Origin of the sequence: Sphingobacterium sp. UT-1RO-CII-1 (genome assembly GCF_026711005.1) — a bacterium.
In the GTDB taxonomy this organism is placed as follows: domain Bacteria; phylum Bacteroidota; class Bacteroidia; order Sphingobacteriales; family Sphingobacteriaceae; genus Sphingobacterium.
Genome location: NZ_JAPPVJ010000008.1, coordinates 115,343 through 163,801, shown reverse-complemented (window position 1 = coordinate 163,801; position 48,459 = coordinate 115,343). Strand labels below are relative to the sequence as shown.

Annotated in this window: 42 protein-coding genes and 2 tRNA genes (1 of these 44 running past the window's edge); 22 read left to right on the top strand and 22 right to left on the bottom strand. The window is 36.2% G+C overall.

Features of this window, described 5'->3' with window-relative positions; translation table 11 throughout:
- Positions 1-123: 123 nt before the first annotated feature.
- The 3 genes from ORI89_RS16770 to ORI89_RS16760 form a co-directional block, all read right to left on the bottom strand.
- Positions 124-381: a hypothetical protein gene (locus ORI89_RS16770; RefSeq protein WP_268231664.1), complete on the bottom strand. Its 258-nt coding sequence runs from the start codon at positions 379-381 to the stop codon at positions 124-126.
- Between the two features lies 1 nt (position 382).
- Positions 383-553, bottom strand: coding sequence for a hypothetical protein (locus ORI89_RS16765; RefSeq protein WP_268231663.1), 171 nt, complete (start codon positions 551-553; stop codon positions 383-385).
- Positions 554-1,733: 1,180 nt separating this feature from the next.
- Complete coding sequence (locus ORI89_RS16760) at positions 1,734-2,516, bottom strand: class I SAM-dependent methyltransferase (protein WP_268231662.1); 783 nt, start codon at positions 2,514-2,516, stop codon at positions 1,734-1,736.
- A gap of 119 nt (positions 2,517-2,635) precedes the next feature.
- Between ORI89_RS16760 and ORI89_RS16755 the strand changes: the two genes are divergently transcribed.
- Positions 2,636-3,559, top strand: a complete 924-nt coding sequence (locus tag ORI89_RS16755) for a mechanosensitive ion channel family protein (protein WP_268231661.1) — start codon at positions 2,636-2,638, stop codon at positions 3,557-3,559.
- A gap of 118 nt (positions 3,560-3,677) precedes the next feature.
- Here the strand turns inward: ORI89_RS16755 and ORI89_RS16750 are convergent, their stop codons facing one another.
- Together ORI89_RS16750 and ORI89_RS16745 are read right to left on the bottom strand one after the other, a co-directional pair.
- A complete protein-coding gene (locus tag ORI89_RS16750) occupies positions 3,678-4,193 on the bottom strand; it encodes an OmpA family protein (protein WP_268231660.1) in 516 nt (171 codons plus the stop codon).
- Positions 4,194-4,230: 37 nt separating this feature from the next.
- Complete coding sequence (locus ORI89_RS16745) at positions 4,231-6,459, bottom strand: glucoamylase family protein (RefSeq protein ID WP_268231659.1); 2,229 nt, start codon at positions 6,457-6,459, stop codon at positions 4,231-4,233.
- A 170-nt stretch (positions 6,460-6,629) separates the two neighbouring features.
- Between ORI89_RS16745 and ORI89_RS16740 the strand changes: the two genes are divergently transcribed.
- From ORI89_RS16740 to ORI89_RS16730, 3 genes are all read left to right on the top strand, one after another.
- A tRNA-Gly gene (locus tag ORI89_RS16740) sits at positions 6,630-6,702 on the top strand.
- 5 nt (positions 6,703-6,707) lie between these two features.
- Positions 6,708-6,792 (top strand) — tRNA-Leu (locus ORI89_RS16735).
- A gap of 153 nt (positions 6,793-6,945) precedes the next feature.
- Positions 6,946-7,344: a carboxymuconolactone decarboxylase family protein gene (locus ORI89_RS16730; protein WP_268231658.1), complete on the top strand. Its 399-nt coding sequence runs from the start codon at positions 6,946-6,948 to the stop codon at positions 7,342-7,344.
- A gap of 93 nt (positions 7,345-7,437) precedes the next feature.
- Here the strand turns inward: ORI89_RS16730 and ORI89_RS16725 are convergent, their stop codons facing one another.
- Positions 7,438-8,271: an aldo/keto reductase gene (locus tag ORI89_RS16725; protein ID WP_268231657.1), complete on the bottom strand. Its 834-nt coding sequence runs from the start codon at positions 8,269-8,271 to the stop codon at positions 7,438-7,440.
- Between the two features lie 133 nt (positions 8,272-8,404).
- Here ORI89_RS16725 and ORI89_RS16720 point away from each other — a divergent pair, with 133 nt between their 5' ends.
- Entirely contained in the window at positions 8,405-11,101 is a 2,697-nt protein-coding gene (locus ORI89_RS16720; RefSeq protein WP_268231656.1) for a DNA gyrase/topoisomerase IV subunit A, read from the top strand.
- A gap of 121 nt (positions 11,102-11,222) precedes the next feature.
- Here ORI89_RS16720 and msrA read toward each other — a convergent pair whose 3' ends face one another.
- Positions 11,223-11,735, bottom strand: coding sequence for a peptide-methionine (S)-S-oxide reductase MsrA (msrA, locus tag ORI89_RS16715; protein WP_268231655.1), 513 nt, complete (start codon positions 11,733-11,735; stop codon positions 11,223-11,225).
- A 61-nt stretch (positions 11,736-11,796) separates the two neighbouring features.
- Positions 11,797-12,810 carry a N(4)-(beta-N-acetylglucosaminyl)-L-asparaginase gene (locus tag ORI89_RS16710; protein ID WP_268231654.1) on the bottom strand — a complete coding sequence of 338 codons (1,014 nt, stop codon included), beginning with the start codon at positions 12,808-12,810 and terminating at the stop codon, positions 11,797-11,799.
- A 290-nt stretch (positions 12,811-13,100) separates the two neighbouring features.
- On the opposite strand from ORI89_RS16710, the gene ORI89_RS16705 reads away from it, so the two are divergent.
- Positions 13,101-13,631: a YceI family protein gene (locus ORI89_RS16705; RefSeq protein WP_326494321.1), complete on the top strand. Its 531-nt coding sequence runs from the start codon at positions 13,101-13,103 to the stop codon at positions 13,629-13,631.
- A 79-nt stretch (positions 13,632-13,710) separates the two neighbouring features.
- Here the strand turns inward: ORI89_RS16705 and ORI89_RS16700 are convergent, their stop codons facing one another.
- From ORI89_RS16700 to ORI89_RS16690, 3 genes are read right to left on the bottom strand one after another with little or no spacing between them, the layout of a single operon-like run.
- On the bottom strand, positions 13,711-14,619 hold the full coding sequence (locus tag ORI89_RS16700; RefSeq protein WP_268231653.1) for an aldo/keto reductase: 909 nt from the start codon (positions 14,617-14,619) through the stop codon (positions 13,711-13,713).
- A complete protein-coding gene (locus tag ORI89_RS16695) occupies positions 14,606-15,292 on the bottom strand; it encodes an FKBP-type peptidyl-prolyl cis-trans isomerase (RefSeq protein WP_268231652.1) in 687 nt (228 codons plus the stop codon). Before ORI89_RS16695 ends, ORI89_RS16700 begins: the two co-directional genes overlap by 14 nt.
- Positions 15,289-16,278, bottom strand: coding sequence for a glycosyltransferase family protein (locus ORI89_RS16690; protein WP_268231651.1), 990 nt, complete (start codon positions 16,276-16,278; stop codon positions 15,289-15,291). Before ORI89_RS16690 ends, ORI89_RS16695 begins: the two co-directional genes overlap by 4 nt.
- A 114-nt stretch (positions 16,279-16,392) precedes the next feature.
- Between ORI89_RS16690 and ORI89_RS16685 the strand changes: the two genes are divergently transcribed.
- From ORI89_RS16685 to ORI89_RS16655, 7 genes are all read left to right on the top strand, one after another.
- The gene (locus ORI89_RS16685) at positions 16,393-17,331 is read left to right on the top strand and encodes a zinc dependent phospholipase C family protein (RefSeq protein WP_268231650.1); all 939 of its coding nucleotides are present in this window, start codon (positions 16,393-16,395) and stop codon (positions 17,329-17,331) included.
- Positions 17,332-17,455: 124 nt separating this feature from the next.
- The gene (locus ORI89_RS16680; protein WP_268231649.1) at positions 17,456-17,995 is read left to right on the top strand and encodes a hypothetical protein; all 540 of its coding nucleotides are present in this window, start codon (positions 17,456-17,458) and stop codon (positions 17,993-17,995) included.
- Between the two features lie 4 nt (positions 17,996-17,999).
- Positions 18,000-18,959, top strand: coding sequence for a DUF4407 domain-containing protein (locus ORI89_RS16675; protein ID WP_268231648.1), 960 nt, complete (start codon positions 18,000-18,002; stop codon positions 18,957-18,959).
- Positions 18,960-19,009: 50 nt separating this feature from the next.
- On the top strand, positions 19,010-19,327 hold the full coding sequence (locus ORI89_RS16670) for a DUF4342 domain-containing protein (RefSeq protein ID WP_268231647.1): 318 nt from the start codon (positions 19,010-19,012) through the stop codon (positions 19,325-19,327).
- A gap of 190 nt (positions 19,328-19,517) precedes the next feature.
- The gene (locus ORI89_RS16665; protein ID WP_268231646.1) at positions 19,518-20,465 is read left to right on the top strand and encodes a DUF2157 domain-containing protein; all 948 of its coding nucleotides are present in this window, start codon (positions 19,518-19,520) and stop codon (positions 20,463-20,465) included.
- Positions 20,455-21,528, top strand: coding sequence for a DUF4401 domain-containing protein (locus ORI89_RS16660; protein WP_268231645.1), 1,074 nt, complete (start codon positions 20,455-20,457; stop codon positions 21,526-21,528). The genes ORI89_RS16665 and ORI89_RS16660 overlap by 11 nt, the downstream gene beginning before the upstream one ends.
- Positions 21,515-22,003, top strand: a complete 489-nt coding sequence (locus ORI89_RS16655; protein WP_268231644.1) for a GDYXXLXY domain-containing protein — start codon at positions 21,515-21,517, stop codon at positions 22,001-22,003. The genes ORI89_RS16660 and ORI89_RS16655 overlap by 14 nt, the downstream gene beginning before the upstream one ends.
- 1 nt (position 22,004) lies before the next feature.
- Here ORI89_RS16655 and ORI89_RS16650 read toward each other — a convergent pair whose 3' ends face one another.
- The 4 genes from ORI89_RS16650 to ORI89_RS16635 form a co-directional block, all read right to left on the bottom strand.
- Positions 22,005-22,721, bottom strand: coding sequence for an SDR family oxidoreductase (locus ORI89_RS16650; protein WP_268231643.1), 717 nt, complete (start codon positions 22,719-22,721; stop codon positions 22,005-22,007).
- Between the two features lie 72 nt (positions 22,722-22,793).
- Positions 22,794-26,189: a DUF1080 domain-containing protein gene (locus tag ORI89_RS16645; protein WP_268231642.1), complete on the bottom strand. Its 3,396-nt coding sequence runs from the start codon at positions 26,187-26,189 to the stop codon at positions 22,794-22,796.
- An 18-nt stretch (positions 26,190-26,207) separates the two neighbouring features.
- Positions 26,208-27,476, bottom strand: coding sequence for a Gfo/Idh/MocA family oxidoreductase (locus tag ORI89_RS16640; protein ID WP_268231641.1), 1,269 nt, complete (start codon positions 27,474-27,476; stop codon positions 26,208-26,210).
- A 33-nt stretch (positions 27,477-27,509) separates the two neighbouring features.
- Positions 27,510-28,268 carry a DeoR/GlpR family DNA-binding transcription regulator gene (locus ORI89_RS16635; RefSeq protein WP_268231640.1) on the bottom strand — a complete coding sequence of 253 codons (759 nt, stop codon included), beginning with the start codon at positions 28,266-28,268 and terminating at the stop codon, positions 27,510-27,512.
- Positions 28,269-28,402: 134 nt separating this feature from the next.
- Between ORI89_RS16635 and ORI89_RS16630 the strand changes: the two genes are divergently transcribed.
- The 4 genes from ORI89_RS16630 to ORI89_RS16615 are packed head-to-tail and all read left to right on the top strand — an operon-like array spanning position 28,403 to position 33,232.
- Entirely contained in the window at positions 28,403-29,959 is a 1,557-nt protein-coding gene (locus ORI89_RS16630; protein WP_268231639.1) for a glycerol-3-phosphate dehydrogenase/oxidase, read from the top strand.
- A 35-nt stretch (positions 29,960-29,994) separates the two neighbouring features.
- Positions 29,995-31,491 carry a glycerol kinase GlpK gene (gene glpK / locus ORI89_RS16625; RefSeq protein ID WP_268231638.1) on the top strand — a complete coding sequence of 499 codons (1,497 nt, stop codon included), beginning with the start codon at positions 29,995-29,997 and terminating at the stop codon, positions 31,489-31,491.
- 34 nt (positions 31,492-31,525) lie between these two features.
- Positions 31,526-32,257, top strand: a complete 732-nt coding sequence (locus ORI89_RS16620) for an MIP/aquaporin family protein (protein ID WP_268231637.1) — start codon at positions 31,526-31,528, stop codon at positions 32,255-32,257.
- Positions 32,258-32,317: 60 nt separating this feature from the next.
- Positions 32,318-33,232, top strand: coding sequence for a glycerophosphodiester phosphodiesterase family protein (locus ORI89_RS16615; protein ID WP_268231636.1), 915 nt, complete (start codon positions 32,318-32,320; stop codon positions 33,230-33,232).
- Between the two features lie 89 nt (positions 33,233-33,321).
- On the opposite strand, the gene ORI89_RS16610 is transcribed toward ORI89_RS16615, so the two are convergent.
- Positions 33,322-34,173, bottom strand: coding sequence for a mechanosensitive ion channel family protein (locus tag ORI89_RS16610; protein ID WP_268231635.1), 852 nt, complete (start codon positions 34,171-34,173; stop codon positions 33,322-33,324).
- Between the two features lie 71 nt (positions 34,174-34,244).
- On the opposite strand from ORI89_RS16610, the gene ORI89_RS16605 reads away from it, so the two are divergent.
- The 4 genes from ORI89_RS16605 to fabV all read left to right on the top strand — a co-directional run bounded on the left by ORI89_RS16605 (position 34,245) and on the right by fabV (position 38,504).
- Positions 34,245-35,417, top strand: a complete 1,173-nt coding sequence (locus ORI89_RS16605) for a cysteine desulfurase family protein (RefSeq protein ID WP_268231634.1) — start codon at positions 34,245-34,247, stop codon at positions 35,415-35,417.
- A gap of 99 nt (positions 35,418-35,516) precedes the next feature.
- On the top strand, positions 35,517-35,843 hold the full coding sequence (locus ORI89_RS16600; RefSeq protein ID WP_268231667.1) for a HesB/IscA family protein: 327 nt from the start codon (positions 35,517-35,519) through the stop codon (positions 35,841-35,843).
- Between the two features lie 175 nt (positions 35,844-36,018).
- Positions 36,019-37,023 (top strand): aspartate--ammonia ligase, encoded by a 1,005-nt coding sequence (gene asnA, locus ORI89_RS16595; RefSeq protein ID WP_268231633.1) that lies wholly within the window; start codon positions 36,019-36,021, stop codon positions 37,021-37,023.
- A 281-nt stretch (positions 37,024-37,304) separates the two neighbouring features.
- Positions 37,305-38,504: an enoyl-ACP reductase FabV gene (gene fabV, locus ORI89_RS16590; RefSeq protein ID WP_268231632.1), complete on the top strand. Its 1,200-nt coding sequence runs from the start codon at positions 37,305-37,307 to the stop codon at positions 38,502-38,504.
- Positions 38,505-38,722: 218 nt separating this feature from the next.
- Here fabV and ORI89_RS16585 read toward each other — a convergent pair whose 3' ends face one another.
- The 6 genes from ORI89_RS16585 to rpe all read right to left on the bottom strand — a co-directional run bounded on the left by ORI89_RS16585 (position 38,723) and on the right by rpe (position 46,644).
- Positions 38,723-40,165 (bottom strand): NAD-dependent succinate-semialdehyde dehydrogenase, encoded by a 1,443-nt coding sequence (locus ORI89_RS16585; protein ID WP_268231631.1) that lies wholly within the window; start codon positions 40,163-40,165, stop codon positions 38,723-38,725.
- Between the two features lie 14 nt (positions 40,166-40,179).
- Positions 40,180-41,316, bottom strand: a complete 1,137-nt coding sequence (locus ORI89_RS16580) for a zinc-dependent alcohol dehydrogenase family protein (protein ID WP_268231630.1) — start codon at positions 41,314-41,316, stop codon at positions 40,180-40,182.
- 45 nt (positions 41,317-41,361) lie between these two features.
- On the bottom strand, positions 41,362-42,156 hold the full coding sequence (gene attM / locus ORI89_RS16575; RefSeq protein ID WP_268231629.1) for an AttM family quorum-quenching N-acyl homoserine lactonase: 795 nt from the start codon (positions 42,154-42,156) through the stop codon (positions 41,362-41,364).
- 191 nt (positions 42,157-42,347) lie between these two features.
- Positions 42,348-43,223, bottom strand: a complete 876-nt coding sequence (locus tag ORI89_RS16570; RefSeq protein WP_268231628.1) for a hypothetical protein — start codon at positions 43,221-43,223, stop codon at positions 42,348-42,350.
- Positions 43,224-43,435: 212 nt separating this feature from the next.
- On the bottom strand, positions 43,436-45,697 hold the full coding sequence (locus ORI89_RS16565; RefSeq protein WP_268231627.1) for an aconitate hydratase: 2,262 nt from the start codon (positions 45,695-45,697) through the stop codon (positions 43,436-43,438).
- Between the two features lie 269 nt (positions 45,698-45,966).
- Positions 45,967-46,644, bottom strand: a complete 678-nt coding sequence (gene rpe / locus ORI89_RS16560) for a ribulose-phosphate 3-epimerase (protein WP_268231626.1) — start codon at positions 46,642-46,644, stop codon at positions 45,967-45,969.
- A gap of 213 nt (positions 46,645-46,857) precedes the next feature.
- Between rpe and ORI89_RS16555 the strand changes: the two genes are divergently transcribed.
- On the top strand, positions 46,858-48,459 hold the 5' portion of the coding sequence (locus tag ORI89_RS16555) for an HD family phosphohydrolase (protein WP_268231625.1). The gene runs 528 nt beyond the window's last position; only the first 1,602 of its 2,130 coding nucleotides appear in the window; it begins with the start codon at positions 46,858-46,860; the stop codon falls past the right edge of the window.

The following is a 48,459-nucleotide window of genomic DNA, read 5'->3' as shown; positions in this document are numbered from 1 at the left end:
CTGTCAATTCAATTTCTACTTCTTTTCCGTTGATGTTAATTTTTACTTTGTTCATGATATTTTAATTAGATATTGTTCTGTAAAATGAAAGACCTAACTTTCGGGCTAGGTCTGGGTTGTGTTCTATGTGTTTTTGAAAAACCAATCCCTAATCTGTTCGTCCGTTCGTCGGTCGGTTTTTCGTATTAGCAAAACCGTATTTTTTCCATCATGCATATTAACAGACCTATATTTATCTGGGTCACGACTAATAGTTTTAAATACCTTAATGCCCTTATTAACTTTTACGTGCCCCTTATTCATGTCTGACAAATCTTCTTTATTGCGTTTGCCTCTATATAGACCTGTTAGCTTACTTGGCTTATATCTTCCTACTTCCATCCTAATTAGCTTTTACCCAGTAGTCATATCCTACTGCAATTAAATATTCTACTATACTCACATCTGCATACATAGCAGATGCTATTCCGCTGCTATCTATAAATAGATAGGTGTTGCCGTCAGCTGGTAGCTCCTTGTCTACACTTACTAACTCTGCCCCTTTAAGCCTCATGTTTTAGTAGGTATAACAGGTAAAACAATAGTGTTATAATAAATGGTATAAGTGCTATAAGAATAGTTGATTTTATTGCATCCTTACGGTCATTTCGTTGATTTTTGGGCATAGAAATTCCCTTAAACTGATTTCTCATTTTTCTCTGTGGTTACGGCAGGTTAAATTTCTGCCTGATTAATAAAAGTTTTGATTAAATTCCTCTAAGGTTTCTTTTACAAGTTCAGTCTCCTTGCAACAATGAGGACATACCTGTAAATATTCAGGAGGTGAAAAGATGGTCGAGTAGGAAATAAGTTGTAACTTTATCTTATCGTCAGTTAATGGAAACCTGCAATTACAGCAGACCGTACCGTGGTACTCTTTGTAATCCTGACAAACTATATTAAGCTCGTTAGGCAATAGATTTTGTAGTGTCATTTCTCTGTGGTATTTGATATAATACAACAAACATATGAACTAATTTTGACACTCACAAATAAAAGTGTAAAATAAATTAAATAATGCCTTTTTTCGCAGTGTATTACAAATGTATTACAGCACCAACAATTAAAACAGCATAATATAATCACACACAACATATTATATAATATATAAAAACGGTTTTCTAAACCGTCGGTCTCAGGTTCGAATCCTGATTGGCGTACAAAAAAAAGGGTCTTTAATAAATTTAAAGACCTTTTTCGTTTAATGAATAAGCCGTCATTAATCATTAAATTTCGCCAATAGAAACTTTACAACAACACTCTAAATAACAGTCATTTAATGACTATCTATATAAATTTGGCATTGCGATTGTACTAAATAAAATATATTTACTCATAATCAAGCATAAACTAATAATTATAGATATGAAAAAAATAATGATGTTATTTTTGTTTCTCGGCTTAACAAGCCTAGTTTTTGGACAAGATAGTACTGAGGTAACCACACAAACAATTTACAAATCTGGAATAGGTTTAGGGTCCGTAATTGCTGTTGTAACCTCCTGGGATCGTAATAGATCAATTCTCTGGGCTATTCTACATGGTATATTCGGATGGCTATACGTTATATATTTTGCTTTTACTCGGAAATAGTAACTACTAGTTTTTAAAGCAAAATAGGTTCTATATTTTTATAGAACCTATTTGCAAAACATAACCTTACTGCATAACCTACAATGATGTCATTGGGATATCTATAAATTCAGCATTTCATAAATTATCTTATCTGTAGCTTGCCCAATATAAGCAGTTTTAAAATAATCTATATATTTAGCTTGCAACTGGAAGCCACGATCTTCCAACAATTTATCAAACTCCATTTTACCATAACATTTTAAATTAAACGATTCCGTCTCGGTCTTGCAATGAAGACCATTATCATAGAGTTTGTATGTACAAGTAGAAAAAAGCACCTTATTCTCATAATCAAGTTTGACAATTTTCTGCGTTAAAGAAATTTCAACATTGTTATCTTTCACAGTTTTCTTGTGATCAGAATTTCCTAAAAGATTATAATCACTAAAGTTTAAATCACTTTCTACCTCAATAATAATCCGCCCTCCTTTCTTGGCCAATCCCTTTATTCTATTCAAGCTTTTTATAATTTCTTCCTTTTCTATCAGAAGAGAAAAAGAGCCAGAGGGTATAAAAATAAAATCATAGCATTTATCGGATGAGAAATCATTAAAACCACTACATTGGACAATAGTATCTTGAGACATTTTTAACTGCCTCAACTTTTCTCTACACTTTTCGACCATATCACTTGATAAATCGAAACCATCTATGTTATAACCCCGATTTAAAAAACTAATTAAGAACCTGCCCGAACCACACATAGGCTCTAAAATTTCCATCCCCTCCTCTACAAAAGAAAGATAAAACGCCAATTCTTCCTTTTCAGGAGTAGGTTTATCTATATCGTAAAATAAAGAACACAAATTGCCATAAGATTTATTAGAGGAGATTTCTTTCATTTTTTTCTTTTTGATCATAAGTCATAAGTTACACCAAAGATGACGCGCTGAATGTACAGATTATAGACAAATTACAAAACATTTTTTATACCTTAATCAAATATAATTTATACAAAAGCATGAGTAGTCAAAATACAAAGTATTGGATCCGCGTATATACAGTATGTGCAATTTCGGTATTCACTGTTCACTATCTTTTAGACTTAGAGTTCATTTCAGCTTGGGACAAATATATCCCGTTTCTAAAAAAACTTACAACAAGCCTTTTCCTTGTTTCTGTGATCCTATTGGCTTCAAAGATTATAGAAAGAATCATAGATACCCAAACCGAGGCAGAAGGCGATCGTTACAATTTAAAACGTATTACTAGATTACTATCGATCATCTTTATATTGATAGTCGTGGCTTCGTTTATGTTTCAGAACCTCTACGCAGCAGCCGTCAGTTTTGGGTTAATTTCATTAGTATTGGGCTTTGCATTACAATCGCCCATCACCTCATTTATTGCTTGGTTATACATCGTATTTAGACGCCCTTATCAAGTAGGCAACAGGATACAGATAAACAAGCTTAAAGGCGATGTCATTGAGATAAGCTACCTAGACACCATTATATTGGAGTGTAGTGGCGAGTACTTGGACAATGACCGTAGAAGCGGCAGAATAATCCATTTTCCGAATAGCTTGATTTTAAAAGAGGAAGTAATCAATTATTCTGGCCCAAACACCCCTTTTATATTAAACGAAATCCCTTTACAGATTGCGTATACAAGTGATTTAAAATTTGTGGAAGATTGCCTTCGCAAAGCTGGAGAGCAGGATTTCGCAAATAGATATCCCCATTTAAAACATAACCGTTCTACCGAATTTGAACACACCGTATATTTTAGAATAAATAAATATGCTTGGATGGAGGCTGTTATATCATACCCAGTAGAGCCACAAGACATGACAGGCCGTAGAAACCGAATTTTACAGCAAAGTCTAACGCTACTAAATACAGAGCCCGAAAAGGTGCAGTTTCCACAAGGTACCCATAGATAGCATATTAACTGGTAGCATTATAATAGAGACATTCAGATTAGTAGGGAAAAATTGTTTCATATAAAAAAAGCACAAACGAATGTTTGTGCTTTTTTTTATATGAAATGCGTAGGATGTATTAATCTAAAATAATAACCTCTACTCTTCTGTTTTTCTGTCGACCTTCCGGGGTTTTATTGTCGGCTACAGGTTTCGTTTGCCCTAGCCCTTTAATAGAAATACGACCTCCGGATACACCAGCGTCCTGTAAAAATGCTTTCACCGAATTAGCTCGCTTTTCCGATAACCATTGATTGTATTTTTCTTCGCCTGTAGAGTCCGTATGTCCATCTACTCTTACTTTTTTCGTTTTATCACTATTAAGTAATTTAGATAATTTGCTCAACTCAACTTTAGCTTTCTCTGTTAAATAAGAAGAGTTTGTAGGAAAAAGTAAATCAGATGAAAGTGTAAATGAAATACCTTCCTCTGTCCTCGACGCGTCTTCAAACTCTGTTTTAACATTTTTTAATCCATCATCAGTTCCGTCTTTGCTTACTACCGCTCCAGAATTGACTACAATTGCCTGCTGTTTGCACGAGGTAAGTCCAAAGAAAACAGAAACCATTAAAAATACGGTGCTGAAATATTTCATGAAATATACATTAGTTTTGGTGTAAAGATAATAATTTTCATCGTTCGTAGCTAGTGATATAATTCTCTTTTTGGTTTTCATCAAATAGCTGTTCAAATAGTGCTTTTATTTCAGGAATATCATGGTAGAGTTTCCAAATCATTCCGCTATTTGCATTCTCCATTAATATAGCATTTGCAGCCTGATTTGCGGCAAAATACTCGTCAGAGACATCATTATTTCTTAGGTCTAGCCAAGCCCTAAAGCCGTACTCTGTGAAAAAACTCTCGCCATAGTTCTCATACATAACCATCATCGATCTTTTTCCTTCTTCTGGAAGTAAAAACATAGAAGCCGGTGCTATTGAAGGGTTAATACGATAATTTCCAACACTGTCATTAAGCTGATAAAACCCCCATATATCTGAACTGGTAGAGCCCACTCCTATTTCATTATCTCTTCTTTTTCGTACAGTTATATAATTACGAATAGACTCTTCAAAATTTATGGACTTATCAGCTAACATACGCGGCTGTATAGTAAAAAAAGGTTTATAATATTCTAGTAAACTAGAACCCTCATAACCAAATGGCAGTTGGATTCCGTACAAAGTGGTATCCTGCAAAATTGAAACACGGGGCAACTCTTCATGGAGAGGCAAATGCCCTACTAGGTTAAAAACCGTTCGAAAACTTTCCATAACCATAGCTAGTGTGTCTGTCGCTAAACTATCTATTCGTTTATAACTAGACACCATGCGTATGTCACGATTTTTAATTCCATGCTCATAGGCACTTAATGGAATATTGTGTTTAGGAGCACTCATAGCTAATAGATAACTATTTATCGACTCATTAATGCCTCCAAGTGTAATACTATTGCGTAACGAATCATCTATCGAAACCTTCTCTACAAGAATATCATCCGTGCCTTTTGCTATTAACTTGTTCCATTGTATATTCTCCCAGAGCTTCGTGATCCTATTTCTCAAATCTACCTCCAGCTCATCTTCAGCCTTGAAATATTGTCGAGCAACAAGCAAAGACTCAATAATTGAGGAGGTTGCTATGACATCGTAGTCTGTATCGTTATGATGATAATGGGGTAAGCCAGTGCGCCCATCAAAATAAGCTGGAAAAACACCGTACCGATTTTGCGAACGCATTAAGAAATATACGATTTTAGAAATACGACTTAATGCCATTTGCTTATTAAGCTGCTTATTTTCAGCAGCTATCAGTAGGCTTAATATGGCATTACCTGTTTCTTTAACCGAGACAATAGCCTGTTTTTTCATTCTATAGGGAACATACATACCACTATTGATATCGTAATTTTCTATAAAATAATTTAGATGCGCACCTTGAACAACGCGCAGAAGCTGATCTGTGTTTAACTTTTTTGTTGTCACTTCCCGTACCGCTGAGAAAGGCGACTCGACATAGTTATAGTCGACCCAAGCAATTTTATAATAATATGTTTTATTAATATCGGACACATAATCTAAACATCCCTGCATAAAAATAGGTCGCATTGCTACCGGCACAAAATGCTCATTATCTTCAGAGCGATAAATTTTTATATAACGAATGGAGGGCGTTAAAGGCAATTGCCATTTCAAACTCACTTGTTTGTCGTATGCCTCTATCTCAGATAAAATGGCCGGCGAAGTAAGCTTAACTTCGGAAGGAGGCTTAGATAAAAACTCGACTTGATCTATAAATAAATGATGCGTATTACCACTGGCTTTATTTTGTGAAAGACAGATAGCTGTTATTGGTTTATCAAAATTTAGATTTGAAAATTTATCAATCGGTATTTTAACATTTAGCCACATATTATACCCGAAGTCTTCTACATAAGAAGCTATGTTAAGTAAATCTGTCTCTGTGCCATGTTGTTTAATCTGTATACGAGGTAGGTCATTTTTTTCTGTAGATTCTGACTTAATATACATTTTCAACACTAAGAAATCCTTAGGCGCTATTTCATAATTAAACTTTTGTCGACTATATTTTAAATCTACATGCCAATGGCCTGTAGAGGAGGACTTATAGCGTAAGGAAAGTGCATTCCCCGGTGTAAAAAAAAGACTATCTGAAACAAGCAGGTGTTTGTTTAAGTTCTCTACCCAAGCCTCTCCTGTATACTCCACAACACTTTTTGCATAAACGCCTTTGACTAAACTATTGTCAAACACGACTTCCGGATAAGTATCAGCCTGTGTTAAAGGTATATTTATAAAAAGTGCTAACAATAAACAAACAACAACATTTAATATTCGCATATACAAATTGATTTACAACAAAAATAACAAATATTAAGCCAATACGCTGAATTCATTCGCTTAATATAAATATACAAAAAAATATTCCCCACATTGTTAATAGGTTATGTATTTAAGTCAAATAAAAGTTTTGAGAATAAGATATTCTCTCTATATTTGCAGCACGTCAAGCGAAAGTAGCTCAGTTGGTAGAGCACAACCTTGCCAAGGTTGGGGTCGCGAGTTCGAATCTCGTCTTTCGCTCAGTTGCCTAGGTGGTGGAACTGGTAGACACGCAGGACTTAAAATCCTGTTCCCGTTAAGGGAGTGCGGGTTCGATTCCCGCCCTAGGTACAAAATCGGTAAAGCGGCTGTGAATTAAATTTCCAGCCGTTTTTTTATTCCATGCGTTAATCATTGTGCCCAAGTATCTCTCCTAATTAAAAGCTGGCTAAACAAAAAAAAATGCATATATTCCCATAAATAAAAGCAATAAATCAAAAAAATATGCAAGAAAAATCACAACGTTATAAACGTGGCATGGAGGTAATTGATAAATATGCAGATAAATCAGAAAAGCCCGCCTATTCTATCACGTTTGAAGATCTTATGAGCTTGGATGATGAGCTAGAAAATTATATTGTCGAATTCGCTTTTGGAGACATTTACTCACGAGAAGGTTTGAGTGATGAGCAGAAAACATTACTTACCATATCATCTTTAGTTACACAAGGGCTAGAGCCACAATTGCGGCTTCATATCAATACAGGATTAACTATTGGTATAACACCTAAAGAAATAGTGAACGCGATTATTCACCTTCTCCCCTATACGGGCTTTCCAAGGGTATTAAATGCTTTAAAAGTTGCTAAAGCCATTTTTGAAGAACGATCTTTAAATGTATAGTACCTGCAGCAGGCCTATATAAAATACAAACGATACAAGTTATCATAAATGCGCCATTAGAAGCTCTATATATTCTAATAGCGCATTTAAGTGTTAAAACTCTAAACTATCGGGATGACTTCCGGAAAACCCCTTCTCAGACATCCCTTTAATAAGACGCATATCTTCATCCGAAATTTTGAATTTTTCAAAGTTTAAATTAGAGTCAATATTCTTTGGATTAACTGATTTTGGTAAAACAACCAAACCTTCCTGTAAAGCAAACTGTAGACATAATGTAGCTACCGATACATTGTAACGAGCACTGATTTCTTTTAAGAAACTATCATCTAATAACCTTCCAGAACCTAAAGGACTCCAAGCTTGTACTACAATATTATTCGCTTTACAAAAAGACACCGTATCTTCTTGTAAATATCCTGGATGAAACTCTAATTGGTTGACCATAGGTTTTATTTCAGCTGTTTCTAAAATATCCTCGACATGGTGCTTTAAAAAATTACTTAAACCAATGGCTTTAACTTTCCCAGACTTGTAAAGTGTTTGCATTGCACGCCAAGTAGCCACATTAATTTCTTTAGCATCTGGATGATTTTTATTATTAGCAGGCCAGTGTATTAGGTATAAATCTAAATAATCTGTCTGTAGTCGTTCTAAAGATTTCTCAAAAGCAGCTAATGTATTATCATAACCTCTATCTGTATTCCAAACTTTTGAAGTAAGAAATATAGAAGAACGATCTACATCCGTATGTTGCAATGCATTACCGATTTCTGTTTCATTCTTATAAATCGCTGCAGTGTCTATATGCCTATACCCTACCTTTAATGCTTCAGCTATGACTGTCTCAACATTTTCTGTAAGTTGCCATGTTCCAAATCCAATGACAGGGATATCTAAACCATTACTTAATTTAATCGTACTCATTTTTTATATTTTAATTCCTCAATTTACTATAAAAACAGCCAAAATCGAATAATGATTTAAAAATCATCTAAATTTCGTATTTTTACCTACTTTCAAAACAAAAAAACAATACATTTAAGCTATTCAGTCGTTAATGAGCGAAGAGACAAATTTTCCAGCTGATGACCAAGCATACAACAATGGTCAAGATAATGAGTTAAGCAGTGACACTATTTCCCTATCAGGTTTATACGAAAACTGGTTTCTCGATTATGCTTCATATGTTATACTTGATCGGGCAGTTCCACATTTGAACGATGGTTTTAAACCTGTACAGCGCCGTATACTACACTCTTTAAAAGAAATGGACGATGGCCGCTTTAACAAAGCTGCTAACGTGATTGGTAACACCATGAAATATCACCCACATGGTGATGCCTCTATTGGCGATGCAATGGTCCAGATCGGGCAAAAAGATCTACTGATTGATTGTCAGGGAAACTGGGGAGACCCCATTACAGGTGATTCAGCAGCAGCGCCGCGATATATTGAAGGAAGACTATCAAAGTTTGCATTGGAAGTTGTTTTCAACCCGGATACAACAGAGTGGCAATTAAGCTACGACGGGCGAAATAAAGAGCCTGTTACTCTTCCCGTAAAATTCCCTTTGCTTCTTGCACAGGGAGCTGAAGGTATCGCTGTTGGCTTAGCAACGAAAATTATGCCCCACAACTTTGTAGAGCTGATAGATGGTTCTATACAGGTATTAAAAGGAGAACGTCCCAATTTAATGCCAGACTTCCCAACAGGAGGAACAGCCGATGTCTCTAATTACAATGAAGGTAGACGCGGAGGTAAAATAAGAGTTAGAGCAAAGATTGAGGAAAGGGACAAAAAAACGCTGGCTATTACTGAAATACCTTTTGGAACAACAACCGGAGGACTTATAGATAGTGTGGTCAGTGCGAACGATAAAGGAAAAATAAAGATTCGTAAAATCGAAGATAACACAGCTGGGGAAGTGGAAATTATCGTGCATTTAGCAGCTGGTATATCACCCGATGTGACGATAGACGCTCTATATGCATTTACTGCCTGCGAAACTTCCATATCACCTAACACTTGTGTCATCATCGACAACAAACCACACTTTATGAGTGTGAATGATATGTTGATCGCTAATACGAACCAAACAAAAGAGCTCCTCAAACGTGAATTGGAAATCAGGCTACACGAGCTGCAAGAAAAGATTTTCTTTAGTAGTTTACTCAAAATTTTCATACAGGAGGGTATGTATAAACACCCTAACTATGAAAACTCGGGAGATTTTGAAACTGTTGTTGTTGTCTTGAACCAACTTTTTGAACCATTTTTCGCACAATTATACAGAGAAATAAGGCCTGAAGACTACAAACGCCTTATTGAACGACCAATGAGTAGCATTACGCGCTTTGACGTAAAGAAGGCTGACGAACAAATGAAAGCTCAGGAAGATGAGATCAAAGAGGTACGAAAAAAACTAAAACATTTGACGGAGCACGCAATCGAATGGTTTGAACATTTACGCAGCAAATATGCAAAAGGGCGTGAACGTAAAACTGAAATCCGTATTTTCGACCGTGTTGAAGCTGCGCAGGTTGCCCTTGCTAATGCTAAATTATACGTCAACCGCGAAGATGGCTTTATTGGTACAGGTATGCGCCGTGACGAATTAGTTTCCGAATGCTCAGATATTGACGACGTTATTGCTTTTCGTGCGGATGGAAAATACGTGGTAACAAAAGTACAAGAAAAAGTTTTCGTAGGTAAAGACATTATACATGTAGCTGTCTTTAAAAGAGGAGATGATAGAACGACATACAATGCTATTTATAAAGATGGCACCTCGGGTACGACCTATATAAAACGCTTTGCTGTAACAGCGATTACCAGAGACAAAGAATACGATATTACCAAGGGAAGTAAAGGGTCGAAACTTCTCTATTTTACGGCCAACCCGAACGGAGAAGCTGAGGTGGTTAATATACAGCTAAAACCACATTCTAAACTCAGAAAGCTAAACTTCGATATGGACTTTGCAGAAATAGCTATTAAAGGACGTGCCTCACAAGGAAATATCGTATCCAAATATCCAATCAAAAAAATTGCTTTTAAAAATGCCGGTGTCTCAACGTTGGCAGGACGCAAGATTTGGTTTGATGATGTTATGACCCGATTAAATGCGGATGAAAGAGGTCGTTATTTAGGTGAGTTTGATGCTGATGACAAAATTTTACTTGTATACCAAGATGGTTCTTACGAGTTTTCATCCTTTGATCTCAGCAACCATTTTGGCGCAAATATCCTCAAGATGGAAAAATATATGCCGGAAGAAATATACACGGCAATCCATCAGGATGGCAAATCGGGCACATACTACGTCAAACGCTTCAAATATGATGATCAACCTATCGGGAAGCGGCAGTCGTTTATAAATGATAGCCCAGGCTCTAAACTAATCATTCTAACAAATGGTGATGAGCCTATTGTAAAGCTGCAGCTTTTGAAAGGCAAAACACAAACGCCAGAAACCGTTGAACAGTCTTTAAATGAAATTATAGACGTAAAAGGTATAAAAGCCCAAGGAAATAGACTTTCTTTCCATACAGTAAAAGCAGTAAGCTTATTAACGGAAGAGAGAGATTTTGCACAAATAAACAGCCAAGAGAATGAAAATATAGCTGAGCAAGATTTAAAAGAAGAGGACAATCAGGAAAACACTTCCCCTACTAATGATATCAGTCTTGAAATAACAAATCCTGATGATATCTCCTTAAGTGAAGATGATGAAGGACAAACTTCTTTATTTTAGAATATGTAATATCATATCAGTAATAGGCAATAGATTAAAAACGCCGTAAATAGATAAAGGGCTCAGATAACATATCTAAACCCTTTATCTATTATAAACCCCATATCAATAAAGTTCGTTCCTATTTAAATTCTTGTAAAAACTTTTGAAGTTTAGGAGCAATTACCGCTGCACAATAAGGATTTTGTGGGTTTAAATTGAAGTAGTTTTTATGATAATCTTCTGCTGGCCAAAACTTCTGAGCACTTTCCACTGAAGTAACAATAGGGTCTGCATAAACACCAGCATCTTCTAGTTTCTTAATAATTTCTTCTGCTTTAAGGCGCTGTTCATCACTATGGTAAAAAACAACCGACCGGTACTGCGTTCCCACATCATTACCCTGTCTGTTCAAAGTGGTAGGGTTATGTGTCCTAAAAAAAACCTTTAATAAATCATTAAAACTTACTTTACCCTCATCGTAATCAATTTCTATAACTTCTACATGATCTGTATCTCCCTTACATATTTCTTCGTAAGTAGGATTCTCCGTTTTACCTCCCATATAACCTGGTAATACAGTATTTACTCCATCTATATGTTGAAATATAACTTCAGTACACCAAAAACAGCCCCCTCCAAATGTTGCTTTCATATCGTATAATTTCGTTTAATTATCTAACTATTTAGCCTATACTTTGTAGTATTATTCCTATTTAAAATATATGCTTACCTTTTAAAATTAAATCTTGTTTTTCTTGATTACAAACCGCATAACTAAAACCAGACTGTAAAGCATACGATCCGTATTCACCTTTTTTATTCAATGCTAAGAAACCGACCTGTATTTCTTTTGCTGTGTCCGGCTTCTTCTTTACAATACGTTGAACAGCCTCTTTACAGGCCTCTTCAGGAGAATAACCTTGTCGCATAAGCTCAACAACTAAAAAACTTCCCACCGTGCGTATAACCTCTTCCCCCACTCCGGTAGATGTCGCTCCTCCAATTTCGTTATCTACATATAAACCTGCTCCAATAATGGGGCTATCGCCTACACGTCCCCTCATCTTAAAAGCCATACCACTTGTTGTACAGGCTCCTGAAAGATTTCCAAAAGCATCTAAGGCTAACATACCTATGGTATCGTGATTATACTGATTGCCTGGTAACCGTTCTGTATTAAAAGATTTGTTTTCAATATTCATAATAGGCTTGTACTTCTTTTCCTTAAGCCACTCTTCCCAAGCCTGTTTTGAGGAAGGAGTGAGCAGATCTTCTTTCGTAAAGCCATTTTCTAATGCAAACTGTAATGCGCCTTCACCCACCAACATAACATGAGGTGTCTTCTCCATGACCATACGAGCAACAGATATAGGGTGTGAGATATGTTCCAAAGCTGCCACAGAGCCACAATTCCCCTCTTCATCCATGATACAAGCATCTAAACTGACAAAGCCATCCCTATCCGGATAACCGCCTTTCCCAACTGTAGGGTTAGAAAGATCTGCCTCAGCAACTTTAACACCAGCTTCAACCGCGTCCAGTGCCCTTCCATTGCGAGTGAGCACATCCCATGCCGCCTGATTTGCAGGAACACCAAAGTCCCATGTAGATATTACAATCGGAGTACCTGCAACAGGCTTTGGTTGCCCTTGGACCAAGTCGGTAATTAGGCCTAGAGATGCCGCTCCCATAACAGATTGTTTTATAAATTGACGTCTTGAACTCATTAGATTGAAAATTATACACAAAAATAATAAAAAATAGTGCTATAGTACTTAACGTATACAAACAGACTAAGCTATTCAAAATCAAATGAACATTATAATAATAATTTTATAAAAAAAACTACTAATTCTGTAATTTGCTAGAAATCATCCTATAAAACAATTGTAATTTCTTAACATAGATCAATAATTTAATAACTATAATTATAGAGATTTGTATTCATCAAGAATGCAACATTTAGGTTTGATTTTTGATTGAATAAAATAGTAAAACAAAATAAACTTTATATATCATGGCAAAATGGACTTTAGACAAAGCGCATAGCGAAATCGAATTCAAAGTGAAACATATGATGATTTCTACAGTGAAAGGACAGTTTGAAGAATTTGACCTAAACATTATTAATGATTCAGATATTTTAGAGAATTCGGCAATAGAACTTCAAATTAAAACCGACTCGCTGAATACAAAAAATGAACAACGGGACGAACATTTGAGAAATGCTGATTTCTTTGATCACGATAACTTTCCTTACATTACTTTCCAGTCGTCGAAAATTGAGAAAATAGATGATGATGAATATAAATTATCAGGTAACCTGACCATCAAAGGAATAACAAAGCCAATAAAGTTAGATGTTGAATTTGGAGGGATTGCTAAAGATCCCTGGGGCAATCAAAAAGTTGGTTATACGGTAAAAGGAAAAATAAACAGACAGGACTTTGGATTAACCTGGAATGCAACCCTAGAAACGGGAGGTGTTATGGTCAGTGATGAGGTCAAATTTCAAGCGGAAATGCAACTTAGCTTATCGCAAGATTAAAGTAAGATTTAATTATACCATAAAGCGGGTCAGTATACATACAGACCCGCTTTATTTATTCTCAGTGACCACCACATAATTAAGAGTGCAAATGGTCGGTATATTCTAGTTTCCTTAATCCTTTATGTAAATCTTCTCGATCTAAAAAAGACATTTTGCTCAATTCGTCCATAGCTGTCTTCAAATCATCGAGCTGAGATAAAGTACGTATTCCTAAAGCGGCAGCAGAAATAGCTGAATGTTTTAGAACATAAGCTAAAAGTATGGTCATTTTACCAACTCCCAAATTATCGGCCAAGCGATCAACATTTCGATTAGCCAAAGCCACCTCACCTGACGTCAATTGCAAATAGCTATCAATTGTTTTATCAATTAACATACCTTGAGTCAGCGCACCTCGACTAACTACCCCTATATTTCTTTTTGCAAGCAACGGGAAAACAGCTTCTGCCCTTCTGTCCAACAAATTATACTGCATCATAACACTGACAATATTAGACCGTTCAGCATAAGTTGCAATAACATTAGGTCGAATAGAAGATAGACCATAGTATCGTATTTTCCCAGACTCAACCAAACGCTCAAAGGCATCGATGATTTCTTCTATAGGGTCTTCAATCATTCCACCATGAAGTTGATAAAGATCTATATAATCGGTCTTTAAACGCGTTAACGAACTTTCAACCGTTTTTATGATATATGGCCCTGAAGCTTTCCAGTCCCAAGCATTTCCCTCAGAGCGCCATTGATTACCTACTTTTGTAGCATAAATAACCTGGTCCCGCTGAGAGGACAAAGCTTGTCCTAGCATCGTTTCGTTTTGTCCACGTTCGTATAGATCTGCAGTATCAAAATAATTGATACCTAGATCGTAAGCTTCATGTAAAATATTAGCATTTAATTTAGTTGATCCGCCCTTCAGTGACATAGTTCCCATCGCAATGGGTGACACTTTTAAGTCGGATTTCCCCAGATTAATCAACTGCATCTTTTTCTTTTATATTTATTAGTTCAATTTCAAAAATCAAGGCACTAAATGGCGGAATATCGGCTCCTGCACCACGCTCGCCATACCCCAGTTCGGAGGGAATATACAATTTATATTTGGCCCCAACGGACATTAAAGGAATTCCCAATTGCCAACCTTTAATAACAGAACTTAAGCGCAAGCTTAATGGTTCGCCTCTTTTATAAGAACTGTCAAACTCTTTGCCATTAGCTAAACTCCCTTTATAATGCACAAGAACTTCGTCTTCGAGCGTAGGCTTAACGCCATCTCCCTCTTGTAACACCTCGTAATATAAACCGTCTTCGGCAGCAACAACTCCTTGCTTATCTTTAAGTTGCTCAAAAAAAACAGTTTGTTCTTTTTTCATAAGCTCTCGTTTTTCTTCCGCAGCTTTTGCAAAAGCACCTTTAATAATACGCATACCTTCTTCTGCACTTATCAAAGCTTCACCATCTTCTACCCCATCAATTAGTCCTTGCATAAAACGTTCCTCTATAACAGTAACACCGCTTTTTGTCAACGAACTACCCAAATCCCTGCCTAAAGCATAAGATACCGAGTCGGAAGCCGTTTTTAAGGCTTGCCCTTGAGCAGACTCAGAAACCACTAAAGCACTAAACAAAAGACTAACACCTATTTTAAATTTATTCATTTTCTATACTTTTCTACAATATTAGTAATAATTTCCTGCGTCACATCTGGATAATTCACCGCTACCCTATTTTTACTATTGAGCCACGACTCTATAGCATAATCGTACTTCTTCTTTAAACTATTAATCACAGGAACACCCATTTGGTCAAGTGCAGCGGCGTTAAGATGCTGTTCATATTGATTTTTCATAGGAACAACCAATAACTTCTTGCCCAAATGCAATGCTTCAGCAGGTGTTTCAAAACCGGCTCCACACAATACCCCAGACGCATTGGCCATACTTTGCATAAAACTATCTTTTTCAATAGGATTAATCGTAACGTTCTTTACTGTAAATCTGCTTTTATTATGCTTAGAGTATACATCCCATTTAATATCACTGAATTTGGATAAATTTTTAAGTAGGTGCGCATCATCATAAGACGGTAAATAAACTGTATAATGTCCCAAATCTTGAGGTTCTAACTCCCGTATAGCTTTACGGATCACGGGAGTGAAAATATGCCCGCTATAGGATTTAAAATGGAAACCATAAGACTGTGTTGATGGGGCATAGTTTTTCATAATAAACTTACCCAAAGTATCTGTTTCATCGGGTTTAGGGCTCGCAGGATCCAATGCGGCAATCTGATGACTCAATCCAATACATGGAAGTTCCTTGGATTGGCACGCCCAAGCTGATATAGGTTCAAAATCGTTAATAACAAGATCATATTCTTGAACAGGCAAACTATTTATTTCCTGTACGAATTTTCGAACAGTAGAGCTTAAAAAAGTACGCCAGAGATCTACTCCTCCAGATTTTCCAAAAATAAAACTTAGACCATGCAAGCGATATTTCACTTCGAAAGGCAGCTGAATGTCAGCCTGAATACCACTTACCAACACATCTACTTCCCCCAACTCCCTTAAAATCGGGATTATATCTAATGCACGTATCAAATGACCATTACCAGTACCTTGAACAGCATATAAAATCTTCATAGCGAAATCTTTTTATTATGCCGAAAATAACAATTTTAAACGGATTATGTTCGCTACTTCACACAACTTTAATACAAAATTGTTATCTTGTAAATAACCAAATATAAACAAGACATGACTACCGCTATTCGATGTATCGTCGGCGCTTTATTACATATTACACTTTGCTCGTGGGGCTTTCATGCACATAAACTAATTAATAGATCTGCCGTATTTACGTTGCCGAGCGAATTGGCCGCTTTTTATAAAAAGAATATCCTCGCTATAACCGAAAAGTCAGTAGATGCCGATAAAAGAAGCTATGTGGATTCACTAGAGTCACCACGCCATTATATCGACATAGAAGATTTCGAAGAAAATCATATTGATTCTATTCCTATACATTGGAGCAAAGCAAAAGAAAAGTATCAAGAAAGAAAACTGCTTGCTGCCGGGATTATCCCTTGGCATATCGAACAAACATACCAACGACTAGTGAAAGCTTTCGCAACAAAAAAAACAGATCAAATTATTAAGATATCAGCCGATCTAGGTCACTACATAGCTGACGCCCATGTTCCTTTACACACTACACGAAACTATAATGGACAACTTAGCGGACAAATAGGAATACACGCGTTTTGGGAAAGTCGGATTCCGGAAATGTTTGCTGCAAACTATAAGCTTTTAGTCGGCAAAGCGCAGTACAATTACAATACACTGGATACAGCTTGGACTATGGTAAAAGAAAGTCATGCTTTAGTAGAACAAGTGTTATCACTAGAAAAAGAGCTATCTGTAGATTTCGCAACGGATAAACAAAAAAGTTATATTAGAAGAAATAATATACTGGTGCATACCTATTCTGATGCCTATACAATCGCTTACCATAATAAAATGAACGGTATGGTTGAAAGCAGAATGAGAGATGCTGTAAGTCGCTTAGGCAACTACTGGCTATCTGCATGGATAGACGCTGGACAACCAAAACTAGATATGGATAGTAAGCTCTTGGAGGCAGAGGAAATAATTATAGACGATAAAAAACTAATCGGTCGGGAAGAATGGCATTAGTTTTCACCGACAATTTACATGTTCTTACCTAGTTTTTATTTCTGTTTACCTAATTAAAATTGAACGCCAACATTTCTTCGTGTTACTTTATAAAAATTAAACTACTAAATAACAGAGTAAACAAATGGCATGGTTCAATTTATTTCAAAAGAAGGAAAGAGAAAATCAGACAGATATTCCGACATCTACAGAGCTGACTCTCCCTACTAACGATACCTTACAAAAACCGGACTCCGGGCAATTTACAGTGGAAACTAAAGGCATACAGCTTATTTACAACTACCTACAACAGGATTTTGAAAAAAAAGGATATGACGATGCTCATATAAGTGCTGATGAGGGATATAAAAATGATAATATCCAGCTAATTAAATATGATTTGGAAATCCGAATACATCAGATAAAGACTTATCATGATTCTTTAAAGAAAGATATTGATTTTCATATACAATCACGCAGTCGCGCAGGTTTAATTGATTTAGTTGATGAGCTTAAAATTAAGCAGCAAGACCTTCTAGACCATATTCAAAAAGTAAAAGAAATAGAAGAAAATCTAAAACAAGATACAGGACTATGTGCTCGTGCTATCCTAGCCTACAAACGAGGGTTCATGAAAGGTATGGCCTCTATTACACAATCTTATCTATTATCTAAAAAATTCTAACAGTATGCAAGATTTGTGGTTAAAATTCGGTTGTTTCCTTACAGGGCATAATTACTATCTAGTAAAAAACTCCAGTGAGCAAGCTTCAAAGAATGTACGAAAATATACTTCAGCAATATTATTGATTGTGCTGCTATGGTGCTTTATAGGCTATAGTTTTGCAACACGTTATTTGCATACTGATTGGTTAGGCGGTTTAATGGGCGCCTTATTAATGACTTTTGTCATTATACAAATAGAACGTATTATTATTCTATCGACTAAAGTTAGTCTGGGAGCTTCTCTATTTCGTATTATTTTAGCTTTAGTTATGTCTATACTAGGTGCTTTTATAATGGATCAGATTACTTTTAAAGATGATATAGAGCTTCGCAAAACACAAGTCATGGAACAACGTGTAAAAGATGCTGTAAAACAGACTGAGGCTGATCTGCAAATCCAAATACAAGGATTAGATAGCCTTATAAACAATGCACACCAAAAATACAGTCAAGTGAGTAACGATCTGCGCAAGAACCCAGTTATAGTGACAAGCTATACGAACCATAGCGTAACGAAAGACAATGAGGGAAAAGCAATCAACAGCACACAGTCGACCAATAAAGCGGTTATGGAAAACCCTAAAAAACTAGAATTAGAACAATTACATAAGCAAATCGAAACCTTACAAGAAAAAAAGTTTGCTTTGACTGCATCTATTACAAATATTAAGGAGCAGAAAGAAAAAGAACTAAAATCTTCATCGGGTTTTCTAGACGAATTAAACTTGCTACACGATGTGGTGACATCCTCTACTATCGGTATATTTGTTTATGTATTATTTATGCTATTTTTTCTAGCGATCGAACTGTTCGTTCTTATCATTAAACTCACAGACCGAGATTCGGACTATGAAAAATTATTACAACACCAAACGACAGTACGCATGCGAATGCTGGAAAAACTAAACATACCATCCTCTTAAAACATAAATGTATCAAAACTTGTTATTCATAAAAATCAATATCTAAAGCTATGTCTATAAAAGAAACTTTTTTCGTCAATGGCGAAAACCTACTTAAAAAAATCAAAGAAATTATTGCAGAAGGCAATGTGACAAAAATCAGTATCTCCGATAAAAATGGTAAGGAAATTATGAGTTTCCCTGTCACTATCGGGGTAGTCGGCATGGTGTTCGCTCCTATCTTTGCTGCAGTGGGTGCTATGGCAGCACTATTAACTGAATGTAAAATAACGGTTGAAAAAAGAACCACAGATAAGTCCCCAACATCTCCCTCCTCAAAAGATCAGGAAAGCAAGGATGAAGACGGCACAAGCATTGAAGTAAAGTAAAAACTCATAAAGCGTTGCGTGCTGAAACACAAAATCACCTTCATTAAATTTCACCCTTGGAAAGAGTAATTTAATGAAGGTTTTTCTATTTTAGTAGAACTAAAATACGTTCAGTTACGAGAGAAAGAAAATAAAAAGAATTATATTGGCTATCCAACAATAAAAATGTGCATTCAATGGCACTAGGCATATGAAGAAAATCCAAAAAGAAGATATTATTAACCTCTCTGAGTCTAGTAATATCAGCAAACAAGCACTTGCCAAAACTTTAGAAGAAAAGGTATACAATGATCGATCGGCTTGGCTTTTATTTATTCGTTACGGATTTTTAGCTCTCGGAATAGGGTTTACCATCGCAGGACTTATATTTTTCTTCGCCTATAATTGGTCCTCCATACCCAAATTTGCTAAAATGGGGATAGTACAAGGCCTCCTTATAGTCATTTTTGTACTCAGCATAGTCTTAAAAACACCTCCACAGATCGGTAAAATTCTTCTTACAGCATGCTCTGTATTAGTTGGTGTATTATTTGCAGTATTTGGACAAATTTATCAAACTGGCGCTAATGCTTTTGACTTCTTCTTGGCCTGGACTATTTTTATAACCTTGTGGGTATTTATTACTAATTTTGCGCCACTGAGCTTACTTTATATCGTATTAATCAATACGACTCTCGTGCTTTATAGCCAGCAGGTAGCAAAAGATTGGTCTTTTCTATTTATAACCGGTCTATTGTTTTTACTAAATACACTTATTTCTGCAACCGCATTAGCCTTAAAAACAAAATACAGCTTATTTCAGCGCAGCAACTGGCTTATTTACGTTGTCTCTTTAGCAGCAACAAGCTTCGGTACGGTAGCTATGGTTCATTCTGTTATAGATGATTTCAACACCTATATTACGATCCAATACATTGTAGTTGCTGGAAGTGTATTGATAGTAGCTATACGCTATAAAGACATATATCATTTAACCCTAGTGTTATTCAGTTTTATCATTGTTTGTAGTGCATGGTTCTTAAGTTTCAGCGATGGAGAAGCCATGCTATTATTTATTAGTGTATTTATTCTTACTGCAATAAGCTTTTTAATAAAAGGAGTATTACATCTACAAAAAAAATGGAAAAATGGAGAATAAAGAGTACATCCAAAAATTAACTGAAGTTGTAGAACAGGTTTCCTCTGAAAAAATTAAATTCACGCCTTCATTTACTCCCTCCGATAGGTATAGAGAGAAAAACAAACGTTCATTTACAATAAATATTTTATCCCTATTAGGTGGCTTTTTAGCAAGCTTAGCTTTTGTACTTTTTCTGTTTGTGTCTGGTTTTTACAAGTCGGAATCAAGCTTAATTATATTTGGTCTTTTCTTTATCAGTGCATCTATCTTAATCCCTCGTTATTCAAAACGTATTTTTTACGATACCACGAGTACCTGCTTTTACTTAATTGGATTTGGCTGTCTCGTTTTCTCAACGACATCACTCAATATAGAAGAAAACATCGTGTTATCCGGATCTATCATTATCGCATTAACAACAATTCTGATAGCGCATTCTTACTTACTGACCTTTTTATCAACCTTGATTATAATCAGTTGTAGTATAATCCTTATTCACCTTAATATACCAAACTTAAACATTTATATAATTCTTGCCTTGCAAGGAGTATTGCTTACATATATTTATTTACAGGAGGCAAGTATACTTCATCAATATAAAAAAGCAGCGAAAATATACTATCCGTTACGATCCGCCTTAACCGTTTCCTTTCTTACTCTCCCACTAGTTTATGACATGCTGGATCTAGCCTTCGGCTATAAATATTACACATGGGCCTCTTCCTCCGTTCTACTTTTAACAATAGCTTACCTACTCTACCATACTTTCCTGAAAAATATTATGCTTAACAAGCATAAAGCTATTTTAAGCACAATAGGCAGTTTGATTTTTCTTGCACCAACAATACTTTACCCCCCTATAAGTGCTGGAATATTGGTGATTTTGCTTAGTTTTCGAGTAAAATATAAAACTGGGTTTGTGGTTGCTATTATTGCTTTTATTTATTTTATTTCGAGATATTATTATGACCTAAATTACACGTTGTTAACTAAATCAGTGTTTTTATTAGCATCTGGTCTTATTATTTTACTGATTTATTTATTTATCAAAAAAGCATTTCTCGATAATGAAAAAGTATAGTTTATATATCATTATTCTTAACCTTATAGGTTTACTATTTTATTTCAACTTATCGGTCTCTAAAAAAGAGGATATTTTAAAAAATGGTAAACTTGTACTTTTAGAATTAGCTCCTGTTGACCCTCGCTCATTAATGCAAGGGGATTATATGAACCTTAGATATGAGATAAGTACAAATTTAGGTACAGATAATATACCTAAGAGAGGATACTTTGTATTACAATTGGATAAAAACGGAGTGGCAAGAAGAGTCAGAATACAAAAAGATAATAAACCACTACATGAAAATGAATACATCATTAATTACCACGGAACAAATAGTTGGCAAATAAGTATCGGGGCAGATAGTTATTTTTTTCAGGAGGGCGATGCTCATAAATACGAGAAAGCTATTTACGGCGGTGTTAAACTCGATAATAAAGGCAACAGCCTTCTCGTCGGATTATACAATAAAGAACGAAAACGGATAGAGTAATTTATACATTTGTATCTTGCATGGCTGGCATATTGATTTCTTTGACACATGTTGCATTTGATGTAGATAATACAAATTTAATAGCGGAAATTACATCTTGCATAGGGATTAAGCTGCGCCCTGTACTTTCCAAAACTTCTTCAATAGGTGTTTCAATACTGTATTCGGATGCCAAATACCCTAGATTTATAACACTTATCCCTATTCGAGAAGTTCTTAGGCTCTCTCGCAAAGCATGCACAATACCTCTAAGTGCAAACTTACTTGCCGAAAAAACAACTTCTTTCCCCTGATGATTATCTAAACCCCAGGTCGATCCTATCAATATTATCTTAGCATTATCGGATTTTTTTAAATTTGAAATAAAAGCTTGTATAGCTAAGATAGAAGATGTTATATTGACTTGTATCATCTGCTGTATTTCCTTTTCGCTATTCCTATCAAAGCTATAGTTCTCTTCAAATGCATTATGTTCCCAGATGCCTACATTATAAATAAGATAATCAATCTTAGCACTGCCAACTACTTCCTTAACCTTAGACACCGCTTCTACAGGTCTAGAAAGATCGGCTCCGATCCATTTCACATACTCTTTATCCACTAAATAATCTGGGAGAGAGCGGGATACGCCATATACTGTATCTTCTATCTGCGGAATAGATAAAGTTATTGCTCTACCTAAGCCCCTACTAATACCATAAATTAAAAAATTTTTCATTGACTTCTATTTTTAACAAAAATCGCCTACCGTATTAAACGATAGGCGATCTAAATAATAATCTATCAGATCTTATAAAGATTTGACACGGATATTCCTCATGAATACTTCTGTACCGTGACCTAAAAAGCCAATATGACCTGTCTTATTCAGTAGTCCCGGATGGTCCCTCTTATCTAAAGTGCCATTTTTGCTTGCTTCTGCAATATCACCATCAAGAATAACTTCCCCGTTTAGAGTAACTTTAATCTTACTACCTTGAACACGGATTTCTTGTTTATTCCACTCGCCAAGTGGTTTCATTGCTTTACGTTTAGCGGCAATAACTCCATATACCGAACCATGATATTGGTGCTCCTTTAAATCTTTATAGACTGGTGCATCATTATCTAATATCTGGATTTCCATACCTGCATAAGCGGCATCGCCACTAAGTGGAGTTCTAATTCCTACACCATTATTAGCAGCAGGTGTTAATTTGAACTCAAAACGGTATACAAAATCAGCGTATTCTTTTTTAGTATATAAGTTTTTACCAGAAGTTGCATCTGGGTTTGAGCGAATATAGCCCTGAGGAGTAATCTCATAGGCTGCGGTTTCCGTCCATTTATCCAAATTGGTACCATCAAACAACATCTCGAAACCATCTTTACGCTCCTCGTCACTTAACGTATAGATTTCTTTTTTACCGAGTTCTTTGATAAAAATATCACGATACCATACGCGTGAACCGTGCGCTTGTAATTCAATCTGCTCAACTGGGAATATAGATTGATTCCTGTCCCAATAGTTTTCCATAGTGATGTTGTCAACAACCAGTTCGCCATTTAACCACACCCACACTTGTTCGCCAACCATCTTTATCTTAAATGTATTCCACTCGCCCATCGCATTATCTGCAACTTTACTTGGATCTTTCGGGTGCTTACTATTATTATACAATCCTCCTGATCCAACTTGTGCACCCACATCTACTCTAGAAACATCCCAAATCTGAACTTGTGGTGTACCACGCAAGTAAACACCAGCATCGGGCTCTTTACCGTTTGGATCTAACTTCCAATCGACCAACATTTCAAAATCACCATATTGCTTAATAGATGCAATATTATCGCCATGACCACTGAAAACTAGATCACCGTCAATAGCACTCCAGTTATCCCGCATTTTTTGATCTGCTACCGCTTGTTTCTCTGCTAATTCCTTAGCAGACATCGCAGCACGTTTAATAGGGTTTTCAACTAAGCCTTTCCAACCTGTTAAGTCCTTTCCATTAAACATGGAAACATAGCCTTCTCCTTGAGGCATTTCTGCAAGGTGACGAACAATTGCCTCCCTTAAATAAGAACTTTCACTTCCTGAAAGATTAGCCATTGCTTTTTCTAACACCTGACGTACATCCTTACCGATATACTCACTATTATCCATCGCAATGTTCATCGCTGTACTGGTCGCAGATCCCTTAAGATCAGCATCATCCATGTATTTTGCAGCAAAAACTAAAGCTTGATAACTATTTGTTGCTTGTAAACTACCTAAAACAGCTTTTTTCTGGCTAACATTTTCAGCCAATGCAAATGCATCCTTTAACAATAATGTCTTTTGATCTGCTGTATGGGTACTTTTATTAATCTGACTTAATAGACCAGTGAAAACAATATTAAAATCTGGAGACCCCTTTTCACTTCGTGATAAAGCTATTAAGTTTGGCAAAACTTCCGGATTAGACCAACTGGCTAAAGAAGCTAAAGCTTTGGACTTTAACCCCTCATTGCCGACATAGTTTGTTACAGCCTGTACTGCATCTGCTCCACCGACCCCTGCAAATACAGGAAAGTAATTAGCAGCAGATGGTGCAGCTGATCTTGAAATATTAGCTGCTAAACGCTGTATCTTACTATCTTTATCTGCACTATCTTCCAATGAAATAACTATAGCACGTTGTACTAACTTTGCTTCATTTTCGTTTACTTGTCCTAAGATATTTACCAATGCCTCAAAATCATCAGTTCCTACGACATTAGGCAATGCCTCTAAAGCAGCTTTTTTAAGAGCTCCATCTGTTGAGCTAACAAAAGGTAAAACCGCTTTAGCAGACTGCGCATTCGTACGAACAGCTAACACTTTTAAAAGAGTTAATTGTGTTTTGGGATCAGCGCCTGCTAATCGTTGATTGATAACATCAACAGTTCCTTTATCTTTTGACGATAATAACAAAGCTTCTAAAGCTTGAACTGTTTCATCATCTGCATCTTTAATCTGCTCTATCAAATAATTGGCGTTTGTACCATTAGATAATACGGACAATGTGTTTAAAGCTGCAATCTTAGCTTGTGTGTTTTTTAATAAAGAAGTGCTATTTTGAATAATAACAGCATCTGTCGCTTTGCCTTCAGTCGCTAAGAAGTTTAAGATGCTTTCTTGCACTTCTGGAGATGCTTTTTTTAGAGAAGCGATCAACATTTTAGTACTTGCTGCATTTTTATGTTCACTTAAAAGCTCCAGCGCAGCTGTTCTATATAAACTATTCTCACTGGTAGCCGCTTTCATAAGTTGCTTACGACTAGCTGTAGGATTAACTGAAGTCAATACCTGTAACGCTCCGACCTGTAAAGTTGCTGCGCCAGCCTTCTCTGCTCCTTTAGATACTGCTGTAGCTACGGAAGCTGCTAGCTTTTCTTGTCCATTTTTCGATAAATTATTGGCATAATCAATAGTTAGTCCTCCAATATTACTATGATCATACTGATAATTTACAGATTTTAATTTTTGTAAAAAAACAGGAGCTGACTTGTTACCTGCTATTTTACTAAGGGCAGTATAAGCTGTTTTTTGATAGTTTTCACTTGTAAATTTTGCTAGTGTTGCAATAACAGCATCTTCGTCTTCTCTAGACTGTAAGTCGCCTAAGGCTGTAACAATAGCTGTTGTTGTTTTCTCAGATGTTGATTCACTTAGAGCTCTTGATAAAGCCTGTGCAGCTTTCGGTGTACGAATAGCATTAAGAGCAATTGCCGCTTTATCAACTAGAAAATCATCCTTTAAATAAGGAACAATTACATCTACAGCCTCATCCTTTGAAGCCTGTTTCATCAATTGAAACACAAAAGCTTTATTATCTTTATCTGTTAACTTATCCAAAGCAGCAATTAGCCCTTGTGAAAAAATGACTCTTTGCGCATCTTTTCCAGGCTGCATCACGTAAAATGAATAGGAGTTTGCAGCATATTCTATAGCTGCATTATCACCGCCCTGAGGCTTTAAACCTACTAATAAGGACGCAATATCATCAGCTGTGAAATTTTCTAATTGATTCATTGCTGTTAAAAACTTAACATTCTCTTCAGCAGGTTGTTGAGCTAACACATCAGCAATCTTAGTAGCGGTCGTCAAATGCGCAGGTTGCTGTGCATAAGATGTCGCTTGCAATATAAGTAGAGCTGATAATGTATTAAATACTTTTTTCATTTCTTTTTTATAGGATGGTTAAATTGCCCACGGTCCGCGCATAGGCTGATTAATAAGTCGATTAGCTGCTTCGTCATTGATAAATTCTTGTTTTTGCGAATCAAAATTTAATGTACGATTCAGACGTAATGCAGCAAGACCTAAGTTTAATAATGTGGCTGAGTAATAACCATTTTGCTCATTAAGTGCAAATTTCTCACGTGTACGGCAAGCTTCGACAAAATCCGTCATCTGAGCAGGAGGCTCAGGGTATTGTGCTAACTTACGCTCCATGTCAGGAATATCAGATACAAAACCTCTGTACAACTTACCTTTTGGCCCTTCTATATAGGCCTTACCTTCTGCTGTTCCCGCACCATCAAGAATGATCTGACAACCATCTGCATAAGTGTAAGTAATTTGTCGCCAAGTACCTACAGCGTCACTATGTTGCTGAGGAGCATCTACTTCTACCTTAACAGGGCTTTCATTATCTTTTCCTAGAAAGTACTGAACTGGATCTAAATAGTGCTGTCCCATATCACCTAAACCACCTCCATCATAATCCCAATACCCTCTAAAAGTGTTATGCACACGGTGGGTACTATAAGGCTTATAAGGCGCTGGGCCTAACCACATGTCATAATCAAGCTCTTTAGGCACTTGTTCTGTTGGCAAGTTCTCTTTACCGACCCAGTAAAATTTCCAGTCAAAACCGGTGTGCTTACTAATGGTAACCTTTAATGGCCAACCTAACATACCTGTATCAACTAATTTCTTAATTTTTTTAACTGGAACATTCATTCCATAAAAATTGTCCGTAAAACGGAACCAAGTATTAAGTCTAAAAATATTTCCATGCTGGGCTACAGCTTCTTTAACTTTCTTACCTTCACCAATAGTTCTAGTCATTGGTTTTTCACACCAAATATCCTTTCCAGAACGAGCCGCCTCAACAGCCATTAAACCATGCCAGTGTGGTGGAGTAGCAATATGTACAATATCGACTTCTGAGTTTTGGATTAAATCACGGAAATCGTGATGTTCTTTGACGCCGCCTCCCAAAGCTTGTTGAGCGAGAGCCAAATGTCTTGTATCTACATCACAAATAGCAACAGTTTTTGTTCCTGCGTACTTAAAGTGTCCACGCCCCATAGACCCAACGCCTATCACCCCTTTAGTTAGATGATCACTAGGCGCTAAAAATCCATTTCCTCCCAATACATGACGAGGAACAATGGAAAAAGCCGCAGCACCAATCAATGATTTCTTTATAAAATCACGTCTTGAAGTGTTTTGTTCTTTCATTTTTAGATTGATTATAATATATTTAATTTACGTTTAACAAATTCTAAACTCTATTCCCATCTTATCAAACAATTGCTGATATTTAAGAGGGATATTATCACTGATAATGACGTCGACACGAGACAAATCAGCTATTTTACCAAGACTTTTTCTATCGAACTTCGAAAAATCAGCCAATACAATAACTTTATGGGCAGACTCCATCATTTTACGGTTGAGCAAAGCTTCTTGCGCATTGGTGGTCATAATCCCAAAACTAGCATCAAGACCATCTACACCAATAAACAGTTTAGAACAAAAGAGATCTTCTAATTGCGACTCTGCATAAGGTCCTAAGATAGATGAGGACGTTTTGCGCACAGGCCCCCCCAACTGTATAATATCTATATTATCATGTTTAAGAAGCTCCATGGTTACATTAATAGCTGAAGTAATAACAGTTAAATGCTCTTTAGGTACAATTTCTTTAGCGAAAAATTGAGTTGTCGTACCTGATGCTATAATAATAGAGTCATTAGCTTCAACCATCTTAGCAGCTTCTACTGCTATTCTCTTTTTAGCTTCAGCATGTAAATTGGCTTTTTCATTAATAGACCTATCTTTCTGATAAGGATTAACATTAGTTGCCCCCCCATGTGTTCGATAAACAATTCCGGCATCCTCAAGAAACTGAAGGTCCTTACGAATAGTTACAGAAGATACTTTAAGCTGCTCACATAATTCTATAACTGAAACATGACCAAAATTATCTATTTGTTTTATAATATATTGATGCCTTTCTACATTGTTCATTAATCTAAATTAGAAAAATAGAAGGACATAACAATGATAAAGGAAATAAAAGATTCGTTACATTCGATTTATTACGTTTTTTCACTACTTTTGTTAAACAGCTATCAAATCGAAGCAAATAAAAACAAAAAGAAATGAGAAACGAAGCTTTAGCAAAAGTTAAATCAGAGGGACAATGGGACATTGCCATTATTGGCGGTGGAGCCACCGGCTTAGGAATTGCTGTTGATGCAGCTTCAAGAGGCTATAGAACAATTCTATTAGAGAAGTATGATTTTTCTAAAGGCACATCCAGCAAGAGTACTAAATTAGTACACGGGGGAGTACGCTATCTCGCAAATGGCGACATCAAGCTAGTTTATTCTGCGTTAAAAGAGCGGGGTTTAATTTTTCAAAATGCGCCACATGTTTCTTTTGTTCAAAGTTTTGTTATTCCTTCGTATAGTATTTTTAATAAATATAAATTTCTTATCGGCCTAAAAATATATGATTGGCTCGCAGGTAAACTAAGAATTGGAAAATCTACCTTGCTCAATAAAAAAGAAGTTCTTCACAAGCTTCCACAAGCTAAATCAAAAAATCTAAAAGGAGGAATAGAATATTTCGATGGTCAATTTGACGATGCACGCCTAGCCATTAACTTAGCCCAAACAGCTATTGAGCATCAAGCTATCGTGCTAAATTATGCAGAGGTAATTAAAATAACTAAGAACGAAAAAGGAGTTATTACCGGCTTAACTTTTATAGATCGTGAATCTGCAAAAGAATATGACATAGCTGCGAAATCCATTATAAATGCAACTGGTATTTTTGTAGATGATATACTTAAATTAGACACCGCTACCCACAAAAATCTAGTTCGCCCAAGTCAAGGAGCACATATTGTCATAGATAAAAAGTTTCTTGGAGGCACGGATGCGCTTATGATACCTGAAACAAGTGATGGAAGAGTTCTTTTCGGGGTTCCTTGGCACGACAAAGTACTCTTAGGAACTACAGATACACCATTGGACGAGCATCAGATCGAGCCCCGTCCACTTGAGGATGAAATAAACTTTATACTTAATACTGCGCAGAATTATCTCACAATAGCTCCCACGAAGAAGGATATATTGAGCATCTTTGCTGGTTTAAGACCATTGGCAGCCCCTACAGATGGAGATAAAAATAGCACAAAAGAAATATCAAGAGACCATAAACTGATAGTCAACAAATCACAACTCATTACCATAACTGGTGGAAAATGGACCACATACCGTAAAATGGGAGAAGAAACGGTTGATCGCGCAATTAAGACTGCAAAATTACCTCTACAAAACTGTAAAACAACAAAATTACCAATACATGGTTCAACTACTGTTAAGCGCTCAGGACATTGGCAAATGTATGGCAGCGACTATGCTCCTTTGCAGGAATTAATAAACAGTAGATCCGATTATGCTAAAAAAGTACACGAAAATTACGATTTTAGAGTCGGAGAAATTGTATGGGCTTGCAGGTATGAAATGGCGCTGCATATTGAGGATTTTCTGGCTCGCCGCGTGAGATTGTTATTACTAGATGCTAAAGCTTCACTAGAAACAGCCCCTTATGTAGCACAGATTATGGCCTCGGAATTAGGAAAAGATCAATATTGGATTGATCAGGAAATCGATTCTTATAAAAATTTAGTAAAAAACTATCTGATTTAATATCTAATAACGCAAAACAGCATAAACCATAAAAAATGATAAACGACTTTATTCTAGCTCTAGATCAAGGCACCACAAGCTCAAGAGCAATTATTTTTAATAAAAAAGGTGAAATAAAACAGATCGCCCAAAAAGAATTTACACAAATATTTCCAAAATCAGGTTGGGTAGAGCATGATGCTGAAGAAATATGGTCTAGTCAACTAACAGTTCTTACAGAATCAATTGCACAATTGAAAGCTGAACAAGACAGTATTAAAGCGATAGGTATAACCAATCAACGAGAAACGACCATTGTATGGAATAAACGTACTGGCAAGCCTATTTACAATGCGATTGTTTGGCAAGACCGGCGAACAGCTGATTATTGTAAATCCATTGCAGCAAAAGGACTTGACAAACTTATTCAGGATAAAACAGGCTTACTAATAGACGCTTATTTTTCTGCTTCAAAGATTAACTGGATTCTCTCACACGTTGAAGGGGCTAAAGAAATGGCTAAAAATGGAGAGTTAGCTTTTGGAACAGTAGACTCTTGGCTAATCTATAAATTAACAAATGGACAGAAGCACATTACTGATGTTAGCAATGCCTCACGCACTTTGCTTTTCAATATTCATACTTTAGATTGGGATCAGGAGCTATTGGATATTTTTGATATCCCTAAAGCGATGCTCCCTACTGTTCTTAGTAGCTCTGAAGTTTACGGAGAGACTAGCATTCCCCTCGATGGTCATACCATACCTATCGCAGGAATAGCCGGCGACCAACAGGCTGCTTTATTCGGACAACTATGTACGAATAAAGGTATGGTAAAAAACACTTATGGTACAGGGTGCTTTATGCTCATGAACATTGGAAATAAACCAGTTATTTCATCCAATAAACTAGTTACGACCATCGGTTGGAAAATAGGCAACGATGTACAATATGCTTTAGAAGGCAGTATCTTTATTGCAGGAGCGGTTGTACAGTGGTTACGGGATGAATTAAAAGTTATAAAACATTCTGAAGACATAGAAAAGTTGGCTTTAGAAGTCAGCGATACTGACGGCGTTTATTTTGTTCCTGCTTTTTCAGGATTAGGAGCGCCACATTGGAACCCTGAAGCCCGAGGTACTCTACTCGGACTATCACGAGGGTCTACTGATGCACATATTGCAAGAGCTGCTCTTGAAAGTATTGCTTACCAAACTTACGACATACTAAAAGCTATGGAAAATGATTCCAATTCGACGATAAAAGAATTGCGGGTAGATGGCGGTGCAACAAACAACAAGTTTCTTATGCAATTTCAGGCTGATATATTACAGACAAATGTCCTAAAGCCTGCAGTAACAGAAACAACAGCGTTGGGCGCTGCATACTTGGCTGGGCTTGCTGTAGGATTTTGGAAAGATATCGAGGAGTTAAAAACATTACAAAGTGAAAATACAAAGTTTACTTTCAACAGTGATTCTTTGTATGAAACACAATTAAGAGAATGGAAAAGAGCGACAGAAACAGTGAAATTCTGGGCCAATTATAAATAACATATTATAAACATATAACTCTAAATTATAAATCATGACACCTTTTTTAGCTGAATTAATAGGTACAGGAGCAATGATTCTCCTGGGCGGTGGCGTAGTAGCAAACGTAGTACTTAAGGATACCAAAGGTCATAATTCGGGTTGGATCGTTATTTGTACAGCTTGGGCTCTAGCTGTCTTTGTCGGTGTTACAATTGCGGGTCCATACAGTGGTGCTCATCTTAATTGTGCAGTCACTATCGCAAATCTAGTTAAGGGGACAATCACTTTAAGTATTGCTCTATCATATATAGCTGCACAGATGATCGGAGCAATGATCGGGGCGCTGCTCGTATGGATGATGTATAAAGATCATTTTGATAGAACTGATGACGCCAGCACAAAACGAGCTGTCTTTTGTACCGCACCCGCTATAAAAAATAATTACAGAAATATTCTCAGTGAAATAATAGGAACCTTTGTTCTCATTTTTACTATTTTTCATTTCACAGAAGCCGAACTCGCGACCAACAACAGTCCTATTGGCTTAGGTAGTATAGGAGCTATACCCGTGACTTTCCTTGTTTGGGTAATAGGACTATCTTTAGGAGGCACAACAGGCTATGCAATCAACCCTGCACGTGATTTAGGCCCCCGTATAATACATGCTTTTTTGCCGATTAAAAATAAAGCCGGATTTAATTTATCTTATGCCTGGATTCCTGTTTTAGGTCCAATAATAGGTGCATTATTAAGCACTTTACTATATATATATTTATATTCGTAAAATATTTAAGAAAACGATAATTAGCCTAGAGCTTTTTAAAACACAAAGAAACGTCTATAAATGGCATTTTTAAGAAAAGAACAAATAATATTGCTAGGATTAGCACTGACTTTTCAATCTTGTGCATTGATAAATAAAATGAATAAAGAACAAGACAGCTTTCCTAGCTTTTCCTATGAAGGTCACCGTGGTGCCCGGGGATTATACCCTGAAAATACTATTGGAGCCATGAAGATGGCAATTGATCTGCCAAAAGTTACTACGCTAGAAATGGATTGTCATATTACAAAAGACAAGAGAGTTGTGGTCTATCATGATCATTATATCAATCCAAAATTTGTGCGCTACAATAACGGTAAAGATCTATCAAATAAAGATGCTAAAAAGTTGATCTATAATTACAACTATGAAGAGCTAAATCAATTTGATATTGGAAGTAAATATTATGATGCTTTTCCAGAACAGGAAAAAGTAAAATCATCAATAGCTCTACTTTCTGATCTTATTGAGGAAGCTGAAAATTATGCGCAATTACGTCGCTCGAAACCGATGTTTTATAATATTGAAACAAAGAGTCAAGAGGGAAAAGACCATACACACCACCCCATCCCCCAAGACTTCGTAGATTTAATTATGCAGGTAGTTATTGAAAAAGGAATTGCTACACGTACAGTTATACAATCTTTCGACAAACGAACTATACAGTACCTTTATAAAATATACCCTCAAATTAAATCATCTTATCTTATTGATAGTGACACTAAATTAACATTAAAAGAAATCATCAATGACTTAGGTTTTAAGCCCTATATCATAAGCCCGCACTATAAGGTGGTGACAAAAGACTTTGTTAAAGAAGCTCATCAATTAGGTCTCAAAGTAATTCCTTGGACAGTAAACGACAAGAATGAAATTATACGTCTAAAACAACTTAAAGTAGACGGTATAATAAGTGATTACCCTAATTTATTTTAGATAATCACAACATTACTATTTTAATAAAAAGGCTCATTTTAGCTATAAACTAAAATGAGCCTTTTTATTAAAATACACAAACAAGATTCTTAGCTATCTAATGTTCTATTGTCACGATCTATATCACCTGATTTGATACGCATTTCTGTTTGTGGATAAGGAATAGAAATTCCTTTTTCATCCAACGCAACTTTAACCATTTCCTGTAATGAGTTATTAGTATCCCAAAACTTATCTTTGTGCGCCCAACCCCGAACCGTTAAGTTTACAGAGCTATCAGCCAATTCACTTACAAACACTTCAGGAAGAGGTTTCTTTTCTACTCTTTTATCAGTAGTTAACACCTGCATAATAGCATCTTTTGCATCTTTTATATTATCATCATAAGATATTCCAACTACAAATTGGAAACGACGAGACAATATGCGAGTGTAATTCTTAATGACAGAGTTGGCTAAGGTGCCATTTGGACTGAACACACGTATACCATCAGCATTTACCATTGTTGTATATAAAATATCAATTTGTTCTATAGTTCCTTCCGAACCATTGTCACTTGATACGTAGTCTCCAACCTCAAAAGGTCTAAAAATCAATATCAATACACCTCCTGCAAAATTAGATAAGCTTCCCTGCAAAGCCATACCAACAGCAAGTCCAAAAGCAGACAAAGCCGCTATAAAAGATGTTGTCTGTATACCTAATGTACTAGCTACAGTAAGAATTAGCAAACAATAAAGTGCAAACTTGATTAGACTTTTAATAAAACTACGAATAGACATGTCGACATCCCTTCTTTCGAAGCGTTTTTCTATCAAATTAAGCGAAAAACGAATTACGTAACGTCCTACTATAAGTATGACAAAAGCTGCAATTAAATGGGGAATTTGTAAAACTAGACTGTCTATTAGCTTGTCTATACTACTTTCGAATCTTTCCATATATAACAAAAATACAATTTTTCAATAATCTAGCACTGCTTTTAATGAAAAAAATCACATATCTTTAACGTATGCCTGATATATATTTAGACAATAATGCAACCACCAAAATCGACGACAAAGTTTTGGAAGCCATGCTCCCTTATCTTCAAGAGCTTTATGGCAATCCAGCAAGTGTACAATATCGATTGGGCCGTATTGCCAGTGAAGCTGTTGAGCAAGCTAGAGAGCAAGTTGCAAATTCGCTACAAGTTTCAGCGAAAGAAATTTTTTTTAACACAGGTGCTACAGAAAGTATTAATACTGTTCTCCGAGGTACAGTAGAAACTTATTCCCGAAAAGGAAAACATATTATTACAGCCAAAACAGAACATACAGCTGTTTTGCAAACCTGTGAATACTTAACTAAAAAAGGTGTTGAAGTAACATATTTATCCGTAAATAAAGATGGAGAAATTGATTTAAATGAATTAAAAGATACAATCCGACAGGACACAATCTTAGTTTGTCTCATGGCTGCCAATAATGAGACAGGTCTCATACACCCAATAGAAAAAATTGCTAGTATATGTCAAGAAAAAGACACGCTTTACTTTTGTGATGCTACTCAACTTATCGGGAAACAGGATATAAACTTGCAAGATATCCCTATAGATATCTTAACTTTTAGTGCGCATAAACTTCATGGTCCAAAAGGTATCGGTGCATTATATATACGCCGTAAAAGAAAACCTATTCAAATTCCATCTCTGATAAGTGGCGGAAGCCAAGAAAAAGGCTTTAGGGCGGGAACCTTAAATACTCCTAATATTGTAGGTTGTGGCAAAGCTATCGAAATAGTACGCCCACAAAAGCAATTACGAGAACTCCGTGACAATATGGAAAAAAGAATCATAGAAACTGTCCCACAAGTTATTATACACGCTCAAAATGGAAATAGACTATACAACACAAGTTATATTTCATTCAGACACCTAAAGTCTGCAGAAATTATGACCTCTTTACCACATATCGCTCTCTCTTCTGGTTCTGCTTGTAGCGCTGGTTTGCTAGATCCTTCCCATGTTTTAAAAGCAATGGGATTAAGCGATGAAGACTCTTATGCGAGTATCCGTATAAGCTTAAGCAAATACAATGATAAATCGCAAATAGACATGGCTACTTCGCAAATCATAGATGCTGTTACAGTGCTTAGAAATAATTCTCCCATATGGCAGTTGTTTTTAGATGGCCTTATCGATTAATATATTTTTACATTTGTGCAACCTTTGCTTGTTGCCAATCCTGATTTTATTTACGATTTTTGTATCAGGTATAATTTTTAAGAATACAATATGGAAACTATAGTAACCATTACAGATAAAGCTAAAGAAAGAATTGAACAAATTATGCAGCAGGAGAACTACGATAGTAGCTATTTTGTTCGAGTAGCAGTTGATAGTGGCGGTTGTTCAGGGCTTTCATATAAACTGGATTTTGATAATCAAGAAAAAGCTGGCGATCAATTCTGCGAAGACAAAGGGATCAAAATAGGCCTTGACCTTAAATCATTTCTTTATTTAGCAGGTACTGAACTTGATTATTCGGATGGTCTTACTGGCAAAGGTTTTGAATTTCACAATCCAAACGCTTCACGGACTTGTGCATGCGGAGAAAGTTTCTCTGTATAATTTTCATTCACAACACATTACATGAAGGCTTGCAATTGCAAGCCTTTTTTGTGCTAAAAAACATAAAATAATCCCTAAATCATTAATAAATTCACTACATTTGCCTAATAACATTGTCAAAATATCAATACTCGTAAAACGGTTTGAATTAAGATATTACAAGTTTTAACACTTTATGGGACGTAACTTATTAAAAACAGAACAGGCAATAACTTTCGTTAAAGAGATATTTTCTCGAAAACTTATACAGGCATTAAACCTTATACCGGTTTCTTCGCCTTTGGTCGTATTAGATGGCACAGGTATAAATGATGATCTAAATGGTATTGAGCGTCCTGTCAGTTTTCCAATAAAATCCTTAAATGAACAGCGCGCAGTTGTTGTGCATTCACTTGCAAAGTGGAAAAGAGTTCGTTTAAAAGAACTTGAAATTGAAAAAGGTGAAGGAATACTTACTGATATGCGTGCGCTTCGACCTGACGAGGACTATACACCAATCCATTCGATTTATGTAGACCAATGGGATTGGGAAAAGCACATTTCTCCTAATGATCGGACTTTCAGTTACCTAAAAAGCACAGTTCTAAAAATTTATAATGCTTTATATGAAACTGAACGTGAGGTAGAGCTTAAATACCCACATAAAAAAGCTATTTTACCTGCTAATATTCACTTTATTTCCTCTGAAGAACTTTTGCAAAAATTCCCAGATTTAACACCCAAAGAACGTGAAAATGCGATCGCAAAGGAATATGGAGCTGTTTTTATTTATGGAATAGGCGGCAAATTGAGCAATGGTTTTCCTCACGATGGTCGTGCAGCTGATTATGATGACTGGAGCACAATTAATGAAAACCAACAAAATGGATTAAATGGCGACATTCTAATATGGAACCCTTTGATCAATTCTGCATTTGAACTGTCATCTATGGGAATACGTGTTGATAAAAAGGCTCTTTTACACCAATTACAACTTCGTGACAGTATGGATAGAGCACAGTTATCATTTCATCATATGCTTTTAAACGACGAGCTTCCTGAATGTATAGGCGGTGGTATTGGCCAATCAAGGGTTTGTATGTTTATGTTGAAAAAAGTACATATTGGTGAGGTTCAAGTAAGTATATGGGATGACCAACAGCGTGAACGCCTGGCTGATCAAGAAATTTTTCTTCTCTAGTAGATTATCGGTTGATTCAAACTTTATTAAAATAAGGTTTGAATCAATTCAAATAAGTACATAAATATACTTACTCTTCAAGAAAAAAATCATTCGTTTATCACGAGATAATCTAGTTCACACTCTCTTCCCCTATTGCGGAATCTATACGTATCTAAAGCCGTTCTGAAGTAAAATCAGACGCCTTTGTAAAGAAATGTCTTTCGCGAATGTCTTTCCGAATTAGTATTTTTAGCCTAAAATTAGTTAATTTGTAAATAATTGAATTAGATATAAAGAATATGATTATACAACCACGTGTAAGAGGTTTTATCTGCCTAACTTCGCATCCGGAAGGAACAGCGCAACACATTAAGAACCAGATAGATTACGTAAAATCTCAAGGCGAAATCAGTAACGGTCCAAAAAAAGTCTTAGTTATAGGTGCCTCTACAGGTTTCGGGTTAGCATCACGTATTACTGCTGCTTATGGTTCGGGGGCTGCTACGATAGGTGTATTTTTTGAAAAGCCAGCAGCTCCTGGTAAACCAGGCACAGCCGGTTGGTATAATACAGCCGCTTTTGAAAAAGAAGCACATGCAGCAGGTTTGTATGCAAAAAGCATCAATGGTGATGCTTTTTCTGACGATATTAAGCAACAAACTATCGATCTTATCAAAGCTGATCTAGGACAAGTTGATCTAGTGATTTATTCTTTAGCCTCACCTCGTCGTACACATCCAAAAACAGGGGTTGCTCATGCATCCGTACTAAAACCAATTGGTCAATCTTTCACTAATAAAACAGTAGATTTCCATACTGGTGTAATTTCTGACATATCAATACAGCCTGTTGAAAATGAAGAAGATATTGAAAACACCATAGCTGTTATGGGAGGTGAAGATTGGAAATTCTGGATAGAAGAGCTAAAAGAAGCAGGCGTGCTTGCCGAAGGTGTAAAAACAGTAGCTTATTCGTATATTGGTCCAGAACTAACATATCCGATTTACCGAAATGGTACAATAGGTAAAGCAAAAGATGATCTGGAAGACACAGTAACTGTACTAAACGATATGCTTCAAGATCTTAACGGCATTAGTTATGTTTCGGTTAACAAAGCATTAGTTACACAATCTAGTTCTGCAATACCTGTAGTTCCTTTATATATATCATTCCTTTACAAAGTCATGAAAGAGAAAGGAATTCATGAGGGTACTATTGAACAGATGCAACGACTTTTTGCAGAAAAACTATATAATAATAATACACCAACCCTCGATGAGAAAGGCAGAATACGTGTAGACGATTTAGAGATGCGCGCTGATGTTCAAGCTGAAGTTGATGCGCTGTGGCAAAAAGCAACAACGGAAAATCTAGAAGAGATATCTGATATCAAAGGTTATAGAGATGATTTCTTTAACTTATTCGGCTTCAACTTTGATAATATTAACTATGATGCAGACACCAATGAAGTGGTCAACATCCCTAGTATAAAAAGTTAATATTTTATGTTCCTAAAAAAATGCGATAGAAATTCTATCGCATTTTTTATTTAAAAACATCCATTCTCACTGAAGATCGATCAAGGAAAAATCTAATAGCTGAAGTACAATGATATATCGTTGTTATTTAGAGTTTATTATTCCAGTCTTACACTTAATAATAAAGATCTCATCATAGAAACAAGTTTGTTCAGCGCGATGATTGTTATTTTATCTATCTAAACGTTCCCAATACAGACATATTTGATATCAACGTAACTATCCAATCCATACTTTGACCCCTCCCTTCCTTGTCCTGAATATTTAACACCACCGAACGGTACGACTTCCGATGAGATTAGACCTTCGTTAATACCGACAATTCCATACTCCAACTGATCGCGGACACGCCAAGATCTATTCAAGTCATTGGTATAAAAATAACTAGCCAAACCATAAATGGTATCGTTTGCCATAACTATAGCCTCCTCTTCCGTCTTGAATTTAAAAACAGGAGCTAATGGACCAAAAATTTCATCTTTTGCGAATATCATATCCGGTGTAGCATTTAATATTACAGTAGGTTGAAAAAACTGAGGCTCCACAGCCTTCCCTCCCGTGGCTATATAAGCACCTTTTCTTTCAGCATCAATTAACAAATTTTTCATTCGTTCAATTGCCTTCCGATTTATTAATGGTCCAACAGAAACCGACTCATCCATACCGTTCCCTAATTGTAATTTTTGAACAGCTTCCAAAAGTTCTCGTACAAATACATCATAAATGCCTTCTTGTACTAAAATTCGATTTACACAAACACATGTTTGCCCACCAAACCTAAACTTACCAGCTATAACTCCTTTTACAGCTAGCATAACATCTGCATCATCAAACACAATGAAAGGAGCATTTCCACCTAGTTCCAAGCTCATTTTCTTCAATGTAGGTGCACACTGCTCCATTAAAATTTGTCCGACCCTTGTCGATCCAGTGAACGATATTTTTGATACTTTTCTACTCTCACAAAGCTCTTTTCCCATTTCCGATGCATTAGATCCAACTACTGTATTGATTACGCCCGGCGGAACACCTGCCATATTGGCCAAGTGAGAAATAGCTAAAGCGGTAAGGGGCGTTTCTTCACTTGGTCTCACTACTACAGTACACCCAACTGCTAACGCAGGCGCTATCTTTCTAGTAATCATAGCCAAGGGGAAATTCCATGGAGTAATTGCGCCTACTACTCCTATAGGCTCTTTTATTGTTATAATACGTTTATCTGCAGTAAAGCCAGGTATACTATCACCATAATTACGTTTTGCTTCCTCTGCGAACCACTCAATATAAGCTGCACCGTAATCTACCTCACCACGACTTTCAGATATAGGCTTGCCACTTTCTAAAGTCATTATTATTGCAATTTCCTCTTTATATTCATGAATTAACTGAAACCAACGCTTCAAAACCACACTGCGTTCCTTGGCTGATTTTTTCTTCCACAAAGGGAAAGCCGTATATGCAGCATCAATTGCTTGATTAATCAAATCACGTCCTTCATCATATACACTTACAATAACAGATAAATCTACCGGATTCTTTATCTCAATTTTACTATCTCCAACATGTTGCCATTTTCCATTAACAAAAGATTTATCAAAAATCAAATCTTTATAATTATCCATAAAACTCCACTTAATTAATCAAAAACTATTACTTGCCGAATTGCTTCCCCACTAGCCAATCGATCAAAACCTTCATTTATATCCTCCAGCTTCAGACGGTGAGTGATCAATTTGTCCACAGGTAAATTGCCATTACGATACAAAGCTAAAAAGTTAGGAATATCTATAGCAGGGACACAGCTTCCTAAATAACACCCTTTTAAACTTTTCTCCTGCCCCACCAAAGTCAAGGGATTCAAACTCAACCGAGCATCTGGATGTGGCAGAGCCCCTGTTACCGTGACTCCCCCCTTTTTAGTTGCATTAAACGCAAAGTCTAAAGCTGCCATTGCTCCCGCAAACTCTACTGATTTGTCAACACCTCCACGTGTTATCCTTTGCTTTAATTTGTCCATTGCACATTCCTCCCCTGAATTAATAATATCTGTAGCTCCGAATTCTTTTGCCACAACCAACTTCGAATCCGACACATCTGCTGCAATAATTTGTGAAGCTCCGGCAGCTTTCGCACCCAGCACTGCAGATAAGCCTACTCCGCCTAAACCAACGACTAATAGAGATTCTCCCGCTGTCAACTTTGCCGTATGTACAACAGCGCCCATACCCGTCATCACTGCACACCCAAACAAAGCAGCTACTTCAAAGGGATATTCCTTCTCAATCTTAACTAAAGAGTAAACGGAAGCAACAGTGTATTCAGCAAACCCCGAAACTCCTAAATGATGAAAATACTCTTCGCCATTTTCGTTTTTAATCTTCCTATCTCCATTCAACAACATTCCTTCATTATTGGCTTTAGCACCCGTATCGCAGAGAGCAGGTCGTCCTGACATACAATAGTCACAATGTCCGCAAGATGGTAAAAAAGCAAATACCACATGATCTCCCACTTCGAACCCTTTCACATCTTCACCCAATTCTACTATAATACCGGAAGCTTCATGCCCTAATACCATAGGCATAGGACGTATCCTATTGCCATCAATAACCGACAGATCTGAATGGCATAAACCTGCAGCTTTTATCTGTACAATAACCTCCTCTTTTCCTGGTTTTTCTAAGATAATTTCTTCAATCTGTAAAGGCTTCGAATCTTTATAGGGTCTTTTATGTCCGCCGCTTTGATGCAACACAGCTGCTTTAACTCTCATAACTATTTAATTATTCGTTTCTACTTTTTCGTATCAAGAACTCCCCTATCCATAAAAGGCCTCTGGTCCTTTTCTAAAGGTTTCCCACTTTATAGGGTCGTGCCCCGTAACTACCATAGCGTCATACTTAGCTGCTATTTCGTGGAGCTTCTTCACCGACCTAACCGAATCAACCGCAGAAGCTAAAAAGCCTGGTAATACCCTTTCATCCCAATGTTCAGTTGTATAAGCAGCATCTACCGCTATTAAAATACTACCTGAATTAGGAAGTGTTATCAAAAAACTACAATGTCCTGGTGAATGTCCAGGTGTAGGTATTATCCTTACCACCCCATCACCATACAAATCATATATATCATTAAAATCTAGTTCCAAAAAATGCCACTTTAGATTTGGTTTATCAAAATCTTTACGTATATATCCACCTGCAGCAAACCAGTCTGGTGTAAAAGCATAAGCATACTCGGAGCGTTGCACTACATGTGTAGCGTTAGGAAAACGGCCTACTGCGCCAGTATGATCTAAGTGTAAATGCGACTGTAATACATAACGAACACTTTCGCACTCAATCCCCATATTCATTAGAGTTTCTACACATCCTTCACTAGAATCCATTACTGGCCAATAAACTTCAGTAATATTCCCCCAATGACTTACAGGATCTAGCGCACACTCCACCGCATTTCCTCCGTCAATAACCACATTCCCTTTAGGGTGTGTTATCAAATACCATGGTACGGGAATTTCATAAGGGTCTAAAGACGCATTCATCTTAATATTATTTTCCCTGCATTTTAAAACACCTGTTTGAAACATGTATAACTTTACTTCTCTTTCCATTTTATTTGTTTTAGAAATAATAAATAAACATTTAGCTTTTATATAAATAACAAATCAGAATGCTTAATGTTCATCCACCAGTAAATATTCCCGTAAAAAAATAAAACTAATTAACTACTCTATAATAGTATATAAAAAAAAGCTTCTGTTAACCAGAAGCTTTTTTAATAACAATCTTTAAATACTTAAAATTAGAAGCGAACCCCTAAAACCCAGTAGTTTTCAAAAAACCAAATATTTTGTTTGGCATTATCAATTCCCCTTCGCCCTGTTGTGCGTATACTATTCATTTGGGTGTTTCCTATTTTATAACTTCCCTGAAAATACATTCCTTTCCAGAAACGATATTGTATCCCTGCTTTCGCCGAAGCTCCGTATCCCGCAATATTCCAATAGTGGTTTTTACCCTCTCCGAAGAAACGAACATCTGAGCGAGGGACTATCAACCCTACATCTAAACCTGTTTCCATGGTCAAAACTTGTTTCCCCTTATGATTCACGAGAACATCATCATAACGCTCAATACCTACAGATGCAAAATTATAGCCATCTGTATGCTCAAAGGTCAGCATATCTGCATCAACTTCAATATATTCTCCATCATAGGTTCCCGCTTTATCTCCTGTTGGTATTCCTGGTTCTGAAACATGATCTTCAATAAAACCTGTTATTCTAACACGTTGAGGAATATCCATTACATATTTCATATGATCCCACCCCAACGAAATGGTATAATTATCTTTAAAGAAGTAACCAAAGTGAAAATTAAACTGTGGAATCGTGATCCTTGCGGGATTTATATAATCCAATGACAATTTAGAAGGCCTATCTCCAGCTTTAACATTATGCAAAGTAAAATCATAGCCTGTGCCTTTGAAATGTATATCTGACTTATTATAGGACGAAAAATTATAACCCCAGTGAATAAAAAATTTACCTTTATTACTTTCTGTTCGTTGATTTTTTGGCTTGAAGATACCTCTTTTAATAATACCTTCATTATCCTGAGCTATTACCTGAGTCGTCCCTATCAGGGCAGCTAACAAAAACCATAAAATATACTTCATATTTATATTATCAGATGTTCAATTGCTACATGAAATATCGTAAGTTCTAACCTATTCTATGGGCTATAGTTCGAATATTTCATATAGTTATATATTTTTTTTATACTCTTTAATACATAAAAGGGGTTAATTTCAGTACAAAGAGTTACTTATACAGTTAAAAAAATAGTAGCCTCATGAGACGAGGCTACTATCACATGTATTGAATATTATTACTGCCCTTTACGGATGATATTTAACGCTCCGCCGGCTTTAAACCACTCTATTTGCTGTGCATTATATGTGTGGTTCACTAAGATTTCATCTTTTGATCCATCTGCATGATTAAGCACTACTGTCAAAGGCTTTCCTGGCGTAAATTCCGTTAAACCTATGATATCAATACTATCATCCTCTTGGATTTTGTCATAATCATCTTTATCAACAAACGTCAAACCAAGCATTCCTTGTTTCTTCAAGTTTGTTTCGTGAATACGAGCAAATGATTTTACTAAAACAGCACGCACACCTAGATGACGAGGTTCCATCGCTGCATGTTCACGAGAAGACCCTTCGCCATAATTCTCATCGCCTACTACAATTGAACCAATACCTGCTGCTTTATAAGCTCTTTGGGTTGCAGGAACTGCAGCATATTCACCAGACAGCTGGTTCTTAACATGATCTGTTTTATCATTATAATAGTTAACAGCACCAATCAACATATTATTAGAAATGTTATCTAAATGTCCACGATACTTTAACCACGGTCCAGCCATAGATATGTGATCTGTTGTACACTTGCCTTTTGCCTTAATCAGGAGCTTTAATCCCTTTAGATCAGTACCTTCCCATGGTTCAAATGGTTCTAACAACTGTAAGCGATCTGAAGTTGGGGAAACATCCACAACAACTTGACTTCCATCAGCAGCTGGTGCTTGATAACCTGCATCTTCTACTGCAAATCCCTTTTCAGGCAATTCAAACCCTGTTGGTGGGTCAAGTTTAACCTGCTCTCCGTTCTTGTTTGTTAACGTATCAGTCATAGGGTTAAAACCTAAATCTCCTGATATGGCGATAGCAGCAACAATTTCCGGTGACGTAACAAAAGCATATGTATTGGGGTTACCATCAGCTCGTTTAGCAAAGTTACGATTAAATGAATGTACAATTGTATTTTTCTCCTCCTTATCCGCACCTGCACGATCCCACATACCGATACAAGGTCCACACGCATTTGTAAAGATTGTAGCATTTAAATCTTCAAAAGTTTTCAAGAAGCCATCACGAGCAGCAGTATATCTTACTTGCTCAGACCCTGGGTTGATACCAAATTCTGCTTTTGTGACTAAACCTTTCTCTACAGCTTGCTTTGCAATAGAAGCCGCACGAGACAAATCTTCATAAGAAGAGTTTGTACAAGATCCGATTAGCCCCCACTCTACCTTTGTAGGCCATCCATTTTTCCCTGCCTCCTCACGCATGCGAGAAAGTGGTGTATATAAATCCGGAGAAAAAGGTCCATTCATTGATGGTTCTAACTCCGAAAGGTTAATTTCAATTAATTGATCGAAAAATTGCTCTGGGTTTGCGTAAACCTCAGCATCAGCAATTAAATGTTCCTTTATAGCATTTGCACCATCAGCCACCTCCGCGCGTCCTGTAGCGCGCAAATAACGCTCCATTGAAGCGTCGTAACCAAAAGTTGAAGTTGTCGCACCAATTTCAGCCCCCATATTACAGATTGTACCTTTACCTGAACATGAGAGTGATTCAGCACCTTCCCCAAAATACTCAACAATAGCACCAGTTCCACCTTTAACAGTAAGAATACCTGCAACTTTAAGAATTACATCTTTAGGTGATGCCCAACCGGATAATTTACCAGTTAACTTCACACCGATAAGTTTTGGAAATTTAAGTTCCCAAGGCAAACCCGCCATAACATCACATGCATCAGCTCCTCCTACACCTATAGCTAACATGCCTAATCCACCAGCATTAACAGTGTGAGAATCAGTACCGATCATTAAACCACCTGGAAAAGCATAATTTTCTAAGACAACTTGGTGAATAATACCTGCACCGGGTTTCCAGAAACCTATACCATACTTATTAGAAACAGAAGATAAAAAGTTAAATACTTCTGAACTTTCTTTATTAGCGCGAATCAAATCTTGCTCAGCACCATCTCTAGCCTGAATTAAGTGGTCACAGTGAACAGTTGAAGGAACTGCTACTTTCGGGCGTCCCGCTTGCATGAACTGCAGTAAGGCCATTTGTGCTGTAGCATCCTGCATCGCAACACGATCAGGGGCAAAGTCTACATAAGACTCTCCACGCTCATACGCTTCCGTAGCATTTCCACTCCATAAGTGAGCATACAATATCTTCTCAGATAGGGTCAAAGGTTTATTCTCCACTTTACGAGCAGCAGCGATGCGCTCGCCATATTGGCTATAAACCTTCTTGATCATTTCTATATCAAAAGCCATTTATATATTAATTTAGTTTGATGTACTCTTTTTAACTTTTAAAGTTCAGCATATTCTGCTCCTTTAAACAAAAATACAAAAAAGAATAAGTTTTTAACAGGAGAATACCTTAGCCACTTGTAATTTGGAACAAATCCAAACAAGAAGATATTTTTTATACACTAACTCCTTGTTATAGACCATCCTTATTTCCCAAATCTAATTAAACATTTAGATCAAAGGTTTTATACACTGATAAATTACCTATTTTGATTAAATAGTATACTAGTTTATATAAAGCTTGTAAACTTTGCTTTTTTCAAAGCAGAGATCGTAGCTTTAGGATCCTTTGATGCAAACACACTGCTTCCTGCAACCAATACATCCGCTCCTGCATCGACCAATTGAGCTATGTTATTTTCACCTACCCCTCCATCTATTTCAATCAATAAAGCATCATTTACTCCTGCTGCTAGACTTCTTAATTCCGTTATTTTAGAATATGTTTGTTCAATAAATTTCTGTCCACCAAACCCTGGATTCACCGACATTAAGCAAACTAAATCTATATCTTTAATAATGTCCTTCAATAGGCCAACAGAAGTATGGGGATTTAAAGCGACTCCGGCTTTGCAACCTAGCTCTCTAATTGCAGATAAAGTCCTATGCAAGTGTGTGCAAGCCTCATAATGAACAGTTATTATATCTGCACCCGAATCTTTGCATAATTTCAAATAACGATCTGGATCAACTATCATCAAATGTACATCCAAAGGCTTTTTAGCATATTTAGATATTGCCTGCATTACAGGAAAACCAAAGGAAATATTAGGCACAAATACTCCATCCATGATATCTATATGAAACCAATCTGCTTCACTTTCGTTTACCATCTGAATATCAGTAGAAAGGTCTGCAAAATCTGCTGCCAATACAGAAGGCGCAATTAAATGTTTAGATGTAGACATATTATATATATTTTTTGCAAAGATAGGTAAGTCTGAACCTATTATTCTATTATTTTCGTATTTTAATATCTTCTGCTATTATATTATAGTAGTACCTTTGCTCAAGATATTTGAAAATAATAAAAACAATTGACTTCAAAATTCTATCTAACAATAAAAAAGATAATTAAAGTTAATTAGCCATATGGCAACAGAACAAAAAAGAATTATTGCGTGGCAAAGTTGAAAATAAATTACATACGAGGCAAAAGCCAAAACAACTCGACAGTCGTTAAATTTGCAATGGTTATCATTGCCATCATACTAGTTTGTATATTCCTACCTAAACAGCCTCGTTTTCGGTATGAGTTCCAAAAAGGTAAGGTTTGGAATCATGAGAACCTCGTTTCTCCTTATAATTTTGCTATTCTAAAAACACCTGAAGAGCTAAACAAAGATCGTAGCCAAATTTTAAAAACTGTACAACCGATCTACAATCTACAAAGCAACGTCTCTAAGGAGCAAATCGATCAATTTAATACAGACATCAGGGAAAAATGGCAAATCGCCTCTATGGACTCTATCCCTAAACAAGAATTAGCGAATTATCAAACAGCAGGGAACAATCTTTTAAATTATATTTACAACCGTGGAGTTATATCATTAAATAATAGATATCAAAACAAAGGGATTGATCCCGAATCTGTCGATGCTACAAATAGCCAATACAACTTCACATTATTGCATGATAATATCGCGCAACAAAAAAACACTGCTGACATTTTTACTATTGAATCTGCACATCAATATATTCAAGAAACTTTAGAAAAAAACAATAAAATTGATGAAAAGGAATGGTTTTCTGAACTTTTACGGAGCTACATTACCATAAACTATATTTTTGATGAAAATCTCACAAATAAAATTGAACAAAACGCACTGGCCAATATTTCTAGTACGCGAGGACTGGTCCAAAAAGGAGAATTAATAGCTGAAAGAGATAAAATAATATCAAGTGAGACCTATCAAAAACTTGAGTCTTTACGTAAAGTAATTGAAGATGAAGCACAGGTTAGTGGGAATCAATGGTATGTCACCTTGGGACAATTCCTTACTATCTCATTATGTATGGTTTTATTAATGGTATTTTTGTTTTTTTTCAGGAAATCCATATACTATAATAATAGACTCATATTTATCATCATGATTATTATTTTAGCGATGCTAGCAGTATTATCATGGGCCATAAAAATGAAAATACCAAGCCTTTACTATATACCTTATTGTAGCGTACCTATTATATTTAGAGTACTTTTTGACACACGGGTTGCGCTTAACATACATTTGCTTATGGTACTAGTTGCAGCACTTTTCGTGCCGAACAGTTACGAGTTTGTATTCCTGCAATTTCTAGCTGGTATGGTCGCTATTTACAGTATTCGAACAATGGTTCGCCGTGAGCAATTTTTAATATCGTCTCTCATTATATTAGCCACTTATATTGTAGCTTATTTAGGCTTAGCTCTAACACGAAACGGTTCATTAAACAACATCTACTGGTCAGACATTATCCCACTTATTGTCAGTGTGGGTTTAACGTTACTTGCTTATCCATTAATTTATGCTTTCGAGAGGCTTTTTGGAATAGTCTCTGACCTAACTCTAATGGAATTAACAAACAGCAATTCAAAATTATTACGAGAATTATCTCTCAAAGCACCTGGTACATTTCAGCATTCCTTGCAAGTTGCTAACTTAGCTGAAGCAGCAATATATAAAATAGGAGGAAATCCCTTATTAGTACGTGCCGGAGCATTATATCATGATATAGGAAAA

Bases quoted from the DNA above. Each gene is read 5' to 3' on its own strand.
- ORI89_RS16770 (WP_268231664.1), bottom strand. From the start codon at position 381: ATGGAAGTAGGAAGATATAAGCCAAGTAAGCTAACAGGTCTATATAGA.
- ORI89_RS16765 (WP_268231663.1), bottom strand. From the start codon at position 553: ATGAGGCTTAAAGGGGCAGAGTTAGTAAGTGTAGACAAGGAGCTACCA.
- ORI89_RS16760 (WP_268231662.1), bottom strand. From the start codon at position 2,516: ATGAAAGAAATCTCCTCTAATAAATCTTATGGCAATTTGTGTTCTTTA.
- ORI89_RS16755 (WP_268231661.1), top strand. From the start codon at position 2,636: ATGAGTAGTCAAAATACAAAGTATTGGATCCGCGTATATACAGTATGT.
- ORI89_RS16750 (WP_268231660.1), bottom strand. From the start codon at position 4,193: ATGAAATATTTCAGCACCGTATTTTTAATGGTTTCTGTTTTCTTTGGA.
- ORI89_RS16745 (WP_268231659.1), bottom strand. From the start codon at position 6,459: ATGCGAATATTAAATGTTGTTGTTTGTTTATTGTTAGCACTTTTTATA.
- ORI89_RS16730 (WP_268231658.1), top strand. From the start codon at position 6,946: ATGCAAGAAAAATCACAACGTTATAAACGTGGCATGGAGGTAATTGAT.
- ORI89_RS16725 (WP_268231657.1), bottom strand. From the start codon at position 8,271: ATGAGTACGATTAAATTAAGTAATGGTTTAGATATCCCTGTCATTGGA.
- ORI89_RS16720 (WP_268231656.1), top strand. From the start codon at position 8,405: ATGAGCGAAGAGACAAATTTTCCAGCTGATGACCAAGCATACAACAAT.
- msrA (WP_268231655.1), bottom strand. From the start codon at position 11,735: ATGAAAGCAACATTTGGAGGGGGCTGTTTTTGGTGTACTGAAGTTATA.
- ORI89_RS16710 (WP_268231654.1), bottom strand. From the start codon at position 12,810: ATGAGTTCAAGACGTCAATTTATAAAACAATCTGTTATGGGAGCGGCA.
- ORI89_RS16705 (WP_326494321.1), top strand. From the start codon at position 13,101: ATGGCAAAATGGACTTTAGACAAAGCGCATAGCGAAATCGAATTCAAA.
- ORI89_RS16700 (WP_268231653.1), bottom strand. From the start codon at position 14,619: ATGCAGTTGATTAATCTGGGGAAATCCGACTTAAAAGTGTCACCCATT.
- ORI89_RS16695 (WP_268231652.1), bottom strand. From the start codon at position 15,292: ATGAATAAATTTAAAATAGGTGTTAGTCTTTTGTTTAGTGCTTTAGTG.
- ORI89_RS16690 (WP_268231651.1), bottom strand. From the start codon at position 16,278: ATGAAGATTTTATATGCTGTTCAAGGTACTGGTAATGGTCATTTGATA.
- ORI89_RS16685 (WP_268231650.1), top strand. From the start codon at position 16,393: ATGACTACCGCTATTCGATGTATCGTCGGCGCTTTATTACATATTACA.
- ORI89_RS16680 (WP_268231649.1), top strand. From the start codon at position 17,456: ATGGCATGGTTCAATTTATTTCAAAAGAAGGAAAGAGAAAATCAGACA.
- ORI89_RS16675 (WP_268231648.1), top strand. From the start codon at position 18,000: ATGCAAGATTTGTGGTTAAAATTCGGTTGTTTCCTTACAGGGCATAAT.
- ORI89_RS16670 (WP_268231647.1), top strand. From the start codon at position 19,010: ATGTCTATAAAAGAAACTTTTTTCGTCAATGGCGAAAACCTACTTAAA.
- ORI89_RS16665 (WP_268231646.1), top strand. From the start codon at position 19,518: ATGAAGAAAATCCAAAAAGAAGATATTATTAACCTCTCTGAGTCTAGT.
- ORI89_RS16660 (WP_268231645.1), top strand. From the start codon at position 20,455: ATGGAGAATAAAGAGTACATCCAAAAATTAACTGAAGTTGTAGAACAG.
- ORI89_RS16655 (WP_268231644.1), top strand. From the start codon at position 21,515: ATGAAAAAGTATAGTTTATATATCATTATTCTTAACCTTATAGGTTTA.
- ORI89_RS16650 (WP_268231643.1), bottom strand. From the start codon at position 22,721: ATGAAAAATTTTTTAATTTATGGTATTAGTAGGGGCTTAGGTAGAGCA.
- ORI89_RS16645 (WP_268231642.1), bottom strand. From the start codon at position 26,189: ATGAAAAAAGTATTTAATACATTATCAGCTCTACTTATATTGCAAGCG.
- ORI89_RS16640 (WP_268231641.1), bottom strand. From the start codon at position 27,476: ATGAAAGAACAAAACACTTCAAGACGTGATTTTATAAAGAAATCATTG.
- ORI89_RS16635 (WP_268231640.1), bottom strand. From the start codon at position 28,268: ATGAACAATGTAGAAAGGCATCAATATATTATAAAACAAATAGATAAT.
- ORI89_RS16630 (WP_268231639.1), top strand. From the start codon at position 28,403: ATGAGAAACGAAGCTTTAGCAAAAGTTAAATCAGAGGGACAATGGGAC.
- glpK (WP_268231638.1), top strand. From the start codon at position 29,995: ATGATAAACGACTTTATTCTAGCTCTAGATCAAGGCACCACAAGCTCA.
- ORI89_RS16620 (WP_268231637.1), top strand. From the start codon at position 31,526: ATGACACCTTTTTTAGCTGAATTAATAGGTACAGGAGCAATGATTCTC.
- ORI89_RS16615 (WP_268231636.1), top strand. From the start codon at position 32,318: ATGGCATTTTTAAGAAAAGAACAAATAATATTGCTAGGATTAGCACTG.
- ORI89_RS16610 (WP_268231635.1), bottom strand. From the start codon at position 34,173: ATGGAAAGATTCGAAAGTAGTATAGACAAGCTAATAGACAGTCTAGTT.
- ORI89_RS16605 (WP_268231634.1), top strand. From the start codon at position 34,245: ATGCCTGATATATATTTAGACAATAATGCAACCACCAAAATCGACGAC.
- asnA (WP_268231633.1), top strand. From the start codon at position 36,019: ATGGGACGTAACTTATTAAAAACAGAACAGGCAATAACTTTCGTTAAA.
- fabV (WP_268231632.1), top strand. From the start codon at position 37,305: ATGATTATACAACCACGTGTAAGAGGTTTTATCTGCCTAACTTCGCAT.
- ORI89_RS16585 (WP_268231631.1), bottom strand. From the start codon at position 40,165: ATGGATAATTATAAAGATTTGATTTTTGATAAATCTTTTGTTAATGGA.
- ORI89_RS16580 (WP_268231630.1), bottom strand. From the start codon at position 41,316: ATGAGAGTTAAAGCAGCTGTGTTGCATCAAAGCGGCGGACATAAAAGA.
- attM (WP_268231629.1), bottom strand. From the start codon at position 42,156: ATGGAAAGAGAAGTAAAGTTATACATGTTTCAAACAGGTGTTTTAAAA.
- ORI89_RS16570 (WP_268231628.1), bottom strand. From the start codon at position 43,223: ATGAAGTATATTTTATGGTTTTTGTTAGCTGCCCTGATAGGGACGACT.
- ORI89_RS16565 (WP_268231627.1), bottom strand. From the start codon at position 45,697: ATGGCTTTTGATATAGAAATGATCAAGAAGGTTTATAGCCAATATGGC.
- rpe (WP_268231626.1), bottom strand. From the start codon at position 46,644: ATGTCTACATCTAAACATTTAATTGCGCCTTCTGTATTGGCAGCAGAT.